The following is a 54,401-nucleotide window of genomic DNA, read 5'->3' on the forward strand; positions in this document are numbered from 1 at the left end:
CCGTAGGCGTCGGAGCCGAGCACGTCTTCGATCTGCTCGGCGGTGATCCCGGACGCGGCGAGCAAGGTCGCCCAGCGGTCGTGCTGGGCGGCTTGCGCGATCGTGTCGTACTCGGCCGCGAGCTGCGCGATCGAGCCCCAGCGGTCCTGCTCGGCAGCGACCGTCTCGTGCGCAGACAGCTCGGCGCCGATGTGCTGCAACACGCCGTAGAGGATCGAGCGAGCGGTGACGTTCGGGTTGTCTCCGGGATGCGGCACCGCGTGTTCTGCGTCCTCTCGGTCGACGGTGACATAGGCGTGGTTGCTGTGGGCGCCGCGGGTCATGGAGACGTAGAAGTTCTCCCGCGTCGTGGTGGCGGTGACGACCGCGTGCGCGGTGTCGGTGGTGACGCCCTGGGCGCGGTGCGCGGTGATCGCGTAGCCGAGGTCCAGGTGCTCGGCCACATAGTCGGCCGGCAGGACGATCCCGCCGCCGAACCTGCGCCCGGCCGGGCGGATGCTGACCGACCCGTCCTCGCGAACTCCGGTGACGGTCCAGCGGGAGCCGTTGCGGACCCAGGTTCGGCCGTTGCGGAGCCGCCGGTCGTTCTCGCGGGTGATGACCAGATCGCCCTCGGAGACCGCGGTGCCGTCGCGCAGCGGCAGTTCGCGGGTCGGGTTTACGGTGCCGTCGATGATCCGATCCGCCCGCGCTCTGGCGTTCAGCTCGGTGACGGTCGCGTGGGTCTCGGTCACCAGGATCGACGCCCGCCCGGCGGCAAGATCGGCCCGCCATTCTGTGTAGGCGGCGTCGATCATCGCTTCCTCGTCGCCGCCGGTGATCCGGCCGTGCTCGATCAGGGCGTCGATCGCCTCGGCACGGCCGTGGCGTAGCTGGAGCGAGGTGGTCTTCTCCCATTCGTTGGTGAAGCGGTGCAGATCGGTCAGCTCGGGGGCGTCATCGCGGGCGTGCACGAGCATGGCGAAACTGCCGCCGGCGCCGGGTGATTGGAGCTGGCCCCAGTCGCCGACCAGGAGGACTTTCGCGCCGGCCTTCTCGGCTTCGTGGGTGAGCCGATCCAACGACATCGTGCCGGCCAGGCTCGCCTCGTCGATGATGACGAGCTGCCCGGCCGTGAACGTAGTCCCGTACATGAGGTGGTTCTGCCACCACTTCGCCGTGTTCTCCGTGGCGATGCCGAGGTCATCGGCGAGGACCTGCGCGGCGACCGCCGAGGGGGCGAGCCCGATCACCGACCCTGTGCCGTGCTCCTTCTCCCACGCCCTGCGGAGCCCGTTCATCGCCGTCGTCTTCCCGGCCCCAGCCGGGCCGACCAGCACGTCCACGACCCGACCGGAGACCGCGATCGCGGCAAGGGCCGCGGCCTGATCCTCGCCGAGCACCCGGCCGCGTGCGTCGGGCTTGCGGGCGATCCTCTCAACCGTCTCCAACGGCACCACCGGCCCGGCCGTTGTGGCGGCACGCGCCAGGAGTCGGTCTTCGGCGGCCAGCAGGACTTCGGATGAGAACAGGGTCGAGGCGTGCGGCCGGAACCGAGAGGTGCCGTCCACGCGGCGGAACTGCAACGGGCTGGACGCCAGCTCCGGCGGCGTCAGCCGCAGCGAAGCGTGCTCGGCGGCATCGACCACGAGCCCGGTGATCGCCTCCCGGTCCTGGATGCTGGCGAACCGCCACCCCATCAACTGCCGGGATGCTTCGGCATGCAGGTTCCAGCGGGTCCAGGTCGAACGCTTCTCGCCCACCGTCTCCATCACGGTCTGCCCGACCTCGCGCACCACATCCAGCGGCACGTCGTCGGCGCGCAGCACCCGCCGCGGTGCGTCTGCGGTGGATGCGGTGAACGTGCGCGCCCAGCCGTTCGCGTCCCGGCGCAGCACCCGGCCGGCGCGCTGCCGCCACTCGGCGGTGAGGTCGGCCAGCGACCGGACCTGCTTCTCCGGCCTCGTGGCGAGCGTCGCCTGCGCCCGAAGTTTCAGCACCGTTCGCGCGGAGGGCTGCCTGCCGTGCTTGGCGACGTACCCGGCGATGAGGCGGTCTTTCTCGGCCTCGATGTGTCGGGACCGGGTGGAGAACTCGGTCACCAGCTCGTCGGGCACGCCCTCGATTTCCCATGCCGGGTTCCGGTCCCTGCCCCGTTCGCGTGCTTCCCATTCGACGCCGAGGACGCGGGTGAGCTGGTCGGCCAGCGCGGCGTTGTAGAGCTCGGAGACTGCGACGACCACGGAGTGCATCGGCCGGCCGGCGAGGGTCCGCCAGCGGCCGTCCTGCACGGTCAGGACCTTGTTGCTGACGACGACGTGGGTGTGCAACTGCGGGTCGCCCGCACGGCTGTCGTAGTGATCGAATGCCGCGGCCACGACACCGGCGACGTCGACGTGCGCAACCGCGCCGTCCGGCCCGGTTGCACCGACGCGGGTTGCGGCAACCTCGCGTTCGAGGAACGCAACCAGCTCTGCAACCGCCGCATGATGGGCGTCCGCGATCAGGGCTTGGGTGCCGGCGTCCGCGACCGCCCAGATCGTGGAGACTGACTTGGGCACGCTGAATGTGAAGTCGTAACCGGCTACTGCGCGGCGGGTGCCGCGCTCGGCTTCCTCCGCCTCGATCGCGGCCACTTCCTGCGCTCGAGTCGCCGGCCCCAACTCGGGGTCGAGGGCGTCGACGCGCTGCTTGATCCGCTCGGTGATCGACGCGAACTGCTGGTAGGCGCGGCCCAGCGGCTCGCCCGTGATCGGGTCATGGCCCATCCCGACCAACAGCGCGAGCTGAGCTTCAGAGACCTGCCCTCCCTCGACCAGGTCGCCGTGCCCGAGACGACCCAGCCCCGAGCCCATCCAGAAGCCCGGCGGCGTGCCCGCCTCCGCGTAGTAGCGGGTCAGCGGCGTGCTCAGGCTCCGGTCGCCGTCGCCCGCGGCGATGGACTTCAACAGGTACTTGTATCCATCGCCCGCGCTCATCACGCGCATCGAAACCGTCACCTCGGCTGCTCCTTCCGGCCGCGCTCGGAGAGCAGGTGAGCCCGCGAGACCGGTCGCATCAGATGCGACAAAGCCCGAAACGGCCTCGTCTGAAAGACGTGTGATGGCTCGGTGGGCCGGCGAACGAGAGCTGGCGGCGCCGCCTGAGTCACGGATTCCGAAGTACGCGGGGGTGGTGCGCCGCGCGCGGGTCACGGCATCGGCGACGAGGCAAGCGGTGGCGGTTCGAGTGGTCGCGCACCTGGTCGCTGACCAGCCCGGTGGTGACCTCATGCGTGAAGTCCGACCGGGATCACCCGTCAACCGGAGCCCTCATGCACGACCCTCACGACCGGACTCGCCCACTCAGGGTCGGATCACTGTTCTCCGGGTACGGCGGTCTCGACCTCGCCGTCGAACACGCCTTGGATGGCGAGACGATCTGGTTCTCCGAGAACAACGAACACGTCTCCCGCATCTTCGCCCACCACTGACCCGACGCCCCCAACCTGGGCGACATCACCACCATCGACTGGCGCACCGTCGAGCCGGTCGATGTTCTCTGTGGAGGCTTCCCCTGCCAGGATGTCTCGACCGTGGGCAAGCGCGCCGGCCTCGCGCCCGGCACCCGCTCCGGGCTCTGGTCGTACATGGCCGCCGCGATCGACGCGCTGCAACCCCAGCTCGTCGTCATCGAGAACGTGCGCGGCGTGCTGTCCTCACCCGCCGTCCGCGCACCCCTAGAAGAAGACGACGATGCGCAAAGCAATCCCGACCACGCAACCCCCGGCGATGCAGCCCTTCGCGAAGTGGAACCCGACCCGTGGGGTCTGGGAGACCTCGCAGCTCGACCTCTCCGGGCAGTCGGCGCCGTACTCGGCGATCTGGCCGGCCTGCGGTATGACACGCAATGGATCGGCCTACCAGCGTCCCTTGTCGGCGCTCCTCATCCCAGGCTTCGCGTCTTCGTCCTCGCCCGCAGCCGGGGCACTGTTCAGGACGCCGCTCGCCACGGACTCGACTGGTGGCGGCGAGTCACTGGAACAGGTGAGGGCGAGGCGGGGGACGATCGCGCTCTCGCATCAGATCATCGACCTCGCGCTAAACGGGCCGGCTGGCTTGCAGAGCAAGAGCAGCGAACCCGAGATGCTGTGGTTCCTGATCGAGGACATCTTCGCCGCTGGGGACGCTACGCCCGCGCCATCGCCCGATGGGAGCATGTGACAGGACGAATCGCGCCAGCGCTGCTAGACAGGACTAGTGGACCGCGGCCGTCGCCCGAGTTCGTGGAGTGGTTGATGGGTCTCCCCAGTGGTTGGATCACTGATCCGATCCATCAACTCACGGCTAATCAGCAGATCGCTGCGCTCGGCAACGGCGTTCTTCCGCTACAAGCGCTCTCGGCGATGCGCGTCGGCGCACTCGTGCAGGCCGTTGCTGCTTCGTTGGCTGGAGTCCAGCACCCGATGGTGTCGCGAGGATGCACGGTCTCGCAGGAGGAGGAAGGCGAGGACGAGAAAGCCGGCGAGAGTGCCTGAGACGATCAGCGTGTTGATCGACTGCGCCAACATGACGGCGGCGGTGAGCCCGTCCCGGAGCTCAAGGTCGGCGATCATGAGTCCGGGTTCGTCCGCGGCTAGTGCGGCCAGCGTGGCGCCGTTCGGGGCGAGTACCTGGCTGGTGCCGGTGGTGGAGAGGTTGACGACGCTGCGGCCGGTCTCGATGGCGCGCATGCGCGCGAACGCAAGCTGTTGCAGGTTTTCATCGGTGTCGCGAAAGTCGGCGTTGTTCGTCTGGAACATGAGCACCTGGGCACCGCTGTGCGCGCCTTCGTGAATGACGTCATCGAAGGCCACGTCGAAGCAGATCGCCAGTCCCACCTCTACGCCGTCGACCTCGATGGCGGGTGTGTCGACGCCGGCGGCGTACTCGCGTTCTAGGAGGTCTACCAGGCTGGGCACGAGCGCGCCGTAGAACCACCGGTCGGGCACGTACTCGCCGAAGGGGACGGGATGGCGTTTGGCGTGCGCGGCCGTCGGCCCGTTCGAGGTCCAGAGGAAGGAAGTGTTGTAGACGAGGTGGCCGTCTGCCGCGGCGGCGTTGAGCAGGATCGGGGCGTCGTATCGGGCGGCTGCATCGTCGAGCGCGTGAGCGGTGGCCTCGTCGGCGAGGGGATCACTGTCGACGCCGCCCTCGGGCCAGAGCACGATGTCGACCTGTTCGTCTTCGAGAGGGGCGGAAGCGGCGAGCTGAGATTCCAGGACCGCGCCCGGTTCGTGCTCATCGACGTACGCGGCGGGGCCGTTGCCCTGCACAGCGCCCACCCGGATGGTGCCCGCGTGACTGGTCGGGAACTGCGGCACCAGGACCATCACCGCTGCGAGACCGAGCACGGGGATCGACGCCGCCCACGAGGCGAGAGGTGTTCTCGGGTGCTCGGTGGCGTTACCGCGTGCCGGTTGCGCGCGCACGATCCAACGGACTGCTTCGATCGCGGCGGCGCACACGGCGACCATCAGGAAGCCCAGGCCGGAGACGCCGACCCATGACGCGACCGGAGCGATCGGGCTTTCCGATTGGCTCATCGCCACCCGTCCCCACGGGAATCCGCCGTAGGGCCAGGAGCCCATGATGAGTTCGCGGATCGTCCAGGCTCCCGCTACCAGCAGCGGCAGCGCCAGCAGCCGCATCGCGAAGGCGTTGCGCCGGCGCGGCAGCCATCGGTAGGCGAGGGCGATCGGCACCGTCAGCACAGCCGTGTAGATCGTCAGCGCGCCAGCCAGGGCCACCCACGGGACCCAGCTCAGCGGATGCTCCCCGAGAAACTGCGCCGACCAGGACACGTGAGGAAACCAGAACGCTGCGCCGAAGACTGTCCCGACCAGCAGCGCCCCCCAGGACCGTCGCCCGATGAGAGTGACCAGGGACAACGTCACCGAGACGAACGCCAGCGGCCACCACCCGAGTGCGGGGAACGCCGCATCCATCGCGAGCCCGGCCACGCCGGCGACTGGCATCGCGGCCCATAGCGGCAAGGGCGCAGTCTCGGACGCCCGCGTCCGCGTGTCGGCCGATGTCTCGACTCTGAGCCCGGAAATGATGCGCTCCCTGTTCTAGCGAGGGTCGGACGCCTGCATTTGCGCGCGCACGTGGTCCATGTCGAGGTCGCGGATTTTGCCGATCAGGTCGTGGAGCGCTTTGGCCGGGAGCGCTCCGGGCTGGGAGTAGACCAGGACGCCGTCTTTGAAGCCCATCAGCGTGGGGATGGAGGTGATCTGTGCGGCGGCGGCCAGGGATGCCTGGGCCTCGGTGTCGACCTTGGCGAACAGGATGTCGGGATGCTCGGTGGACGCGGCCTCGAAGACGGGGGCGAAGCTGCGGCATGGTCCGCACCAGGCGGCCCAGAAGTCGACCAGCACGATGGGATGGTCGGTGATGGCGGCTGAGAATGCGTCTTCGGTGAGGTCGATGGTTGTCATGAGGGTGGGGCTCCGGAGTCTGGTCGGCGACGGTGTGTTGTGAGGTGAAGTGGTTCAGCCCGGGGTCGGCCGGGCTAGGCCGAAGGGACAGTTGAGAGCGGTCAGCCGGCAGACGAGGACGAGGACCACCGTGATGAGTCCGAGGCCTCCGGCGGCGATCGCCCAGGCCGGCGGCAGCTCGATCACGAGCACGAGCGTTCCGGTGAGCAGGACGAAGACGCCGAAGACCTTCTGGAGGGCGTCGGCTGGTATGCGTCCTGACAGGCGCGCACCGAGGAGCGCTCCGAGCACGGCCATCGCAGTGACCGCGGCCACCAGGGGCCAGTCGAGGGTCACCGTGGTCAGGTAGCCGGCGAGTCCGGCGAAGGACTTCATCGCGATCACCAGCAGTGAGGTGCCCACGGCCACCGGCATGCTGAGGCCGCCCAGCAGCACGAGGGCGGGGACGACGAGGAAGCCGCCGCCGGCGCCGACGATCCCGGTGATGAGGCCGACGACGATGCCTTCGAGCATGGTCCGCAGCATCGGCAGCGAGTGGGCGCGCTCGGTCCCGGCATCGGCCGTGGGTTGGTCGGTGTCGCGCCTGGGCTTTCTGGTGACCATCGCGATCGCGGTGGCGATCATCATGATCGCGAAGGCCACCATCAGCACGGCACCGGGGAGCTGGCCTCCGATGAGTCCTCCGGCGAAGGCGCCCACCATGCCAGCGGCTCCGAAGATGAGCCCGGTGCGCCATCGGACTCGACGGTGCCGGGCGTGCACGACGAGGCTGGACAACGAGGTCACGCCGACGATCAGCAGCGAGGCCGCGATGGCCTCTTTCGGGGGCATGCCCGCGATGTAGGTGAGCAGCGGGACGGTCAGGATCGACCCGCCACCGCCGAGCGTCCCTAGCGCGAGCCCGACACCCACGGCGAGCACGAGGGTGAGGATCAGGGTGCCGCTCACTCGTGCTCACCGGGCATCGTGGTTGGTGCTGCGGGTCGTGACGCCGACCGTGCCGATGCCGGTCCTAGATGCGGGGTCGTTGCAGTTGAACGCCGTCGGAACGTCGGAGCACGCCAGGGCATCACAGTTCCTGGGTCGCGACCGGGATGGATGCGATCGCGCTCCGTGCGGTGGGGCTGGCCGTGACCTTGTTCCAGGGCATGCGGGAGAGGATGCGGCCCATCAGGCAGGAGCCGGTGAGCGCCGCGACGACGAGCCCGGCGCTGAGCGCGAACGCGATGAACCGGGACTCCGGCCAGAGGAACTCGGCCACGAGCAGGCTCACCAGGACGATCAGCCCGGCCGTGAACCGCACCCTGGCGCTCGATGTCCCAGCGAGCTGCGCTGCGGACCACCTGGCCGCCAGCGGCCTCGAAGGCGGGCACGCCGCCGGTGAGCACGTTGGCCGTCCGCACGCCGGCGGCAGCGAGATGCTGCTGGGCCTGGGTGGCGCGGTTGCCGGACTGGCACACGAGTACCGCGCGGTGCCCGAGCCGCTCTGCCAGATCCGAGGCGTGTTCGGTCAGCAGCGGCAGCGGGACGTTGTACGAGCCGTGAATGTGGAGGGTCTCGAACTCGGCCGGGGACCGCACGTCGATGATCGTGAGGTCGTCGTGGAGCTGACGCCACTGGGCGAGCTCCTCGGCGGTGAGCGTTCGGAGCTCGGCGGAGGGATCGGTCATGGGGTGGTTCCTCGTCAGGTCTGGCCGCGGGCAGCGGAGATGCGAATGGAAGGGGCTGGGGCCGACCGCCCGTCGGAGGATGCGATCGTTCTGCTGTGCGTCAGGCCAGCGCGGTCTCGCTGGTGGTCTCCTGCCATGCGCGCCAGGCGTTATAGCTGCCGTCGAGCTCGACGACAGCGTGCCCGGCGCGTCGTAGGGCACTCGCGGCGACGGTGTTCCGCATCCCGGACTGGCAATAGGTCACGATCGTGCCGGAGCGCGGCAGCTCGTCTTGGTGCCAGAGGACGCGTGCGGCGCTGAGCTGTGTGGCGCCGGGGATGTGCCCGGCGGCGTACTCGCCGCGCTGGCGCACGTCCAGCAGCAGCGCGGCATCGAAACCTGCCAGCTCTGCCGGCTCGATGAGGGGCGGGACGAACCGGGGAAGCCCGTCGATGGTGGTGACGTAGCCGGCGGTCTGGTCGATGCCGACCCGCAGCAGCCGATCCGCGATCGCCTGGGCGGCGGTCTGGTCCTCGGCCAGCAGCACCAGCGGACGCGAGTCGGCCTCGGGATCGTAGGCCCAGGCGGCATAGGTGGCGGTCTTGGAGCCGTCGGGGATGTTGAGCGAGCCGGCAACGGTGCCCTGATGGGCCTGCGCCGGCGGGCGGGTGTCGACGAAGGTGATCTCGTCGGCCTCCAGCCGCCGCGCCACCTCCGCTACGGCCAGCTCGGGCACCGGGCCGCGCTCGCCCAGCACGGCGGGACCCTCGCGGTTCTGCTTCTTCATCCTCGCGAAGTAGGCGTGCGCGTCGGGCTGCCCGTCGAGCAGCTCCTCGATGAACCCCTGCTCGTCGTCGGCAGCCAGGTGGCGCGACCACCAGGCGTTCGCGCGTTCGTAGCCGACCGTGGTCGAGGGCAGCGCGCCGAGCGCCTTGCCGCACGCACTGCCGGAGCCGTGCCCCGGGTGGACCTGGACGTGATCCGGCAAGGTCAGGAACACCTCACGCAAGCTGGTGAACAGTTGCCGCGCGCCCTCGAAGCGGGTGTCGACCCCGCCCGCGGCCTCGTCCAGCAGGTCGGGGCGGCCCAGGTCCCCGGCGAACACGAAGTCGCCGGAGATGAGGTAGCCGGGCTCGCTGGCGAAGGCGCCGTCGGTGACCAGGAACACCAGGTGCTCAGGAGTGTGACCAGGCGTGTGCCGGGCCTGGATCGTGATGTTGCCGATCGTGATCGTGTCGCGGTCGTACAGACGCCGGGCGTCGAACCCGTACTGCCAGTCCGCGCCGCCCTCGCCGGAGACGTAGACCTCGGCGCCGACCGCCGCAGCCAGCTCGCGGGTCCCGGACAGGTAGTCAGCGTGGATGTGGGTCTCGGTCACTGCGACGATCCGCATGCCGTGCTTGGCCGCGAGCGCCAGGTAGTCCGCGATGTCGCGGCGCGCGTCGATCACCACCGCCTCGCCCTTGGCCTGGCAGCCGATGAAGTACCCGGCCTGCGCCAGGTCCTCGTCGTAGATGCGTTCGAGAAGCACTGTTCATCCTTCCGTCGATGCCATCGATACCCTGGGGGGTATTGTTACCGTCTCATACCCCCTGGGGTATTTCAAGTCGAGTGTGCGACCCGAGCGCCCACGATCGACATGCCCGCGTGGCTGGCCGTCGGAGAGGACTCGTTCAGAGGGGACTCAGCGATCGTCGCCACCAGGTGCCGTCGTTCCTGGAGGAGGAGTGCAGCGCCGTTGATGGTGATGTGGGTGGGCACGATGATCGGTCCTTGGCCGTCGGGTTCGTAGGCTTGGGCGACATCACCGGTGAGGACGTTGTGGACCCGGATCGCCCCGTCCTCTCGCAGATAGAGGAAGACGCCGCCGATCGCCGCGATGGTGGTCTCGGCAGCAACAGGCAGGGACCACAGTGGTCGGTCGTCGGCGTCATAGCCGTGCAGGCCGGTGTCGTCCAGGGTGACGAGGGTCCCCGTGGTGGGGTCTACGGCGGCGTCGCGGGCGGTGCTGCTCACGATGCTGCCCTGATCCAGGTCGAGGAGCGCGCCGGTGGTCTCGGAGGTGGCGACGAGCGCGAGCCCGTCTCCCGGTGCAGGGCGCAGGGACGCGCTGATGGACGCCGCCGTCCAGCCGTGCTCGGCGAGGGGGACGCGCCAGAGCTCCTGATCGTCGGCCGTGTCGCGCGCGATCAGAGCGTCCTCGTGGGTGAGCAGCACGATGCCGTGGTACTCGCCGATGATGCGGATACCTTCGGGGCTCGACTCGTCGGCCGCGACGTCTCCGGTGGTGGGGTCGAGCGCGACGCGTGGGCCGGTCTCGCCCATGAAGCCTTCGGGAGGTGCGGCGAAGACCAGCCCGGGGCCTTGGTAGGGGCCGGGCACCTCGACCGGACCCCAGACCCGTTCCCCGGTCGTCAGGTCGTAGGCGGTGGCAGTCGTCGCGGCCAGGGCGTCGGCCGTGGTCTGGAGGTCGCCCAGGATCGCGAGGGCTCGGCCGTGCGCGTCGGTGGTCACGACGAACCCGGTGCAGCTCGCTGGACGTTGCGCGGCCCACAGCACGTCCCCGTGGACGTCCACGGCGGTGAACTCCAGCACACCGTCGCGTTCACCGGCGGCCAGATACACCCCGTCCGCGTACTGCGGAGTGATGTCCCACCCGGGGTCCACGACTTCCAGCTCCTCGAACGGCGTCGGCAGCCGCATGCCCGAGGTGTCCACCACGGGTAGCGACCCATCGACCGAGTAGGGGTCTCTTACGGGCTCGGGCTCGGATGCCCCGCAGCCGGTCACCAGCAGCGCGGCCACGGCGGCGAGGGCAAGGCTGGAGCGTCGCCGGCGCGGCGTCATGACTGTTCCGCGCGGTGCTCGCCCGCCTGGGCGTCAGCGCGAGCGTGGGTACGGCGGCGTCTGGCCCAGAGCACGAGCACGATCCCGGCGATGAGGACGACGGCGAGGATGTCCAGGATCGGGTTCGCCAGGATCGCGGTGTTCTCCTGGAGCCAGGCCTGGGCGTCGAGCGGAACCAGTTCGGGAGCCCCGACCAGGCCGTTGGTGGTCCAGAACAGCACCCCGACGCCCACGATCAGCAGCCCGGTGACCACCGAGGTGGTGTGCAGCTCCCGGCCCAGCACGGTGAACGATCGCCCGCGCAGGAACCGGCGTCCACGGGCGCCCAGGCGCTGCCAGAGCGCGGCGATCAGCAGCAGCGGCAGCACCATGCCCGCGCCGTACACGGCGAGCATGACGCCGGCGGCGAGGGTGTCGCCGCGGGCGGCGGCCAGGGTGAGCACGGCGCCCAGGATCGGGCCAGCGCAGAATCCCGCGATGCCGCTGGCAGCGCCCAGCAGCACCGTCTTGACGAGTCCGGTCTTGGACGCCGCTTGCGCGTGCAGGTCTGCCCCGGCCGGTAGCAGCCGGGCAGGGTCGAACCCGAACCCGAGCGCCTGCGCCGCGCCGAGGACGACCAGGACCAGCGAGGCGACGAGCACGATCGCCTGCCGGTGAGTCACGAACAGCGTCCCCAGGGCGCCGGCTCCGACCCCCACGGGGACCAGGACGGTCAGCAGGCCGACGTAGAACACGGCTCCGTGCAGCAGCAGCCGGGGCCCGCTGCCGATCGTGGAGGCGAAGAACGCCGGCATCAGCAGCGCCGCGCACGGGCTCAGCAGCGCGAGCGTGCCGCCGGCGAACGCGGCGAGCAGTCCGATGTCCACGCCGCCTCACTCCGCCGCGTCGAGCGCGCTCTGGAACGCTTCCTGGAACACCTCGGTGGGCTGCGCCCCGACGATCGGCTGTCCGCCCAGGATGAAGATCGGGGTGGAGGTGGCGCCGAGGTCGAACCCGAACTGCTGGTTGGCGGCGATCACCTGCGCCGTCTCCTCCGAGCCCAGGTCGGCGGCGAACTGCTCGGTGTCCAAACCGAGTTCGCCCGCCAAGGCGACGAGGGCTTCCTCGCTCAGCTCGCTCTCGGACCTGCGCTCCCCGTCCTCGAACAGGGCGTCGTGGTACTCCCAGAGCGCCCCCTGGAGGGCGGCGGCGTACGAGGCCCGCGCTGCGCGCTCGGACGCGGGACCGAACACGTTGATGTCGCGCCACTCGATCCGCAGATCCCCGGCGTCGACGTGCTCCATCATCGACGGCAGTGTCTGCTCGCTCCACCGCGCGCAGAACGGGCACTGATAGTCCGAGAACACCACCAGCACCACCGGCGCATCCACGGGCCCGGCCGCGAGCAGGTCCGCCTCGTCCCTGGTCTCGGCCGCAGACAGGTCCGGTTGCTCGGGGTTCTGCACCTCCGTCGGCGCGCCGCTATCCGACGGGGAGCCCCCCTCCTCGGCCGTCGTGCCACTCCAGTTCACCGCCACGATCACGGCGATCAGGACAGCAGCCAGGGTCAACACGGCGACCGGCACGACCCATGACGACCTCGAACGGTTCGACGGTTTCGGGCGGTTCGTGGTCTCGGTGGGCATAGGGATTCTCCTGTCACTGTCGCGGGCACCGACCTCTACTATCTCAGATAGTCGACTATGCGTGGTAGTCGAGTCGTGTCAGAATGGGTTCCATGACCTCTCCCACGACTCGATCCCGCCAGGGCATCGGCGAAAGCTTCCGGTTGGCGGTCCAGGCGCTTCGAGGGTGGACGGGCAGGCAGGTGCTGGCCGCGATCGCTGCCTCGGCGGTTGTCGCGGTGGTGATCGGGGTGGCGACGGTGCTGATCCCCAACCCGCTGTTCGGTCGAGACATCCCGCCGGTGTGGTGGAACTATCCGGTGTGGCTGGTCACCTCGGTGCTGTCGGGCATGCTGGTCGCTACGTATATCCGCCCGTACCGCGCCGCCGCGGACGAGCAGCAGGCGAATGCGGTCAGCGAGGACGGCGCCGCCACCGACGCGGCCGATGAGGCGCAGGCTCGGCGCACCAGCCGGATGGGAATGGCCGGCGGCATCCTGGCGTGGTTCGCGGTGGGGTGCCCGGTGTGCAACAAGCTGGCGCTGCTGGCGCTGGGGTACTCGGGAGCGATCACCTGGTTCACCCCCGTGCAGCCGTTCCTCGCGCTCGGCGCGCTGATCCTGACCGGCGTCGCACTGGTGTGGCGACTACGCGGGCAGGTCGCTTGCCCGGTCCGCCCCGAGCCGGTGGCGGCTGTGCGATGAAGGCCGCCGATGGGCGCTCCGGCGACCTGCTGCGCCTGGGTGCGTTGGAAGCGCAGGTGATGGACGTGCTGTGGGACCACGGCCCGGCTACCGTGCGCGAAGTGATCGAGCACCTGCCCTCCGACCCCGCCTACACCACCATCGCGACCGTGCTCACCAACCTGGATCGCAAGCGCCTGGTGACCATCACGAGGCAGAACCGGTCCACCCGGTACGGCGCCAAGATCACCAGGCACGAGCACGCCGCGGGGCTGATGGAGCAGGTGCTGGAGGCTAGCCGCGACCGGGCCGCCTCGATCCTGCAGTTCGTGGACTCGATGCCCGAGAACGACCTGGACCTGCTGCGCGACTACCTGGAACGCCGCGACCGGGGAGACATGCCATGACCGCGGGCATCCTCACGATGGCTCTGTGCACCGGACTGGTGGCATTGGCGGTGTTCGGGCCGTGGTTGCTGCGGCACGCTGCCCCCGCCCTGGTGCGCGTCCCGCGCTTGGCGATCGTGGTCGTCGCCGGCGGCATCGGGGTCTGGCTGGTCACGCTGCTGGCGATCGGCCCGGTGCTGGCCTGGGCCGGAGCCGGCCCCGCGCTGCTGCCCGAACGCGCGGCCGAGGTCTGCCAACGGTGCCTCACCGCCGCGAACCCGTTCTCCGCCGACACCACCGAAACCCTGATCCCCGCGGTGCTGCTGCTCGCCCTGCCGGTGGCGCTGGCCCTTGCTCTGGGAGCAGGTCTTGCCCGCCAGATGGTTCGGCGCAGCTCTCGCTCCCGGGACGCCGCCCGCACGCTGCTGCACGGCGCGCGGCGGCAGCTCCTTCACGGGCACGAGGTGGCACTGGTCGACGCCGAGCACCTGTTCGCGCTTACCTTCCCCGACCGTCACGGCGGGATCGTGCTCTCCACCGGCGCGGTGCGCGCGCTGGGGCCGGGCGAGCTGGCCGCCGTGCTGGCCCACGAGCACGCCCACCTGCACCAACGCCACCACCTCATCACCGCGCTAGTGGACAGCATCGCCGCCTACCTACGGTGGGTGCCGCTGATCCGCGCTGTCGCCGACGCGCTGCCGCACTACCTGGAGATCGCCGCGGACGACCAGGCCCGCCGTCACGCAGGAACCCCGGCGCTGGTCAGCGCCCTGGTCAAGCTCGGCGAACGCACCCACCCCGCCATGCCGCAGCACTCCTGCCCTGTCGCCTTGCACGCCGCCGGTCCCGAACGCATCCGCCACCTCGTCCACCCCAGCGCCGGGCTGGCAGGCGCCCTGCCCGCCGTCGCGATCGCCGCATACCTGGTCGGCATGACCGCCCTTGCTGCCCTCGTCCATCTGCCCTACGTCTCGGCCGCCCTCACCGGCTGCACCATCTGACCCTGCCGGAAACCAAGAGAGAACACCAAACAATGAATGAGAACACTCGTGAGGTGATCCTGCACGTGGCCGACGACCCCGCCGACGTGCAACGGGCGCTGGACGCCGCCGCCGGACTCCACGCCGCCGGCCTGGGAGTGCGGGTGCGGGTGATCGTCAACGGCCCGGCTCTGGCCGGCCTGACCGGCACCGATGCCGTCCAGGTGCCCGAGCACACCGAGGTGGCCGCGTGCAGCGTCGGGCTCGGACGGCGCGGCATCGACCCCGGCGAGTTGCGACCCGAGGTCGGCACGGTCCCCTCCGCGGTCACCGCGATCGTCCATGCGCAACTGGCCGACGCCGCCTACATCCGCATCTGACCGGACCAGAAGGTGGCAGATGGAGCGCCGATGAGGACCATCGGGTTGCTGCACGGGATGAGCAGCGTCGCGATGGTGGACTACTACCGCCGGATCAACGACCGCGTGAACGAGCTGCGTGGCGGGCACGAGCGAGCCGAGCTGGTGCTGTCCTGCGTGAACTTCGGCGTCATCGAACGATGCGTGCGCGCCGAAGCCTGGGATGAGGCCGGACAGTATCTGGCAGGCAAAGCCCGGGGCCTGCAGCGGGCGGGAGCGGACTTCATCGCCTGCGGGAGCAACACGATGCACCGAGTCGCGCCCGTCATCGAGGCGGCGATCACCGTCCCATTCCTGCACATCGCCGATGTGGTCGCGACCACAACGACCGACATCGCATCGGGGTGACCCGGCTGGGACTGCTCGGCACCGCGCCGACGATGGAACAGGACTTCTACCGGAGAAGACTCGAGCGAGCGGGCTTCACTGTGCTGCCCCCGGAGCCCGTCGACCGGACCACGGTCGATCAGATCATCTTCGACGAGCTGACCAGACACGTGTTCCGGCCTGAGTCTCGGGAGACCTACATCCGGGTCATGACAGACCTCCACGCGGCCGGGGCCGAGGCGATCGTGCTCGGATGCACCGAGATCATCCTCTTGGTCGGCCCCGACGACGTGCCGGGACTGCCGCTGCTTGACTCGACCACGCTGCACGTCGAAGCCATCGTCCAGACCGCGATGTCCCGCGGCTAAGCCGCCCCACAGCGGGTCCGCCGCGCCGGGACGAGCCGGTCACCGGCGCTGGAGGAGAAGTACCCCGTCGGTCAGCTCGGCGGCCTCGCCGGAAGGGGCGGTGGCGTGTCGGGTGTGCGTCTGGATGCTCAGGACGAGCCAGTCGTGCTCGTTGAGGTTCAGCTCCACGAACTGTCGTGCCGGGCTGGGAAAGCTGTGCGCGGGATGATCCGCGGCGTCGACCCAGGGTGGGAGTGCGGCGTGGGAGAGGACCACGAGGTGACCGCCGGCGCGCACCGTGGTGGCTGCGCGTTGCAGGATCGCGATGCGCGGGAGCGGGACAGGCGAGTGCAGGAAGCTGGCGGTCATCAGATCGTAGGGGCCGTCGTCCGGCTCCCACCGTGCCAGGTCGGCAGTGACGAACCGGGTGGCCGCGCTGGCCTGTTGACGCTGAGCCTCGCGGCGTGCGCGGGCGATAGCGGTGGCGGAGATGTCCACGCCGGTGACGAGCCAGCCCTGGGTGGCGAGCCAGATCGCATCGGCGCCCTCCCCGCACCCCAGATCCAGCGCTTTCCCCGGAGCCAAGTGCTGCACAGCGTTGACCAGGCTAGGGTTCGGGGCGGCCCGACCACACGCGCTCGGCGTCCCGGTAGCGGCCCTCCCAGAACTCCTGAGGATTCTGAGAGGGCGAGTCGTGGCGCGTGGCGCCTGTCATCGTCCGAACAGGCGGGCGAAGAACCCGCTCGTCGCGGCTGCCTTCTCCTTCTCCTTGTCGTGTCCGGGGCACCACTGGCCCGCCGGCACGGTGCGCTTGACCTCGGCGATGTGCTGGCCGCAGCCAGCCCAGGTGGTCTTGCCGCAGGTCTTACAGGTCACAGCTCGGCACATGGATTGCTTCTTCCTTCGAGGGCTGTCTGTCGGTTGGTCGTGAGGATCGCTCGTTCAGGCGAGCGTGAGGAACAGCTTCTCCAGCTCCTCGGTGGTGATGTCGTCGGCACGGTTGGTGCCGTCGGGGTCGGCGATGCAGTCCTTCATCGCGGTGGAGATGATCGCGAACCCGGCACGGTCAAGCGCCGAGGAGACCGCCGCGAGCTGGGTCACCACCTCCCGGCACGACCCGCCGCCTTCGACCGCGTCAATGACGGCGTTGAGCTGGCCGCGGGCGCGGCGGAGCCGGTTGAGGATGCGGCGCTGGGCGTCGGGGTCACTCGTGGACATGAGAACTCCTGTTCGGGACGGGGGCGCTCGTCAGGTCGACGTGCTGCCGGGCATCGGGGATGTCGAGTGTGTGCTGCGGCGTCTGAGGCTGCCGACGAGTGGTGAGCCAGCTCGTCGGGCATATTCCTGTGACCGCCATGACCGCGATGACGGTGGCCATCACGCCGGCGGCTACCGCGATCGCCGGGTCCGTCGACAGCATGGATGCACCGAACGCGCCGACGATCAGGGCGACGGCTCCACGGCTCAGCCGCCCCCATACGCCGGCGCGGCATGCCGGGGCGCAGGTGAGCTGTCGGTCAGACATAGGCGAAACTCCTCTGACTGTCAGGAACGTCGTCGAGTGGGTGGTCGGCCCAAAAGCCCAGGATCGGCACCGAGCTCTCCTCGACCACCCGGGTCGGGTTCTCTCGCCTGATCTCGGTCGCGCCCATGACTCCACTATACCCCCGGGGGTATCGCGATCTCAACCTTGTCATCGCAGCGTCGCGAACGAGGTCTCCGCGACAGAGGCAAGCGGACTCTCCGGACGGTTGTGCAGCGCCCGCCGATCGCTCCTCGCGCAGCCCACTCCTCTCGGACCGCGTGGGCCGCAGAGGTCACGAACCGGGCGGGAGACGGCTACCCCACGGCGGCCGGCGAAGACAGGCTGAACCATACGACTATGCTAGATAGTAACTATCATGGATAGTCGAACATGAGGTTGGTCAACGTGCGGAACGGGGTTCGGAGCATGCGGGAGACAGTCGGACGGAGTAAGCCACCGCCGCGGCGCTGGCATGGGTTCCTCAGCGCGGCGGCGGGGACGGTCCTCGTCCTCGCTGGCGGGGCGCTGCTGGTAGGCCTTCTCGCCGCGCCGGAGCGGGTCGAGTATGTGTACGGGACGGTGAAGACGGCGGTCACGGGAAGCATCCATGCCGCGCGGGAGGACGCGTTCGGAGACCTGCCCACCGTGGACTTGGGCGCCACGGGTGGCGTGCACGAACTAGACGGCTGCGACGGAACGTTCACGGAGATGAGTTCCTACGAGCGGGAGGGCGTTCCGCCGGTATGGGCAGCTCACAACAATTGTCAAGGCGACGTCCTGCTCCCCTGGGAGATAGGCCAACTGGTGCAGGTCGAGGGTAGCGATCAGGTGTATCAAGTGGTTGATATCCGCCACACGCCAAAGACCTGGGCGACCACCGATGACCTACTTGGCCTCGACGGTTCATTCGCCTTGCAGACATGCTTCTACGGCGAGGACCGGATGAAGTTCGTTGGGCTCGAACCGGTCGATTAGTCGCGGGATTGTCGAGACCCGCCCGTCGCGCAGTCCTCAGCGCGGTCCGTCTGGTGCCCGCGAAAGAGGTGGTCAGGAATCCCATCCCAGGAATGCGGTTGATGAGCCCGAATCGGTCGCGGCGTCGAACCAACACGAGTCCTGCAGTCTCCGCGGTTTCGCACCCATCCTCGCCCGGAACCGCATCATCGTCCAGCCGGTCGGGCCGTTGGCCTACGACTGCGTTCAGGTCATCGTCGTTCGCGATGGAAGCGCTATCCTGTTTAGCGAGTTCAAGCAGAAGCTGGTCAAGTTTGGGGACGTGATTCTCCTGGGGGCCAACACACTGCTTGGGGGTGAGCCCGAGGGTCGTGCAACTGTGACGACGGTCTATCTCGACACCGACTACTTGATTGACCAGATTTTCTGGCAACACGTCGGCATATTACGGGACCGCCTCGACGCGCAGTGCTTTGCCGAGACTATGTATGCCGAGCCTGCGCAGGTACTTCATATCGGCGAAGATCGAGCGGGTATGCTGATGCCGCGTCTCGATGAGCTGGTTGCTCTCAGTATCGATGGCCGATTCGCGGAGAACTTCAATCGAATGCAGGCATTGTGGTTCAGCATCGCTCATGTCGTGACTCCCTTTGTCAAGACCTCACCGATCCGTACATCCCCGACGCAGCGCGCGACCGCGATACCCTCCCTACCTCGTGTTCGTCGGTTTGCGCCATTGCGCACAGAAGCGCGCAAGGTCGCTGAACTCTTACGGACGGACCCGGCGCGGCGTTGGTCCGTGTCGGACTTGGCAGATGAAGTACATCTGTCGAAGTCACAGGTCAACCGCATCTTCGTTGAGGCGTACGGGAAGTCACCGATCGCTTACCTGACCATGCAGCGAGCCGAGCGGATGGCGCATCTTCTACGCACGACGTCCCGCTCTGTTGCGGCGATCGCTCAGGAGGTGGGCTGGAGCGATCCTGACTTCGCCGCTCGCCAGTTCCGCCGCGGCGTCGGCCTTACTCCCAGCGACTACCGGACGATGCATCGGGTGACGTCCACGCAAGTGGCCGGGTGAAGGACGCATCTGTCCGGGTGATAGCCGCGGGATCGGTGGCCGCAGGCCCCAGGGCCAGTTCCGATCCGGTAGGCCGGTAGAGACTCGTCGGGTTCGTCGCGGAGCTGACGGTCGCCAGTCTTGTTCCGTCGTCCGTCTTGTCTTCCTGATCCGCCCGGCGTACCTCGCGGTCGCACGGTTGCTCCCACTCGGAGTGGCCCTGGCGGAGGGAGGTCAGGCGATGGCTGCGAACGAGGACAAGCAGGCGGCGCGGCAAGTGACGCTCGATGCGCTGGAAGAACGCATCGTGCGTTCGGTCGAGGAACTGGTGTCGGGCGATGACTGGCGGCGTGCGATCGAGTTCGCCGCGAGGTTCCGGACCCGCTCGTTCAACAACACGCTGTTGATCTGGGCGCAGCATCTCGAAGCCTACGAACAGGGCCGGGTGCCGACACCGACGCCGACCTGGGTTGCCGGGTACAACGACTGGCAGAAGATGGGCCGCTGGCCGGAGAAGGACGGCGGCTATCGGATTCGCGGTCCGGTCAAGGCGAGGTTCGCATCGGCGACCCCGCGCGATCCGGCGTCGTGGCGGCGGCTCGGGAAGTGGGAGAAGCCCCGACCGGGCGAAGTCGTGCGCAGGCGGATCGTCAGCGTCGTCCCGGCCTATGTGTGGGACGTGTCGAGGACGCACGGCGCACCGCTTCCCGAGCTGCCCCGTCCGAGGCTGCTGGAAGGCGAAGCCCCGGCCGGGCTGTGGGAGGGCCTGACCGAGCAGGCGGAGTCGCTGGGGTTCGAGGTGCTGCGGATGCCGCGCGACCGCATCGAACGGGGCGCGAACGGCTGCATCCACTTCGAGACCCGGCAAGTGATGGTCTGCGCGGACATGGACCCGGCCGCGCAGGTCAAGACCCTCGCGCACGAGCTGGCGCACGTCCGGCTGGACGGCCCGAATCAGCGGGACGACGCCCGCGAGCATCGAGGAATCAGCGAGGTACGCGCGGAGTCGGTCGCGTTGATGATCGCCGCCGCACACGGCATGGACACCAGCGACTACACGATCCCGTATGTCGCCGGATGGGCGAGCAACGTGGACGGGAAAGACCCCGTGGCGGTGGTCCGCGCCACGGGCGAGCAGGTGCGCAGCACCGCATTCGACATTCTCGACAAGCTCGACACCACACAGCTCGGGAACGGCAACCCGCTGTCCCTGCGTGTCGATGGCCCGGAGCACACGCCGCAGGCCCAGGAGACGCCAGAGCAGGCCGCGCGCCAGGTCGAGCCGCTGCCGGAGCGGGAGACGCCGGCGGCCTCAGTCGGCTCGGGACGGGGCCTGTGATGGTCACCCCCGCCACGGCTGCCGCCGTGTTCGGTCAGCTCGACGGGGCACCGTTGCCGGTCGCGGCTGGTGAGCTGGCGCGGGCCGGAGTTCCGGTGTTCCCCTGTGCGCCGGCCGGGAAGCGGCCGATCCCGGAGCGCGGATTCCACGAGGCCAGCATCGACCCGAGCCGTGTTGAGGCGTGGTGGCGGGCGCGGCCGGCCGCGAACATCGGCATCCCGACCGGTGCCGTCTCGGGGCTGGTAGTGATCGACGTGGATGTGCACGGCGTCAACGGGTACGCCGCCTACGCGCGGTCAGCCCGGGCCGGGCTGATCCCCGAGCCGCTGGCGGTCGTGCGCACACCCACCGGCGGCCAGCACGCCTACTTTCCAGCCGACCCGAACCAGGCGCAACGGTCCTGGCAGGCAGGGAAGGTCGGCATCGACTGTCGCGGGGACGGCGGCTACATCATCGCCCCGCCCTCGCTGCTACGGCTCGACGGCCTGCGCACGCCGTACCGGGTCGAGCAGCTCGCGGCCGGTGCGGCCTGGCCGATAGATGCGGGCCGGCTGCGAGACTTCCTTGATCCTCGGCCCGCGCCTCGGCCGCGCCTCGGTGGGCCAGTGCGGCGCGAGGATGCGGAGCGGCTGGCGACGTGGCTGGGGCGGCAGGCCACAGACCGCAACCTCAAACTCTTCTGGGCCTCGTGCCGGTTGTCCGAGGGCGGGGTGCCGCTCACGGATGCCCTGGACGCGATGGTGACGGCCGCACAATCCGATTTCGGGGAGCGGGAGATCACCCGCACCGTCTACAGCGCCTATCGCAGCGTCGGCGCCGGAGCCCGCCGGGACCGTCCGGCCGCATCGGCTTCGGGCGAGTTCGCTCGCGGGAACGCGCAGCAGCGGGCGCCCGCCACGCGGGGGCTGTCATGAAGGAGCTACGCGGCCGCCGGTGGGCGGTCATCACCTCGGTCGCCGGGACGGTGTTCATCGCTGCCGGCGCGTTCTGGTTGTCGTTCACGTCCCTGGCCGACCTTGCCCGCCGCTCCGGGATCGGGGCCGGGCAGGCGTGGGCGTGGCCGCTGATCGTCGACGGCGTAATCGTGGTCTCCACGGTGGCCGTCGTTGCCCTCGCCGGTGAGCGAGCGGCGTGGTATCCGTGGGCGTTGCTGGTCGGCGGTGCCGCGGTGTCGGTGACGGCGAACTCGCTGCATGCGGTGGTCGCGGCCGACGCCGACGTGCCCGGACCGCTCGCGGCCGCGGTCGCTGCCGTGCCGCCGGTCGTGCTGCTGGCGATCACGCATCTGACCGTTGTGCTGACCCGCGCCACCGCACGCCCGGCTACTGCGCTCGAGTTGCCGCCGGCGGTCGAGCCGATCACCCCGTTGCCCCAGAGCGAGACGGCATCTCTTGACCCGCCATCTACGGCGGCAGGCGTCACCGCTGCGGACACGGACGGCGGGCCGGATCGTCGGGCGCTGGCGGCAGAGCTGCGAGAGCAGGACTGGTCGAACAAGGCCATCGCCCGGCATTTGGGCGTGCATCCCTCGACGGTGGGTCGCTGGCTGCCTCGTGCTCACCAGTCCGATGAGGCCGACCCGTCCGGGTCGCAGCCCGAGATGGAAGGAGCCCTGCCATGAACGATCAGGACCGGATGCGGGAGCAGCATCGCTCCGAGCCCGAGCCGCCACCCCGTAAGCGGAACGACCTGAACCCAACCGAGGCGACCGAAGCAGCGGGGACGCCGGATGCGGTCAAGGCCGCCGCGTCCCGCACGGCGGCGAAGGAGAAGCTGGCGCGGGTACGGGGCCGGGGCGTGGATTGGGTGCGCCCGACCGACCTGATCGCCCAAGGCGGCGGCCGGCTGTCCCGCCGGGGCATCGACCGGACCGCCGATATGAACCGGCACGTTCGCGCCCCGATCGAGAAGGGCGCCCGCTGGGTCGCCGAGCGAGCCAAGCGTCTGCCGCCTCTGAGCGCCTTCGGCCGTCGCGGCGGCGCCGAGCAGGGACCGCACCGCTCCGGGGTCGGGATGAGGTAGCCGGGTGGTGATGAGTCATGGGCGCTCATTCCGTCAAGGCGAGCCCCGCAGTCGTCTGCGGGTGCACCTCGCCGTCGGGAGGTGCCCAGACCATGACCAACGACACCAGCACCATGAGCGAGACCAGCGGCCGGACGGCTGAGGACTACCGCACCAGCGAGGGCCTGCGTGCCCTGCTGAAACGGCTGCACGCCGCCGGCCGGCGCGCCTGGGAGCACGACCCGGTAGCGGCAGAGCTGATGGCGTTCGCGGCCGAGAAGTACGCGGCGCTGGCGCACAAGCACCGGCTCGATCCGTGGGAGGCCGCGTCGGCGGCGTTCGACGTGATGCGCACCAAGGCCGCCCGCACCGCCGATGACCCGTGGGCGGTCATCACGCACGCGGTACGGATCACCTGCATCGCCGAGGAACGCGGCCAAGGGCTGCTGTGCTCGACCCACCAGGCACGCCGGCCCCGCTACTCGATCTTCCACGACCCCGAACGGCTCTCCGACCGCGAGAACGTCCTGAGCGACTACCATCCCGCGTTCCAGATCAAGGACGCCCACGACCGCGACAACACCCCGGAGCAGGCACCGGCCGAGCCGGCGGCAACCACCGCGGCGTCGGCGGTCGAGGACGCGATCACGCTGCTGATGCTGCTGGACTGGCCCGAGGGCACGGCACGCCCGGCGGTAGAACACGTCTGCGTGGCGCTGACGCGCGTCGGGAACCGGCACACCGCCTACGAGACACTGCGACGCGACAAGCACGCCCGAGCCCTGATCGACCTTCCTGGCCGGTCCTGGGCGGTGCTGCTGCGCGCCCTGCTCGGCTGCCCGGACCCGGCGCTCGCGGCGACCGGCGCGGGACGCGGCATCCTGCTGCGGCTGCTGATCGGCGAGACCCTGCCGGTGCTGCTGCGCGATGACGACCTCGTGCTCACCCTCTCCCTGGCCGCACCGGGCATCAGCAAGCCGGGCGCGAGAAAGGCGCGAGGTGCGGGATGAGCGCACCGGCCGGACACATCGAGCTGGAGCGGGCGGTTGACTCCATCACTGTCGGCCGCCGGCACCGCACGGACCTGGGCGACATCGACGCGCTCGCGGCGTCGATCGACCGGGACGGTCTGTTGCAGCCGCCGACGATCACCCCGGACGGGGTGCTGGTGTGCGGGGCGCGCCGGATGGCCGCGATCAAGAAGCTCGGCTGGCGCCGCGTCAGCGTGTGGGTGCGCTCCGGTATCTCGGACCGGCTGGGGCATCTGCTGGCCGAGCAGGACGACAACCAGCTCCACAAGCCGCTCACCGCGATCGAGGCCGCCGCCTTGTACCGGGAGATCAAGGAACTCATGGCCGAGGACGCCGCACGCCGCAAGGCCAAGACCCAGTTCCACGAGGGCCACGAGCCCGGAAAGCATGGTCCCGCCGATTCGGCGGGACCATCGGACTCGCACCAGCTCGGAGACGCTCGGACACAGGCGGCGCGGATGGTGACCGGCTCGGCGTCCTACAGTCGGCTGGAACAGATCGGCTACCTGCAACACCTGGCCGACGATCCGAGCACCCCGGAGACGATCCGCGTCCAGGCGCGGGACGGGCTGACGCAGATCGAGGCCGGTGCGGCGGTCAACCCGATCTTCCAGCGCCTCCGCGACAGCCAAGCCAAGGCCGACAGCGAGCGGGACCAACGGTTGCACGAGCTGGCCGACGAAGCCCTGGCCCGCGTCCACGCCGCCAAGACCAGCAAGGCCAGCAAGGTCAGCAAGCCGGCCACGCCGAAGCGTCGCCCCGTCGTTGAGGACGAGGAACCGACGCGGTACCCGCTGCGGGCGTTCGTACTGACCTGGGGCGACCTGGAAGCGTGGTGGACCCACTACGACGTGGACGAGCTGGCCGTCGAGCTCACCGACGAGCAGGCCGAGGCGTTCTTCGCCACCGTCGAGGGCACCACCGAGTTCGCCGACCGGCTCCGCACCGCCCGCACAACCGTCGCTGAGTCGGCGGGCCGGCCGCTGCTGCGCGCCCTCTGATGCACCGGTAGGGCCAGTCACCGGCGGGCTCACCTCTGGGCATGAAGACGAATCTCGCTTCCTGGTCCCGTGGCCGACTCATCGCGGTGATCGCCGCCGGCCTCGTGCTGCTGCTCCTGATCGGCGTCGGCGTGTATGGGCTCATCACCGGCCCACGACAGCCCACCGATCGCGCGCCCGATCCGGCTCCGACCATCACCGCTCCGGGTGAGTCCGAGCCCGGCAAACCGGGGCCGCCGCGGGTGATCCCCTCGCACGACCCGGATGAGTTCGCCCGCAATGTCGCTGAGGCGCTGTTCGCCTGGGACACCGGCTCCGGGCTGATGCCGCTGGATTACTCCGCCGCGATCTTGGAGGTCGGGGACCCCTCCGGCCATGAGCAGGCGGGCCTCGCCGCCGACATCGCGTCCTATCTGCCGTCGCGGGAGGCGTGGATCGAGCTGCGCAAGTACGCCACCACCCAGCATCTCACCATCGAGTCCTCGTTCGTGCCCCAAGCATGGGACACCGCGGTTGAGCAGGCCCAGTCCGGCCAGCTCCCGCGTGGTGCGACCGCGATCACGATCGAAGGAACCCGGCACCGCGAGGGCGTCTGGAACGGCGAACCCGTCACCAGCGAGCACCCCGTGGCCTTCACCGTGTTTCTGGCCTGCCCGCCCCCGGCGCCGGAGTTCCGCACCGGCCCGTGTCACGTGCTGCGCCTGTCGCAGCTCGACAACCCGCTGCGATGACAGAAGGCACGCCGTGGTCAAGAAGCTCCTCATCCTCGGACTCGCCTTCGTCCTGTTCGGCCCTGCCTGTGTCCTGATGGCGATCGGCGTGCTGATGAACCCCGCCGCCGCGAACTGCGCCGTCCCCGGCGGCAGCGTCACCGTGGGCAACGTCCCCGATTCGTTGACCGTCACCACGCAAGACGGCACCACGTTCACGCTGAACAAGACCCAGCTCACGCACGCGGCCACGATCATCACTGTCGGCGGCGGCATCGAGGGCGTCGGCCGGCCCGGCATCAAGATCGCGCTGATGGCCGCGCTCACCGAGAGCACCCTGCGCCAGCTCGCCAACACCAGTGCCTACCCCGAGTCCGCGAACTACCCCAACGACGGCAACGGCGGCGACCACGACTCCCTCGGCCTGTTCCAGATGCGCCCGCAATCCGGGTGGGGAACCGTCGCGGAGCTGATGGACACGAACTATCAGGCCCGCGCGTTCTACGGCGGACCCGATGGACCTAACTATCCCTCGCCGCGGGGCCTGCTGGACATCCCCGGCTGGGCGCAGATGGACCCCGGCGAGGCCGCGCAAGCCGTCGAGGTCAGTGCCTACCCTGACCGCTACCGCAACTACGAGCCGGTCGCCGAACGCATCCTCGACGCTCTCACCGGCGCGACGGGTGCGGCTGGCCCGGCCACCGCCTCGGTGGTGGCCGGTCCGGTCGCGGAGTCCTCGCGGGTCGTGTTCCCGCTCCCCGAGGGAACTTGGGTGCTCACCAGCGAGTTCGGGCCGCGTATCCATCCGATCACCGGGGAACCGTCGTTCCACACCGGCACCGACTTCGCCGCACCGGACGGCACGCCGATCCTCGCCGCCGCAGACGGGACCGTGACCGTGGCCGAGTTCTCCGGCGGCTACGGCGGACTCATTGTCATCGAGCACCAGATCGACGGGCAGACCGTGGCGACCGCCTACGCGCATATGTGGCAGTCCGGCATCCTCGTCGCGGCCGGAGATCGTGTGACCGCGGGCCAGCACATCGGCGATGTCGGCAGCTCCGGGAACAGCACGGGGCCACACCTGCATTTCGAGGTCCGGCCCGGCGGCACGAGCGGCGAGGCCGTCGACGCGGCCAAGTGGCTTAACGACCACAACGCGGTCGACCTGCCCGAAGCCACGGTCGGCAGCCCGAACGAGTGCAGTTCCGGTGGAGCGCCGGGCGATCCCGCCCCGCTGGACGGCGACCCCGACCAGAAGGTCGATGACCCCACCAGCGACGGGCAGATCACCGCGCGGATGGCGCACGTCATGGCCCAAGCCCGTGCCGCGTTCCCCGACAGCTCCTGGGCCTGCTACTCGCCCCGGCCCGGCACAACGTCAGAGCACCCGCTGGGCCGGGCGTGTGACATCACGTTCGGGAACCCGATCGGGACGCACCCGACGCCCGCGCAGCTCGAGGACGGGTGGCGGGTGACGAACTGGATGAAGGACCACGCCGAGTCGCTGGGCGTGGAGTACCTGATCTGGCAGGGCCAAATCTGGTCTCTGGCCCGCGACGCCGAAGGCTGGCGCCCCTACAACGGCGGCGGGATGCACGACCCCGGCGACGTGACCGGCGGCCATTACGACCACCTGCACGTCACCGTCAGGGCCGGTTCGTGATGGAAGTGTTCCCCGACTTCGACGGGCTCGGAGGCATCGGTGATCTGAAACAGGTCATCGGCGCCCTGCTGATGTTCGTGCTCATCGTCGCGGTGCTCATGGTCATCGTCTCGGCGATCTGCTGGGCGCTGGGCGCCTCGCACGGCAACCACTCGCTTGCCTCCAAGGGCCGGGTCGGGGTGCTCGTCGGCGTCGGCGCCGCCGCGCTCGCCGGCGCGGGGGTGGCGTGGGTGAACTGGCTCATCGCCCTCGGCCAACAGCTCTGATCCTCCGTCGCCAGCAGGCCCGCTCTCTGCGTTGGGAGCGGGCCCTTCGTCTGCCCGGTCTCGCCAGTCGCTCCCTGGTTCACCTCGTCGCCACAAGCCATTCGCTCAGCGAGGGAGTAACCGCCGTGATCGACATCGACCCCAACAGCTCGGGACTGCCCGGCATCGACCAGCTCCGCACCATCGTTGGCGCCGTGATGACGGTCGGCCTCATCCTCTCCGTACTGGCGCTAATCGTCTCCGCGATCGTCTGGGCCTACGGCGCCAACAGCTCGAACCCGCATCTGGCGGGCAGGGGCAAGCTGGGCGTTCTCATCTCCTGCGGTGCCGCGGTGATCTGCGGCGCGGCGGTGACGCTCGTAAACTTCTTCTGGAACGTCGGCCAGGCTGTATAGGGCCGCCGGTCACCGCAGGAAATTTGAGATGGGTGTCTGCGACGTTCCCGTGATTTCGACCGTCTGCGACGTGGCGGGCCAGGCTGCCGCGACGGTCGTGGCTGCCCCGTTCGACTGGCTCGCCCAGGCGATGGGCGGCGCGGCCGGCTGGCTGATCGAGGCGATGTGGGCCGTGTTCGACACGACCACGCTGGTCGATGTCCAGACGGACGGGTTCACCAGCGTCTACAACCTGATCTTCGGCATCGGCGTCTTCCTCGTCCTGATCTTCTTCTGCCTGCAACTCATCACCGGGCTGATCCGCCGCGACCCGACCGCGCTGTCCAGAGCCGCGCTCGGCGCGGCGAAATCGGTGCTGGGCGCGTTCGTGGTCGTCACGCTGACCGCGCTCGCACTGGAAATCGTGGACCAGCTCAGCATCGGCATCATCCAGACGTCCGGCGAGACCACCGAGACGATGGGCGACAAGATCATCCTGCTCGCCGCCGGGCTCAGCGGCATCAACATCGCCGCGCCCGGCGTCGGCGCGATCGTCACGATCTTCCTGGCCGGGCTGATGATCGCCGCCGTCGCGATCGTCTGGTTCAGCCTGCTGATCCGCAAGGCGCTGCTGCTGGTCGGCGTGGTGCTGGCACCGATCGCGTTCGCCGGCGCGTCCTGGGACGCCACCAAAGGATGGATCGGGAAATGGGCGGCGTTCGTGATCGCCCTCATCATCAGCAAGCTCGTGCTCGTCGTCATCTTCTTGCTGGCGATCACGCAGATCGCCACCCCGATCGAGCTGGACATCGCCGCCGTCACCGAACCGATCACCGGCATCGTGCTCATGGGCATCGCGGCCTTCGCGCCCTACATGGTCTACCGCTTCGTGTCGTTCGTGGGCTTCGACCTGTACCAGCAGATGGGCACCGAGCAGGAGGCCAAGAACGCGCTCAACCGTCCCGTCCCGATCCCCTCCAAGCCCCAAGGCGGCGGCGAGCCCAAGAAGGTTCTCGAAGACCCCAATGACGGCGCGTCGGACGCAGGATCAGGTGGCACGCCTCCGCCGTCGCCCGCCCCGGCGCAGGCACCTGCCGCGGCCGGCGGTGAAACCGTGGGCGCCGAAGCCGGCGCCTCCGCCGCGGGCGCGGGACCGGCGGCAGCCGTCGTGGTCGGAGCGAAGGTCGCCAAGGATGCCGCCGAGGCCGGGCCGAAGGCCGGGCACGCGGTGGCCGGTCAGGCCGAGACCGCCGCCGACGCCGCAGGCGGGCAGAACGGCGGCACCCCGCCGCCGTCGCAGACGCCCCCGCCGTCCACGCCGCAGCCGAGGACGCCCACGGAGCCGTCCAACCCCACGGCATCGCCGTGGGGCAAGGAGTGACCACCCATGCCCACCACGGACCAGAAGACACCCGGTAGCGAGCTGACGCCGATGAAGTTCAGCCGACTCACCCGCCGAGGGGTGCTGCTCGGCCTCTCGGTCGCGCAGCTCATCACCCTCGGCATCGGCGGCCTGGCGCTGCTGGCCGCGTTCTACGGCGGCGCCGGGATGCTGCTGGTCTACACCGCCCCGGTCTGGCTGCTCGCGGTCGTGCTGACCTGGGTGCCCATCGCTGGGAGGCCGATGGTCGAATGGCTCCCTGTCGCGCTCTGGTGGCTGTGGCGCTCCACCGGCGGGCAACTGCTCTACCGGCGGCGGATCGTCAAGCCCCGCCCTGCCGGAAGTCTCGCGCTGCCCGGTGACATGGCCCGGCTTCGGGAGCACCTGGACCCCGAGACCGGGGCGTGCATGATCCACGACCCCCGCCAGGCAACCTTGACGGTCGTGACGGAAGTGACCCATCCGGCATTCATCCTGCTCGACCCCGGCGAGCAAGAGCGCCGCGTCACCTCCTGGGGGCGAGTGCTCGCCACGGTCTGCCGGTCCGGGCGGATCGCGACCCTGCAAGTGCTCGAACGAACCCTGCCCGACTCCGGTAGCGGGCTGGCCGAGTGGTGGGCCGAGCACGGCACCGACGACGGCTCCTGGGCCGCGACCACCTACCGCGAACTGATCGAGCGGGCCGGCCCCGCCGGGGAACGGCACGCCACCACGGTCAGCCTCTCCCTGGACATGAAGGTCGCCTCCCGGCAGATCAGGACCGCCGGCGGCGGCATCCGCGGCGCCGCCGCGGTGCTCCGGCAGGAGATGGCGACGCTGGTCGCCGCGCTGCGTTCGGCGGACTTGACCCCTTCGGGGTGGCTCGGCCCCGGTCAGGTCGCGGTCATCCTCCGCTCGGCGTATGACCCGGCCGTGGCCGCCACCTTGGAGCGCCACGGGCGGCTCGGGCAGGAGCTCGCCGCCGCCGGCCCGGTCGCGGTCACCGAGACCTGGGGCAACCTGCGCACCGACTCCGCCTGGCACACCGTGCTGTGGGTCTCGGAGTGGCCCCGCAGCCTCGTCTATCCGGGGTTCCTCGCGCCGGTGCTGCTCTCCACCGGCATCCAACGGGCGGTGTCGCTGATCTACACCCCGATGCGCTCGGACCAGGCGGCCCGCGACATCCGCAAGAAGAAGGTCGAACACATCTCCGATGCGGCCCAGCGCGCCCGAATCGGGCAGATCGAGGACGCCGCGCAGACCGCCGAATACCAAGACGTTCTCCAGCAGGAAGCCGACCTGACCGCCGGCCACGGGATTCTACGGGTCTCCGGGCTCATCTCCGTCTCCGCCCCCAGCGTCGACGAGCTGGAAGCCGCAGTCGCCGCGATCGAACAAGCCTCGATCCAAGCCTCCTGCGAGACCCGAAGGCTCGTCGGCCAGCAAGCCGTCGCGTTCACGGCGGCCGCGCTGCCGCTGTGCCGCACGGTGTGACCGGCGCGCTCACCTGGCAGGCATCCCACCCTCGTTGAAGGAGGCCCGTGATGCCGACATACACGAACCCGACCAGCGATGCCAGCGATGCCTACGAGGCGTTGCGCGGTCTGGCTCACGCCAGCCGTAGCTTCGAGGACCCGTCCGAGACCTACGTGGTGATCGGTGAGCTGTTGGGCGGGCTGCGATCGCTGCGGCAGGTGCTCGACCAGCTCGCCGCCGCCCATCTGAGCCGGCAGCATCACGTCACCGACGAGTCCCGCGAGTACAGCGGCGGTGCGGCCGAGGCGCTGGCCGCAGCGGATGAGCTGCACCAGGCCGGCACGCTCATCGACCAGGCCGACGACCGCCTGAGCGCGGCCATGACCCACTCGGGCCGGATCGTGTGGAACCCGCAGGACCGGATGGTGGAGCGGTGGGTTGGCGTCGTGTTCCTCCAAGGCGAGGAAGCCGACCGGGTGATCGACCTCATCGACGCCCACGGGGTCGAGGCGGGGATCGAGCATCTGTCGGCGTGGGACTACGGCGAGGAGACCACGAACGCCGCCTTGGAGAACGGCGACGTTCACGACACCGCCCCGGTCTATCCCGGTGACCGGCAGGCCGAGACCGGCGACTACGCGATGACCTACAACCCGATGGCCGGGCACGTCGCCCTGTACCGGCGGCACCTGATCCGTGCCGAGGACGCCATCGACAAAGAAGCAGGGGCGCACGTCCCGGCCCGCCGCCCGACGACAGGCCGTGAGCGAGAGACGGCCGGGCGGCGTAGCGCCGTCCGTGACGGGGGCTGGTTCGAGCATCCCGGCGTCGCCGCCGTCAAGCAGGCCCGCGGGCTGTCGCTCTGACATAGCCACCACGGAGACGTGCCGGCGCGCACCTGCCCGCCATGAACAGCGCAGACCCCACCGCTTCGATGTCCCGGCACGTCGGGACGCTCACCTTGACCGTCTGGCCGGACTCGCCGCTGGGCGAGCACCAGCGATATGCCTACCGCATCGAGGACACCGCGACCGGGCAGACGCTCGTCGGCCGGGACCTGTTCACCGGCGCCGGAGCGCCGGTCGCCCCGGACCGCGCGATGCGCGACCTCGCCGCCTTCCTGGCAGCGGCCGGCGACGCCCGCCAGTACGCCATCGACAACCCCGGCAGCAGGCCCGAGCATGAGTGCCTGTTTCCCGGATGGGTCGCGGAGGCCGCTCGCCAGAACGCGGACGCGCTGGCACCGCTCGGCATCGAGGGCCCGCCGCAGCCCAAGCCGGACATGCCACAGCAGCCTCGCCCGGCGCCGGACTCGTCATGGTTCGACCGTCCCGCCGGCGGTTGGGTCTCCGGGGCGCGGGGGCGGTCGTTGTGAGCCGGGGCGAGAAGCTGCACACCGCTGTCCTCGTCACTCCCGCCTCGGAGCGGCGCCGGCTGCGCAAGCAGCGGCGGCAAGCCGCCGCCCGCCTCGTCGCCGAGCAGCGTCACGTCGAGAAGGAAGCGGCCCAGGCCAAGGCCGCCGCCGAACGGGCTGAACGCCGTGCCACGGTCTACCTGCCCGCCGCCGGCGAGCCCGGCCCGGCCGCGCTGAGGACACCGGGCCGCTTCCGGGTGGCCCGGCATCAGGACACCAGCGCCGTGCTCGCCGGGCAGTACCCGTTCCTGGCCGAAGCCGGGCTCGGAGCCGCGGGAATCTTCATCGGCCAAGACCTCTACAGCGGCTCCTCGTTCGTGTACGACCCGTGGGAGTTGTACCGCAGGGGCATCATCACCGCGCCGAACCTGATCTTGGCGGGGATCGTCGGCTCCGGGAAATCGTCGCTCGCCAAGAGCCTCTACACCCGCAGTCTGCCCTTCGGGTACCGCGTCTATGTCCCCGGCGACCCCAAAGGCGAGCACTCCGGCGTCGCCGAAGCAGTCGGCGGGAAAGCGATCATCCTCGGGCACGGGATGGGCAACAGGCTCAACCCCTTGGATGAGGGCTACCGGCCCGGCGGCCTGTCCGACCAGGAGTGGGCCACCACCCTCGCCGCGCGACGCCGCGATCTGCTCGGAGCCTTGACGGAGACGGTGCTGGATCGGCGGTTGGCGCCGTTGGAGCACACCGCGATCGACACCGCCCTGGCCGGCGCGGTCCGCGACGCGGACGTGCCGATCCTGCCGATGGTGGTCGACCGGCTGCTGCGCCCCGACCCTGCCGACGACCCGGACGGCCGGCTCACCGAGGACGGCCGCCAGGTCGGCCACGCGCTGCGCCGCCTGGTGGCCGGGGACCTGGCCGGCCTGTTCGACGGGCCGAGCACCGTCAGGTTCGACCCGTCGCTGCCGATGGTCAGCCTCGATCTTTCGCGCGTCACCGAGAACAGCACGTTGATTTCGGTGCTGATGACCTGCTCGTCGGCATGGATGGAAGCCGCCCTGCTCGACCCCAACGGGGGCCGCAGATGGGTCGTCTACGACGAGGCATGGAGGCTCATGTCCCACCCGGCGCTCCTGCGCAGGATGGACGCCCACTGGCGTCTCGCCCGGCACTACGGGCTGGCCAATCTCTTGGTGTTCCACAAGCTCACCGACTTGGAGAACGTCGGCGATGCCGGATCGGCGAACCGGGCGCTGGCGAACAGCCTGCTGGCAAACGCGGAGACGAGGATCGTCTACCGGCAGGAGACCGATCAGCTCGGCCCCACCGCCGTCGCGCTCGGGCTGACCGGCACCGAACGCCGCCTGCTGCCCGGACTCGGCACCGGGCAAGGGCTCTGGCGGATCAAGGACCGGGCCTTCGTCGTGCAGCACCAACTCCACCCCGCCGAGCTCGCCGCGTTCGACACCACCGCCCGCATGACCGGCGAAACCCGCAAGTTCACGATTCCTGAAGACTAAATCGCCGGAAGAAGCGGGTTCAGGCCATGGTTTCTGAGGTGTGGGGTTGCATGTTCCGCGAACATGCAACCCCACCGGTGAACACTTGGGCCGGGCGTGCATCTGCCGCAGGCTTATACGTCGCGGAGGCGCGCGATGAGTTCGTCGGCGGCGTCCAGTTGTTTCGCGAGTTTCTCGCGACGCTCCTCTGCGTCGGTCACGAACGTATCCAGCGCTGCGCGCGCGGCGCTGTCTGACGGATCATCCGCCAGTGCGTCAGCAGCGGCGAGGACTTCGCCCATCTGGTCGAGGGAGAACCCGAGCGGCTTCATCCGGCGGATCAGGAGGAGCCGCTCGACGTCGGCGTCGGTGTAGAGGCGGAACCCGCCACTGGTGCGGTCGCTCGGGGAGACGAGCCCGATCTCGTCGTAGTGGCGGAGGGTGCGCAGCGACAGGCTGGTGCGCTCAGCGACCTCGCCGATATGGATCGTTCCTGCCATCGGGTACTCCTCTGCCTCGATTTGGCACCCAACCCTCACGTAACGGTAGAGTTGGGTTTGGCGGGCTCCGACCTCGACCGCCGTCACCCTATTTTCCCGCACCTCTCTGGGAGGCAGAATGAGCGCGCCCGCACGCGACAAGGAACGCTACTGGCCTCGGCCGACCGTGATGGATGTGTTCCGTTCGCCGAAGCTGTTGACGAAGGAAGTCCTCGCGGGTATGGTGGTCGGCCTCGCGCTCATCCCGGAGGCCATCGCGTTCGCGATCGCCGCAGGCGTGCCGGCCGAGGTGGGCTTGTTCTCCTCGATCGTGATGGCAATCTCGATCGCGTTCCTCGGTGGGCGGCCCGCGATGATTACCGCGGCGACCGCAGCGATCGCGCTCGTCATCCGGCCGGTCGCCGACGAGTACGGCCTCGACTACCTCATCGCGACCGTGATCCTCGGCGGCATCTTCCAGATCGTTCTCGGCCTGCTCGGTGTCGGCAAGCTCATGCGGTTCATCCCGCGCAGCGTGATGGTCGGGTTCGTCAACGCCCTCGCGATCCTCATCGCTGTCGCCCAATTGGAGCATTTCACCGGCGCGTCCTGGCTGATGTACCCGATGATCATCGTCAGCATCCTGATCCTATGGCTCTTCCCGAAGCTCACGAAGGCTGTGCCCGCGCCTCTGGTGGTCGTGATCGTGATGACCCTCGCGGTGTGGCTGCTGAACCTCGATGTGAAGACCGTCGGCGGTCTCGGCGAACTGCCCGGCGGCCCGCCGATGCCGTTCTTCCCCGATGTACCGCTCACCTTCGAGACACTGCAAATCATTGCCCCGTATGCCCTCGGCATGGCCGCGGTGGGGCTCATGGAGTCACTGATGACCGCGAAGCTCGTGGACGACATCACCGACACGCACTCGAACAAGACCCGCGAGGCGATGGGGCAAGGCGGCGCGAACATCCTCTCTGGCCTCTTCGGTGGCATGGGTGGCTGCGCGATGATCGGGCAGACCATGATCAACGTGCGCGCCTCCGGCGCCCGCACCCGCGTCTCCACGTTCGCCGCCGGCGTGTTCCTCCTGATCCTGGTGTGGTTCCTCGGCCCGATAATGAACCTGATCCCCATCGGGGCACTGGTGGCGATCATGTTCATGGTCGCGTTCCTCACCTTCGACTGGCACTCCATCGCACCCTCCACGCTGAAGCGGATGCCCAAGAGCGAGACGATCGTGATGCTCGTCACCGTCATCCCGGTGCTCATCACCCACAACCTCTCCGTCGGGGTCATCATCGGCGTGTTCGTCGCCGCGATCCTGTTCGTGCGCCGCGTCGCCCACTTCACCACCGTCACCCGCACCTTCAGCGCTAACGAAGACACGGCGCACTATGAGGTCGATGGCGAGCTGTTCTTCGCGTCCTCGAACGACCTGACCACCCAGTTCGAGTACGCCGACGACCCGAAGCGTGTCGTGATCGACATGTCGAAGTCGCACGTGTGGGACGCCTCGACCGTCGCAGCGCTCGATGGAATCGAGCAGAAGTACCGCGAACACGACATCGAGGTCGAGATCATCGGCTTGAACGAGGCGAGCGGAACCTTCCACGCACGATTGAGCGGGAACCTGCCCTCACACTGACCCGACTGCGTGCTCGGCTCATGCAAGGCTCATCGGCCGTCCGCCGCGCTGGACGGGAGGGCCAGCGACTACTCCTGCCCTCCCGTTCAGAGTTACGACATCGCGGCGCTGAGCTCGCTGGCGAGGCGCAGGACGCGTTCGGCGATCTGATCCCGGATCGCCCGCGTGCGGTCGCCGCCGCCGACGTCGGATGCAGCCTGGTCTTCGAAGGTCCAGGTCTCGATCGTTCCGGCCATGCCGTCGACCGGGGCGACCTTCGCCTCGTCGCCGAGCACGATGACCCGATCCACGCTGCGGAGGATCTCGGGATCGATGGGCTTCGGATACTCGCCCTCCATCGACGCACCGACCTCGACGATCGCTTCCTCGGCGAGGGCACTAAGCGTATCGCCCGGCGCAGTACCGGCCGAATAGACGGTGATGGCGTCGCCGGCGTGCTGCCGCATGAGCGCGGCGGCCATCTGCGATTTGCCGCCGTTCTTCTTGCAGACGAACAGCACCGACGCGCTCATGCGCTGGCCGCCTCGGTGCTCGCGGGCTCGAGGGAGGCGATGAGTTCCTGGATGCGGCGTTTGATGTCGTCGCGGATCGGACGGACAGCGTCGATGCCCTGGCCCGCGGGGTCATCGAGCTTCCAATCCTCGTAGCGCTTGCCGGGGAAGAACGGGCAGGCGTCGCCGCAGCCCATCGTGATGACGACATCGGAGTCCTGCACGGCGTCGGTGGTGAGGATCTTCGGGGCCTCGCCGCGGATGTCGATGCCCTCTTCGAGCATCGCCTCGACGGCGACGGGATTGATTTGGTCCGCGGGGATCGAGCCTGCCGAACGGACCTCGATGCGGTCGCCCGCGAGGTGGCGGAGGTAGCCTGCGGCCATCTGGGAACGGCCGGCGTTGTGGACGCAGACGAACAGGACGGTGGGAGTAGACATGAGGGTTCTCGTTTCCGATCGGGTCGGTCAGGTGAGGGTGGTGGCGAGGATGCCGCCTGCGGCTCCGATGATCACGACGATCCAGGGCGGGAGCTTCCACGCGACGAGCAGCACGAAGCAGACCAGCGCGAGTGCGAAGGCGGGCGGGGTGAGGATCGCGGTGGTGAACACGGGTGTGTAGAGGGCGGCGGCGAGGATGCCGACGACGGCCGCGTTCGCGCCCCGCATGATGGCCTGAACCCGCTCGTGGTGCTGCAGGCGGTTCCAGAACGGCAGCACGCCGATGAGGAGGAGGAAGCCGGGCAGGAAGATCCCGGCCAGCGCGATGCCCGCCCCCGCCGCCCCGCCCGGGCCGACGTCAGCGGCGCCGCCGAGGAAAGCGGCGAGGGTGAACAGCGGGCCAGGCACGGCCTGGGCTGCACCGTATCCGGCGAGGAAGTCCGCGTTCGTGACCCAGCCGGGATCGACGACGCCGGATTGCAGGAGCGGGAGCACGACGTGCCCGCCGCCGAATACGAGCGCTCCGGCCCGCGCGAACGCATCGAACAGGGCGACGCTGTCGTTGCCGGTGACGGCGGCGAGGATCGGCATCCCGGCCAGGATTGCGACGAACAGGGTGAGCGCGGCGATCCCCGCGGCCCGGGTCACCGGGAACCGCACCGCTGTCGCCGTGTTCGCGGCGGGTGCGCGGCAGACGAAGTATCCGGCGATCCCGCCGAGGACGATCGCCATGATTTGGCCGAGCGATCCGGCCAGCAGCAGCGCGGCGAGGGCTGCGACGGCTGCGATCGCGGCGCGCTGCCGGTCCGGGGTGAGTGTCTTCGCCATGCCGAGGACGGCCTGCGCGACGATCGCGACCGCCACGATCTTCAGCCCGGCGAGGATGCCTTCCCCGATGGTGCCGGTGAACAGGGCGGCGCCGGAGGCGAAGGCGAGCATGAGGGCCGCGGACGGGAGCGTGAAGGCGATGAATGCGGCCAGCGCGCCCCGGTATCCGGCGCGGTGCAGGCCGATGCCGAACCCGACCTGGCTCGAGGCCGGGCCGGGAAGGAACTGGCACAGCGCGACCAGGTCGGCGTAGGCGCGGTCGTCCATCCAGCGTCGGCGTTCCACGATCTCGGTGCGGAAGTAGCCCAGGTGCGCGATCGGCCCGCCGAACGAGGTCACCCCGAGGCGCAGGAACACCCGGAACACTTCCCACGCCGACCCGCTCACCGGCGCACGTCGCGTCTCGCTTGTCATGCGCCGTCACCGTCGACGGGAACGCACAGCTCGGCGAGCAGGCCACGGACGCGGGCCTCGATGTCAGCGGCGATCGCCGCAACGCCGTCTTCGGAGGCGAGGGCGGGGTCACCGACAGCCCAATCTTCGTAGCGGACGCCGGGGATGATCGGGCACACGTCCCCGCAGCCCATCGTGACCACGACGTCCGCGGCGCGGACGGCGTCGTCGGTGAGCGGCTTCGGGAACGCGGCCGCGGCGTCCTGCTCGCCTTCGATGTCGGCGAGGATCGAGCGCACGTGCGGGTGCACCTCGGCCGCTGGCGTCGACCCGGCCGACCGGGCAACAACCGCACCGCCGGAGAGCTGATTGACGAGGGCGGCGGCGAGCTGAGAACGGCCCGCGTTTGCGACGCACACGAACAGCACCTGCGGCATCCCCGTTTCGCGATCCCGTGTGAGGTCGGCGAGACGCTGACGGGCGAAACGTTCGGTGAGCGGGATCATATGCTGGGTGAGCTTCGCCGAGCGGACGAGACCCGCGAACGACTCGCGCACGATCGTGACGACGAGGTTGCGGTTCAGGTGCGTCATCTCGTCGGCGAGCTCGGCGGCGAGGTGCTCGACCTTCGCGTCGAGGGCGGCCAGTGCCGTCGCGCGGTCTTCCTGCTCGGCCTGCGCGTCGGCGATCGCGGCGGGCGCGAACGCGTCCAGCAGCGCGGTCACGGCCTGCTTCCGCGCCGGCAGGATGCTGTAGTACACCCAGGTGCCGCGCCGCTCGGAGGCCAGCAGCCCGGTGTCCTTGAGCTTCTTCAAGTGATGCGAGACGGTGGGCTGGGAGACGTCGGCGAGCTCGGCGAGGTCGCACACGCAGGCCTCGCCGCGCGGGTCCGTCGCGATCGCCGACAGCATCCGCAGCCGGAACGGATCGGCCAGCGCCTTGAGCGTTGAAGCGACAGCATCGGCGGCGTCTTCGCCGATGACGTGCGTCGGGGTCGGTGTGCAGAGCTCGGTGGTGGTCATGATGCCCTCGATTTGGTGACGGCGGGAACCGCATACGGGTCGGTGTGGAACCACGTGCGGGCGGCCCAGAGCGAGACATAGACCAGACCCACGAGCACGGGCACCTCGATGAGCGGGCCGACGACGCCTGCGAGGGCCTGGCCGCTGGTCGCGCCGAAGGTGCCGATCGCGACGGCGATGGCGAGCTCGAAGTTGTTGCCTGCCGCCGTGAACGCGAGGGTCGTCGAGCGGGCGTAGTTGAGGCCGATGCCCTTCCCGAGCAGGAGGCCTGCGAACCACATGATCGCGAAGTACGCCAACAGCGGCAGCGCGATCCGGGCGACGTCCCACGGCTGCGACGTGATCGCCTCACCCTGCAGCGCGAATAGCAGCACGATCGTGAACAGGAGGCCGTAGAGCGCGAACGGGCCGATAAAGGGGATGAACTTCGCCTCGTACCAGTCGCGGCCCTTCGCCTTCTCACCGAAGAAGCGAGTGAGGAACCCAGCCGCGAGCGGGACGCCAAGGAATACGAGCACGTTGATCGCGATCTGCCCGATCGAGACATCCAGGCCTTGGGAGTCGAGGCCGAGCCAGCCCGGCAGCACGGTGAGGTAGAACCAGCCGAGCAGCGAGAACGCGACGACCTGGAACACGGAGTTGATGAACACCAGCACCGCGGTCGCTTCACGGTCGCCGCAAGCGAGGTCGTTCCAGATCACCACCATCGCGATGCAACGCGCGAGCCCCACGATGATGAGACCGGTGCGGTACTCGGGCAGATCGGGCAGGAAGAGCCACGCGAGGGCGAACATCACGGCAGGCCCTGCGATCCAGTTCAGGATCAGCGATGAGACGAGGAGCTTTTTGTCTCCCGTGACAGCGGCGACCTTGTCGTAGCGGACCTTCGCCAGCACCGGATACATCATCACCAGCAGTCCGAGACCGATCGGCACCGAGATACCACCGACCTCCATATGCGCGAGCAGGTCGGACAGTGCGGGGATGAAGCGGCCGAGGAGGAGGCCCGCGACCATGGCGAGCCCGATCCACAGCGGCAGCCACCGGTCAAGGGTGGACAGCTTCGCCGGCATCGCGCGGGTCTGGGTTGCGGTGCTCATACGATCAGCTCGTCAATCTTGCCCGCGATGATCGGCTTCGGGTGTGCGCCGATGAGCACGTCGACGCGCTCACCGCCCCGGTAGAACCCGAGAGTCGGGATCGACGTGACATCAGCAGCCATCGCGGTCTGCGGGTTGGCATCCGCGTCGAGCTTCACGATCTTCACGCGGCCGTCGTACTCGCCGGCGAGATCGTCGAGGATCGGTGCGATCGCCTTGCACGGCCCGCACCAGGTCGCCCAGATGTCGACCACGACGGGGATGTCGGACTGCAGCACCTCGGCCTCGAACGTGGCATCGGTGACGGTGATGGTCGCGCTCATGCGGACACCTCCAGAAGTTCGGTCTCGGTCTCGTCGGCAGGCAGGCCGGCGAGGAAATGCTGCGCGTCAAGGGCCGCGGCACAGCCCGTGCCCGATGCCGTGATCGCCTGCCGGTAACGGCGGTCGACGAGATCACCCGCGGCGAACACGCCAGGCAGGTTCGTCGCGGTCGACGGATGGTCGACGAGCACGTAGCCGTCGTCGTCGAGATCGACCTGCCCGGTCAGCAGCTCCGAGCGCGGGTCGTGCCCGATCGCAACGAACACGCCAGAGATCGGAAGGGCACGCTCGTCACCGGTGACGGTGTCGCGCAGGCGGAGCGCTTCGACGGCGTTCTCACCGACGAGCTCGGCGACTTCACTGTTCCAGGCGACCTCGATCTTCGGATCGGCGCGCACCCGCTCGGCCATGATCTTCGACGCCCGGAAGTCATCACGCCGGTGCACGATCGTGACCTTCGACGCGAAGCGCGTGAGGAACAGTGCCTCTTCCATCGCGGAGTCCCCGCCGCCGACGACGGCGATCTCCTTCTCGCGGAAGAAGAAGCCGTCGCAGGTCGCGCACCATGACAGGCCGTGACCGGAGAGCCGAGCTTCCTCGGCGAGGCCGAGCTTGCGGTAAGCGGAACCGGTGGTGAGGATCACGCTACGCGCCTCGAACGTTTCGCCCGAGCCGGTCTCGATCGTCTTGACCTCGCCTGCGAGGTCGAGCCGGGTCGCGTCGTCGTAGACGATACGCGCCCCGAAGCGCTCGGCCTGCGCACGCATCGCGTCCATCAGGTCCGGGCCCTGCACCCCGTCGGTGAAGCCCGGGAAGTTCTCGACCTCGGTGGTCGTCATGAGCGAACCGCCGGCGGTCACCGAGCCAGCGACCACGACGGGAGAAAGTCCCGCCCTGGCCGCGTAGACCGCGGCCGTATACCCCGCCGGACCAGACCCGACGATCACCACCTGTTGCATCGACATGTCTCTATATTGACATTCATCGAACCAAGCGGCAAGTCGGGTAGGTGCGTTCGGGAGGTTGTTCGCCGAGTGTTCACCCGGCGGAGTCGCCGCCGTCATCTACAGGACGGTCGACTCGGGCGGGATGCGCATAGCGGAGGGCGGTGTCGATGCCGATGCCGAACAGGTCGCAGATGCGTCGCACATCGCCGCCGGTCTGTTCGACCTCGTAGAGGATGCGGTCAGTGCGCAGCGCCTGAGCGGTGACTCCGGCCTTCTTCCAGGGGAAGTTCCGGCCCGGTGGCGACAGGCGCGGCGCGGTCTGGATCGTGACGAGCAGGTACGGGTTCTTCGTCTCGGGCCAACGCGTGGCGCGATGGTCGAGCCAGGCGGCCAGGCGCACCCGCACGGGTTCGGCGAGCGGGATCGTACGGCCGTCGGGCATGCGGAGTCTGCCGTCGATGATATCGGTGAGCTGGACGTGCTGCACCTGTTGTGTGGTGAGGGCGTGGAAAGCGACGAGGGCGACGGCCAGAGCGATTGCGGGGTCAGGGCTGGTGAGCGCGTCACGGATCGCGGACTTCTCCATCGGGAGCGGGATCGTGCGTTTGGGGCCGCGCAGCGGAATCGGTTTCGTCGGGTCGGCGAAGACGATCTTGCGGCCGCGCAGGATCGTGAACAGGGTGCGGAAGCCGAGCATCATCGTGTGCTGGCGGCTCGGATCATCCGGGAGCGCGTCGAGGATGTCTTCAGTGCTGATCCCGGTCAGGCTGGTGCGGCCTTCCTCGACCCAGCGGGTGATCGCGGGGAGGATGCCGTACATCTGCCCTTTCACGGTCATCGTGTCGCGGGGTTGACGGCGCGGCGTGGTCTTCGATCCGTCGGCCATGATGTCGCGCCAGAGTTCGAGCTGGGAGCGCATCGGCTCGGGCAGATGCCTGGTCTTACGGTCGAAGAGCTGCTCGAACGTCGGCACTCGGTCGTCGATGAGGAGGTCGGCGTCGCCCAGGACTTCGATCGTGGAGCGGATGTTGCCGTCATCGTCGTAGCGGCGCATCGCGAGAATGTCGGAAGCACGGAAGTGCAGATTCGCGCCGGGGAACACGAGCTGGAGAATCTTCAACGTGCGCCGCACCTGGTTCGTCTGCCGTTTGCTCCACGCATACTCGGCGGCGCGGGCGTACAGGAAGTGATCGGTGCGGGAGGTGATGTCGCGCCGCCGGATCTCGTTCGAGCGCTGCCGCACCCGTTCCGGGTCGGGATCCAGATCGAACAGCACCGGCTGGGTGCTCTCGGCGACCGGCGGCGGCGCGGCGACGAGCCGGATCGCTTCGCGCAGGCTCATCGCCATCGGCCGGTGCTTCTCGGCAGGCCTGCGGGGATCGTTCATCACGGCGAAGAACAGTTGCGCCCCGAACTTTCGCGGTGCGTCGAGGTCGAGCGGTTCGCCGAGTACTTGCAGCATCCGGGCGGTCTCCAGGCAGAGGCGGCAGTAGCCCTGCTCACCGATGGTGACGTCGCGATGGCACGAGACGCATTCGCCTTGCGGGTAGTGCTTGAACCACCAGCGGCACTTCGGGCACCGCCAGTTGCGATTCCGGTAGACGCCCCAGGCCAGGCAATCACGACAGGACCCTATGAAGCCGGGACTTCCCGGATGGCAATGCGCGCACAATCCTTGGCTGTAGTACTCGCTCGATCCGCATCTGCGGCATAGCGGCGGAGCGAAGGGGCCGCCGGGGATGCAGTCGTAGCAGTAGTCGACGCGAGGCTGGAGCCACGCGGCCGGTTTCACGCCGCACCCCGTGCAGGGCAGCGGCGGGCTCAGCGGCCCGTTCGGACCGCGTGCCGGACTCATAGCGGCGGGGCGGGCCGGTCATCCTTCGCGCCCAACCGTGGCGTCACTCGCGGTGTCGAACCGTTGGCCTCGCTGTGCTGCTCGAGCCGTCGCGTGCGCGCGCTGACCTTTTCCGGTTCGGGCACGAGGAGGTCTGTCGGCTGGCAGTCCAGGACGTGGCAGATCACGTCGAGATCATCGAGGCGGATCGTCGTCGGAGTGCCCGTCCACAGCCCCGACATCTTGCCCTGGCTCATCTCCAACCCAGCGGCGGCGAGCATGCGCCGCAACTCCGCAGACTTCCAGATGCCGCGCTCAGCGGCCTGGACTCTCAGGTTCCACTTCATCAGTCACGCCATCCCTTCGAATCGTTCCTCAACGCTCTTGTTCGCGTGCGCCCACGCATCCTCGATGTGCTGGCTCGAGACGTGGATGTACTGCGTCGTCGTCGACAGCCACTGATGCCCGAGCAGTTCTTGGAGGGCTTTCAAGTCCATACCCGCCAGATACAGCGACGACGCGCAATAGTGCCGCAGCACGTGCGGAGTCAGATCACCCGACCACGCAGGCAGAAACCGCTCGGTCGCACGCACCAGCCCGCGCCGGAGCACATCGTCGCTGGCCCTCCCCGTGCGGCCGAGCTCATGATCGAACCGTTCCGACGGGATCAGCGGCGCATCCGGGTCATCCCAATCCGGGCCGAACCTGTGCCGCACGTCGCCGAGCCACCAATCCATGAGCTTGTCGGCACCGTTGATCGCGGGAACCAGGCGCTGCTTCGAGCCGCGCCCGCGCGAGCCTTTCCCAAATCGGACATGCAGTTTCCCGAGCGTGCCGAGATCGGGCCGCCAGTCGCGAAGATCGAGTTTCGTGCTCTCCGTGATCCGCAGCCCGACTCGCCGCCACAACGACGCCGCGAAGTAGTTCCGCGCCGCCGGGAGAAATCGCCGCTCATCCTGCAACGAAGCCGCCCAGCCGCCGAAGAGTCGGTCGACCTCCGCGTCCGAGGGCGGGACGCGGACTTTGCCGAGCGACGAACCCGATTGCCGGTTGTACTCATCGATGGGCTGCTCGATCACCCACCCGGTAAGCGCGTTGATGTCGGCCTGATACCGACTGATCGCAAAGTCGAAGAACTGGGCGATCACGCCCGCTTTGCCCGCACGCGTCGAAGCCGCAAGACCCGCTCGGCGAAGCCCGGCAAGAAACGCGTCCGCGTCGGCGGGCTTGACCTGCCACAGCGGGATATTCACGTGCGAACGGAGCTCGAAGATCGCTGTTCGTGAGTGCGAGATGTAAGCGTCGCTGAGCCCAGCTGCGGCCATCGCGAGCGCGTACTGGTCGATGATCTCCTGCTCAAAGTCCGCAGCATCTTCCTCGGACCGCCACCCGCGAGCGGTCCCGATACTCCGAACGACAGCGAGGCTCATCAGCCCGCTACTTCAGCAATCCTGACCATGCATCAAGAATACGCCCGAATCGTCAGGAATCGTGATGGTTTGTCAGGAATCTTGATCCGGCGTGGCTTCGTTGATACAGCGGGCAGGACGCACCTGAATCACATGGAAGCAACTCACGAAGACGCGGGAATAGAGACAAAAGGCTAGAGCCGTCGCCCGCGATCGATTCCCGTTCTACGCCTGTCCGCATAGCGTCCCGCTTACGCTGGAAGCATGGCTGTGGACCCCGCACTTTCCGAGCTCGCTCGCCCGATTGAGGACGGACAGCCGTGGCCGCGGCCTGCGTGCCCCAAGTGCCAGACCGGATACATCGGATTCTCAGCGCCCACCGAGGATGAAGGACACGATTCAGCTTCCGCGCGCAACCACCCTGCGTTCGAGCCGGAGTGGATTTCCGGCACGTTTGTCGTCCGCGGTCAGTGCGAGAATCCCGAGTGTCGACAGGCTGTGCACGGCACGGCGACTATCGCGTGGACTACTCCCACAGGTCGAACCGCGATGATTTCGAGTACCAAGGCATCGCCTATTCCTCGTACTACACTGTGACGCACCTGCATCCGCCGATGCTGATAATGCCGATCCCGAGATAGGCACCCGACGAAGTAAGAGAGGGTGTGCTGCGCGCTTCTCGCGTGCTTTTCGCTGATCCTGGTGTGGCCGCAACTGCGCTGCGTGCCACGGTGGAACGGTTCTTGACTTCAGAAGGAATCTCTGCAACTCGACCATCTGGGCAATTTCGGAACGCGCACGAACGTATCAAAGAGTGGCGTGATACTGACCCAGACCGTCCAGCGGTGGCCGATCTCTTCTTCGCCGTCAAATGGCTCGGAAACGTCGGAACCCACGAGGACTCGGACTTAACCACTATGGAGGTGCTGGACGGAGCCAGAGTGCTCGACGAGGCGTTCCACCGACTCTTCACTGGCCCGGATATCGATGCCCAAGCACGAACCATAAACGCGGCCAAGGGGCCATCGCGGCAACCTTGAGCAACGATGGCCAAACCAGGGCTAAGTGACTCAACCTCTGAGTCTGTAGACCGTCTCACCCGTGTTGACATCGACCACACGGCCGTCATCGCGCACGCGAAACCGTGTCTCGCCGGAACTGGCATCCACCACTCTGCCGTCGTCGCGGACACGGAATGATGTCTCCCCAGTGTGCGCGTCAACCATCCGGTTGCCGCGCACGCGAAACCGTGTTATCACCCGAACTCGCACTGACCGCCCGGCGGCCGTCCCAAGTTTCATCACTCATACGAAGAGCCTGCCAGAGACGTCCGACATTCCTCCGTACGCGGCAGAGGTTCGACCTGCACGGCTCGTACGTGCGCGCGGACGCCCAGGAGCGCCACGCATGCTCTCATGGCGGCGTTGGCTCACCTCGACGCTATGAGGAAGCCCGAGCCTGAGCCCGTCCCGGTGTCCATTCCGCTCGTCGTGCTCGATGTGCGCGAGGACGGCACCGTGACCGTCACCGTCGACGGGAAACGGTTGGACCCTGACCCTTTCGCGCCGCCGTGGCGGCGCTCCTCGTTCGGGCAGATCATCGACCGCGCCACGAACGACCGGACGACACCGGCGAGGGTCGAGGTCCGCGAAGCGGACGGCACGACGTTCACCGACATCGTCGCCGCCCGCCGCCGGCGTTCCCGCCCCGAGCCCGAACCGGAACCGGCGGCGCAGGCCGGGCCGGTGTTTCACACCGTCGAGGGCAAGGGGTTCGTTCCGGGCGAGGACGTGGCGGTCGCAGTCGTCACCGGGCACACCGACGCCGCCCACTCCGGCACCGCGCGCGCCCTCATCGACCCAGCCGGGAACGGCGCCGACCGGACCGGCGAGGTCATCGAGGTCATCCTGTTCGGCCGGGTCTCCGGCACCACGATCATCCGGCGAGTGCCGTGAACGAGCAGGGCCGGCAGACCGGCTCGTTCGGGGACGAGCTGACCAACGCCGCGATGATCGGGCTGGTCGTCCTGTTTGGCGTCGCGCTGATCCTGCGCGCCGCGGGATCGGTGGCCGCGTTCCTGACCGGCACGCCCCAGCCGGCCGGCGATCCCGCTTCCGGGGTCGGTGTGCTGTTCCGCCCTGGTGATCCCGGCGCGGCGCTCGACGCGGACGGCCTGAACCCGGTCGTCTACTGGATCGTCGCCGGGCTGCTGCTCGCCGGCCTCGTGACCGGCGGGCTATGGGCGTGGCTGCGGTTGCGCCGCCACACCCACCGGATCGAGACCGACCCGCGCCGCATGGCCGGGATCGCCACACGGCACGAAGTCGCCGCCGCTGCGTCTGAGAAGGCGCTGCTGCGCCGCGCGGGAAACCTGCGCCCCGGCCTGGCTGACCCGAAGCCGGCGGACGTGGGCTACCGGCTCGGCACCTCCAAGCGCACCGGCGTGTGGGCGTCGGTCGAGGACTCGATCATGGTGATCGGGCCGCCCCGCTCCGGGAAGGGCCTGCATCTGGTGATCCCGGCGATCCTCGACGCGCCCGGCGCCGTCGTCGTCACCTCGACCAGGCCGGACAACCTCACCGCGACCATGCGCGCCCGTCGCAGGATCGGCCCCGTCGCGATCTTCGACCCGCAACACTTGGCCGAGGGTCTGCCCGCCGGTCTGCGCTGGTCACCGATCCGGGGCTGCGAGTCGCCGCAGACGGCGATGATCCGCGCCACCGGGCTCGCCGCCGGCACCGGCCTGTCCGCAGGCGGCGTCGACGGCGGAGGCTTCTGGGAGGGCAAGACACGGGCCGCGCTCCAAGCCCTGCTGCACGCGGCAGCGATCGACCATCGGCCGCCCGCCGAGCTGTTCAGGTGGACTCTCGATCCGACCGCGGCCGCTGACGCGGTGGCGATCCTGACCGGCTCCACGCAGGCTGCGACCGGGTGGGCCGAGTCTCTGGAAGCGATGATCGACTCCGACCCCCGCACCCGCGACTCGATCTGGCAGGGCGTCTCCTTGGCTCTCGGCTCCCTCGCGGACCCGCGCGTGCTCGACGCCGTATCGCCCGGCCCCGGTGAGGGCTTCGATCCCGAAGCGTTCATCCGCGACCGCGGCACGTTGTTCCTGCTGGCAACCGGGTCCGGTGCGGGAGCCAGCGCCGCGCTGGTCGCCGCGCTCGTGGAAGACCTCATCGAGACCGCCCGCCGCCTGGCCGCACGGTCGGCCGGTGCCCGGCTCGATCCGCCGATGCTGCTGACCTTGGATGAGATAGCCAACCTCTCGCCGTTGCCGTCGCTGCCGACGCTGATGGCCGAAGGCGGCGGGTCGGGGATCACGACCATGCCGGTGCTCCAATCGCTCGCGCAGGCGCGGGACAAGTGGAACGAGCACCAGGCGAACGCGATCTGGGACGCCTCGATCGTCAAGGTCATCCTCGGCGGGGCTTCCAACAGCCGGGACCTGCAAGACCTGAGCGCCTTGGTCGGCGAACGCGACGAATACACCGACTCCGTGACGCTGGGCGACCACGGCACCCGCTCCAACCAGCGGTCCGTGCGCCGGGTGCCGATCTTCCCGCCCGACCGCATCCGCCGGCTCCCGTTCGGGACCGGGATCGTGCTGCTGCGCTCCGCGGCCCCGATCGTCACCGACCTGCACCCCTGGCCCAAGCGTCCCGACGCCGGCCAGCTCGCCGCCGACCGTGCCGAGATCGAAGCCCTGCTCCGTCGTTCCGGCACCTGAACGCCGGTCGCGGCACGGAGCACCTGCCCGCCACAACGGCCCGGCACGAACCGGCGCCGGAGAGCAGACAGGAGCCCAGCATGTCCGACGAACCCGGTGGCGACGCCACGACGAACGATGTTCCCGACTCGGATGTGGACCAGATGGACGACGACGGCTACGACGAGCCGCTGATCGCCGAGCCGCCGCACCCGATCAACTGGAACCTGCTGAGTGCCGAGGACGCCGAGGCCGAGTGGTTGGAGCTCAACCGCTGGGTGGACTGGCTACGCCACACCTACGGGCTCCCCGCCTCCGTGATCCCGCCCGCCTGGCACATGCACCCGGAGCTGCTGTGGGAGCTGAGCGCGCTGCACCTTCACTGGCTCTGCGCCTACGACCCGGACCAGAACGGCAGCGCACCGCTCGGCTGGCACCGCGACTTCGCCGACGCCCGCCAGCGGCTCCGCGAATGGGTCGCCGCCTGCGGCACCCGGCTCGACCACGACCGTCCCACCCGGCAGACTGTCTGGCCCGGCGAGGAACCCGGCGACCCGATCGAGGACATCCCGATCACCGACCGCGACGCCGAGTTCGTGGAGTTCGTCATGGCCGACGTCCAGGCCCGCCGCGAGGCAGAGGAAGCGTTCTACCGCGACCTCGACCCGGACACCGGAGAAGTGTCGTGAGCGACAAGACCGAGGCACTCGTCTCGCCCCTGCTGGACAGCCGTGAGGTCGCCGCGTACTTGAAGGTCTCGGAGTCCACCCTGTCGCGGTGGCGCTCGGCCGGCACGGGGCCGCCGTTCCTGCGGCTTGGCGGGATCGCCCGGTACCGGCTCGACGCCGTGGACCGCTGGCTGAGCGAGCTGGAACACGACCGTGCCCCGCAGAGCTGAACCGCAGCCGACCGCCGAGCCCAAGCCGGTCCCGCCGATCGGCGTGAAGGTCTCCACAGACATGGAGCGCCGCTCCTACGGCATCCGCGCCCGAGCCCGGTGGACCGACCCGACCACCAAGCGGCGTGTCATCCGCTCGGAAATCGTGCGAGACGAAGCGGCCGCGCACGCGTTCTTCGACCAGCTCCGCAACTCATCGACCAAGGGCATGGACGTGTCCATGACGCTGCTGGAGTTCGTCACCTCCATCGGCGACCGGTGGGCGCGGGGCCTGGACCCGACCTCCACCGGCGAGACCTACGGGTACGGGCTGAAACTGCGCGTGCTGCCCGCGCTCGGGCACCTGCCGGTCACCCAGATCACCGCCGGGATCATCGACCGCACCATTGATGAGTGGGAGCAGCGTCACGGCGCGTCGACCATCAAGAACACCATCGCCCCGCTCGTGCGGGTGCTCGATGAGGCCGTGCGGGACGGGCTGATCCAGATCAATCCTGCGAAGAACCGCGCCAAGCGGAGCCTGAACCGCAACGCCTTCCGCGGCCAGTCCGCCGAACACACCTCCCCACGGGCGCACGCAATCCCGGACATGAAGACCCTCAACCGCCTCGCCAGGGCGTGCGGCAAGGTGCATCAGTCCTACAGCGACTTCGTGATGCTCGCCGCGCTACTCGCCGCACGGTCCTCGGAGGTCTCCGGGTTGCAGGTCGGGGACGTGGACTACGGCAAGAACCTCGTCGTGATCCGCCGGCAGGTTTTCCCCGGCAAAGGCGGCCTGGTTACAAAACCGACCAAGAGCCGCAAAGAACGCCGCGTGCCGATCCTCGAACCACTCCGGCCAGTGCTCGAACGCCTCACCGACGGGAAGGAGCCCGAGGACTCGTTGCTGGTCGGCCCGAAGGGCGGCTATCTCACCACCGCGACCGTCCGCGACGCCACCAACTGGGACGGCATCGTCGCGAAGCTCGGACTGCCCGACCTCACCCGGCACGGCCTACGCCACACCGGGGCAACCTGGATGGCCGACGCGGGCATCCCGCTGCACGTACTGCAAGACATCCTCGGGCACGCCTCGATGGAGACCACGCGCGGCTATCTCCACCCCGACGACCGCCACCTAGCCTCCGCCGCCGAGCAGGCCAACGCCTTCCTCTCCACCGCCGGACAACGCAAGAACGCCCGGCGCAGCAGCCCCGCGACCAGGGGCCTGTGATGCGCTCCGACGCCCGCGGGAGTGCTCCCGGAAGCGTTCTGGTCCCCTTTTGGTCCCCTTATCCACAGGACGCGGGTTCTGGGCGATCAGTTCGTCCACAGGCGACCACCGGCGAGAGCGCCGGGGGACCAGAGGGGGACCACAGAGAACGACCCCCGGACATGATGAAGCCCAGGCGAGAAACCTACTCTCACCTGGGCTTTTACGTCGGGCTGACAGGATTTGAACCTGCGACCCCCTGACCCCCAGTCAGGTGCGCTACCAAGCTGCGCCACAGCCCGTGGCATGGATTTTCAGTTGTTCGGGCCGACCAGAGCGGGGTAAACCCACTTAACCCCCAGTCAAGTGCGCTACCAAGCTGCGCCACAGCCCGTTGTTCTGCACTCTCGCGCAGGCAACTCCCCTATCTTAGCCGCACCGGAGGCCCTCTCGCGAACCGAGCCGTTGCGGGGTGTAGGACGCTGCTTGTACCGTCGCCTGCATGTCGACGATCACGACCGCGCTGGCAACGACCGCCCGCTGGGATGACGTGCAGCACGCGCTCACCGGCGGCGGCGATGGGGCGAGCTGCCAGTGCATCTGGCCGGTGCTGCCGAACAAGGACTGGAATCAGACGACCACGCCTCAGCGCACGCAGATGTTCCGCGCCGAGATCGACGAGGGTCCCCCTCCGGGACTGGTCGCATACGTCGACGGCGAGGCCGCGGGCTGGATCCGTATCGGACCCCGCACCCGTCAGGCCCGGATCCCCCGCACCCGCATGATCGCCGCATCGAGCACCGAGCCGTTCGACGACGAATCCGTGTGGGCGGTCACCTGCTTCGTCGTCCGCAGGGAGCATCGGGGCACCGGGCTCAACGCCGAACTGCTCGACGCCGCGATCGCCTTCGCGCGAGAGTCGGGCGCCCGCCTCATCGAGGGGTATCCCGTCGACACCCGTGGCGAGAAGCAGCGCGCGAACGATCTGTACCACGGTACGCTCCGAACGTTCCTGCGCGCGGGTTTCACGGAGAAGGCGGTGATGAAGCCGGGGCGCGTGCTCGTCGCCCTGGACATCGCGCCGAGCGGGACCGATAGCGTGAAGGGATGAGCGACGCGAACTCCTCCCTCGACGATCCCGACCTCGGACCGCTCCACCGGGCGACCTCCGAGCTCGACGACGGCTCCGTCCTCACCCACGACTGGTTCGTCGGCAGCGTCGAGGTCGACGGCCGCACCTACGAGCTGATGGTCGAGGGCGCGTCGCCAGACGAGGTCGCTCCACTGCTCCCCCGGCTGCGTGCGGTCATCGCCGGCCTCCCGGGCCTCCGCCGCGTCGCATCGGATGCTGTGGTTACGACCTTCAGCACCGGCGCCCCCGACCCCAGTGAGCTCGACGAGGCGGCGGACGACCTGGACCTCGAGACCATCGAGGCCTCCGGTGACGGCACCGTCGTCCTCCACTTCACCGACTCCTGCGGCGAGCACTTCCCGGAGGGCTACTGGCCCGCCGTGCACCTCGATGCCGCGGGCGCTGTGGCGACGGTCACCGTCGAGTCCTGAGTCGGATCGGTCCGATCGACCGCCTTCGGGACGACATACCCCTCCGGTCATACGATGGAGGGATGCAGCGCCGCACCCTTCCTCCCGCGATCGTGTGGGCGCTCGTCCCCTACGCCGCGGTCTCCGCCCTGCACGTCCTGCTTCTCGCGCTGGACCACGATCTCGCGGCTCCGACGAAGCTGCTGCTCATGCCGCTGCTCGCGGTACCGGTCCTGGTGGCGGCGCGACGGATCCACCCACCCGTGACGGTGGCCCTGCTCCTCGTCGCCCTGCTCTTCTCCTGGCTGGGGGACGGCGCGGGCGCGCTGTTCCCCGCGGCACCCGAGCTTCCGCTCATGCTCGCCTTCTTCGGCCTCGCGCACATCGCCTACATCGTCCTCTTCGCCCGCCACCTCGCGCGTCGCCGGCTGCCGTGGTGGACCGCGATCTACGCCGTCTGGTGGCTCGCGATGATCCTCGTCCTCGGCCCGCACACGGGGCCGCTCCTCGTCGGCGTCGCGCTGTATGGCCTGCTCCTCGCGGCCACCGCGGCGTTCGCTGCGCGATGCCATCCGCTCGTCGCGACGGGTGGGGCGCTCTTCCTGGCGAGTGACACGATCCTCGCTTTCCGACTCTTCCTGCCCGACGCGCTCCCGGCCTGGAGCAGCCCCGCCGTGATGCTTACCTACACGCTCGGCCAGGGGCTGATCGTCGCCGGCGCCCTCGTCTCCCTGCAGCGGAAGGAACCCTGATGGTCGACAGTGCGCGGGTGGACAGCTGGCTCTGGGCGGTGCGCGTCTACAAGACCCGGTCAGCGGCGACCACCGCATGCCGTGCGGGGCATGTGCGCGTCAACGGCGACAAGGCGAAGGCTGCACAGGCGGTTCGCGTGGGCGATGAGCTCCGCATCCGCATCGCGGGCTTCGATCGGATCCTGATCGTGCGCCAGATCCTCGTCAAGCGCGTCGGCGCACCGCTGGCCGCCCTCGCCTACGAGGACCGGACGCCGGAACGCGAGCCGCAGGCAGCCCTCGGCGTCCGGGACCGCGGCGCCGGACGACCAACGAAGCGGGAGCGTCGGGACATCGACCGCCTCCGCGGACGAGGCGATATACAACACGACTGAACCCTTCCGTGATTCGAACATACGTTCTAAAATCGAGGTATGACGAACCAGCCGACCGCACCCCTCGACCTGGAGGAGCGGAGGCGCGTGCGAGACGCCTGGACGGCGACCCGTCGACGCATCGCAGCGCTGGAGGCAGAGGCTGCGGAGCTGCTGGTGGCGCAGATCGCTTTCCATGACGAAGACGTGGCCGCGGCCCCGCACCACCGTGATGCCATCCACCGCTCGATGGTCGCCGAGTACGCCACGGCGGCGCGTCTTTCCACCGGCACCATGGAGTTCGCGTTCGCCGATGCTCTCGCCCTGAGCACGGCACTCCCCCGCGTGCGAGAGGCCTTCCACACGGGTGCCCTGAGCTCCACACACGTCCGGGAGGTCGCACGGGCGAGCGCCGTGGTGGCCGAGGCCATCCGCAACCGCGTCGTCGCGCCAGAGACGATGGCCCTGTTCGAGACGGCGGTGCTCGTCGTCGCCGAAGCCGAGACCGCGGCGCGCACGCGGGTACATGCCCGCCGCGTCGCCTCCGCCCTCGTCGGCGAGACGATCACGGAGCGACACCGCCGCGCCGCGGACGAGCGCTGCATCACGGTGCGATCGGTCGACGACGGCCTCGCGGTCCTGACGGCCGTACTCCCGGAATGGGCGGCGGTGGCGATCGCCGACCGGCTGAATCAGCTCACGCGCACGGTGATCCGGGGGCGTGATGCGGGTCCCGCGCGTGATGCGGGGACTGCGCGTGATGCGGCATCGGGGTCGGACGAAGCGACGCCGCGTCTGGCACCTGCGCACCACGAAGTGCTGACCGCCGACCGCTTCGCGACGGATCGCCCGTGCGGCGAGACTCGGTCGGACCCGACGATCTCCAGCGTCGACGGCGACACCTACGCACTCGACCCCGAGGCGGAATCGCTCCCCGCAGACACCCGCACCTGGAGCCAGGTGCAGGCCGACCTTCTGACCGATTTGCTCCTCACCGCCGATCCGAACACCGTCGAGGGCGGCGGCCTCGTCGGCGTGCGCGGCCGCCTGCAGGTGACCGTGGCGGCGACGACTCTCGCGGGGCTCGACGACCGTCCGGCCGAACTGGACGGACACGGCGCTCTGCACCCGGACATCGCGCGAGCTCTGGCCGGTCGCGACGGGGGCTGGACGCGGTTGTTCCTCGATCTGCACGGGCAGGTCATCGAAACGGACGCCTACAGCCCGACCGAGAGCATGCGCCGGTTGCTCCGGGCCCGGGATCAGCACTGCCGGTTCCCCGGGTGCCGACAGCCGGTACACCGTTGCGACATCGACCACACCTGGGATCACGCGAAAGGCGGCCCGACTCGGGTCGACAACCTCGCGCACCTCTGCCGCGGACACCACGTGCTGAAACACCCCGATATCCCGGAGCCTCAGCGCTGGACGGTACGGCAGCGACCCGGTGGGGTCCTCGAATGGCGAAGTCCCCTCGGCGCCGTCCACACCGATCACGCCCCACGTCGGGTCGCCTTCGCCTGAAGCGCGCCGCCATCACGACGACCGGTCCTTCGAGCGCGGCGGCGCAGGCCACGTCGATCCGCGCCAGGCCAGACCACGTCGTGCCGCGGCACGCCACGTCAGACCACGTCGATCCAAGCCGCGTCGAGCGACGTCGATCCAAGCCGCGTCGAGCGACGTCGATCCGGGCCGCGTCGAGCGACGTCGATCCGCGCCGTCGGACCACGTCGTGCCACACCAC

At 69.1% G+C, this 54,401-nt stretch carries 61 protein-coding genes, 1 tRNA gene and 2 pseudogenes; 37 read left to right on the forward strand and 27 right to left on the reverse strand.

Annotation, left to right across the window (positions count from 1 at the left end; genetic code table 11):
- On the reverse strand, positions 1-2,966 hold a 2,966-nt coding region (gene mobF, locus CJ226_RS16915), incomplete at its 3' end, for a MobF family relaxase (RefSeq protein WP_219719994.1).
- Positions 2,967-3,484: 518 nt separating this feature from the next.
- Here mobF and CJ226_RS18530 point away from each other — a divergent pair.
- Both CJ226_RS18530 and CJ226_RS18220 read left to right on the forward strand, forming a co-directional pair.
- A pseudogene (locus CJ226_RS18530) lies at positions 3,485-3,619 on the forward strand (DNA cytosine methyltransferase); the annotation flags it as partial.
- 94 nt (positions 3,620-3,713) lie between these two features.
- Positions 3,714-4,181: a hypothetical protein gene (locus CJ226_RS18220; RefSeq protein WP_174235354.1), complete on the forward strand. Its 468-nt coding sequence runs from the start codon at positions 3,714-3,716 to the stop codon at positions 4,179-4,181.
- Between the two features lie 164 nt (positions 4,182-4,345).
- Here CJ226_RS18220 and lnt read toward each other — a convergent pair whose 3' ends face one another.
- The 9 genes and pseudogenes from lnt to CJ226_RS16960 form a co-directional block, all read right to left on the reverse strand.
- Positions 4,346-5,974: an apolipoprotein N-acyltransferase gene (lnt, locus tag CJ226_RS16925; RefSeq protein ID WP_180964640.1), complete on the reverse strand. Its 1,629-nt coding sequence runs from the start codon at positions 5,972-5,974 to the stop codon at positions 4,346-4,348.
- A 96-nt stretch (positions 5,975-6,070) separates the two neighbouring features.
- On the reverse strand, positions 6,071-6,436 hold the full coding sequence (trxA, locus tag CJ226_RS16930; RefSeq protein WP_036542724.1) for a thioredoxin: 366 nt from the start codon (positions 6,434-6,436) through the stop codon (positions 6,071-6,073).
- Between the two features lie 54 nt (positions 6,437-6,490).
- Entirely contained in the window at positions 6,491-7,384 is an 894-nt protein-coding gene (locus tag CJ226_RS16935) for a sulfite exporter TauE/SafE family protein (protein WP_036542721.1), read from the reverse strand.
- A gap of 121 nt (positions 7,385-7,505) precedes the next feature.
- Complete coding sequence (locus CJ226_RS18630; protein ID WP_218871006.1) at positions 7,506-7,739, reverse strand: YgaP-like transmembrane domain; 234 nt, start codon at positions 7,737-7,739, stop codon at positions 7,506-7,508.
- Positions 7,740-7,851: 112 nt separating this feature from the next.
- Positions 7,852-8,106, reverse strand: a pseudogene (locus CJ226_RS18635) (rhodanese-like domain-containing protein); the annotation flags it as partial.
- A gap of 100 nt (positions 8,107-8,206) precedes the next feature.
- Positions 8,207-9,616 (reverse strand): rhodanese-like domain-containing protein, encoded by a 1,410-nt coding sequence (locus CJ226_RS16945; protein ID WP_036542718.1) that lies wholly within the window; start codon positions 9,614-9,616, stop codon positions 8,207-8,209.
- 71 nt (positions 9,617-9,687) lie between these two features.
- The gene (locus CJ226_RS16950; RefSeq protein WP_126892897.1) at positions 9,688-10,932 is read right to left on the reverse strand and encodes a hypothetical protein; all 1,245 of its coding nucleotides are present in this window, start codon (positions 10,930-10,932) and stop codon (positions 9,688-9,690) included.
- On the reverse strand, positions 10,929-11,798 hold the full coding sequence (locus tag CJ226_RS16955; RefSeq protein WP_102209895.1) for a cytochrome c biogenesis CcdA family protein: 870 nt from the start codon (positions 11,796-11,798) through the stop codon (positions 10,929-10,931). The genes CJ226_RS16950 and CJ226_RS16955 overlap by 4 nt, the downstream gene beginning before the upstream one ends.
- Positions 11,799-11,804: 6 nt before the next feature.
- Positions 11,805-12,557 (reverse strand): DsbA family protein, encoded by a 753-nt coding sequence (locus CJ226_RS16960; protein ID WP_102209896.1) that lies wholly within the window; start codon positions 12,555-12,557, stop codon positions 11,805-11,807.
- A gap of 92 nt (positions 12,558-12,649) precedes the next feature.
- On the opposite strand from CJ226_RS16960, the gene CJ226_RS16965 reads away from it, so the two are divergent.
- From CJ226_RS16965 to CJ226_RS18330, 6 genes are read left to right on the forward strand one after another with little or no spacing between them, the layout of a single operon-like run.
- A complete protein-coding gene (locus tag CJ226_RS16965) occupies positions 12,650-13,240 on the forward strand; it encodes a hypothetical protein (protein WP_102209927.1) in 591 nt (196 codons plus the stop codon).
- Complete coding sequence (locus tag CJ226_RS16970; protein WP_036542093.1) at positions 13,237-13,626, forward strand: BlaI/MecI/CopY family transcriptional regulator; 390 nt, start codon at positions 13,237-13,239, stop codon at positions 13,624-13,626. The genes CJ226_RS16965 and CJ226_RS16970 overlap by 4 nt, the downstream gene beginning before the upstream one ends.
- Positions 13,623-14,606, forward strand: coding sequence for a M56 family metallopeptidase (locus tag CJ226_RS18535; protein ID WP_102209897.1), 984 nt, complete (start codon positions 13,623-13,625; stop codon positions 14,604-14,606). The genes CJ226_RS16970 and CJ226_RS18535 overlap by 4 nt, the downstream gene beginning before the upstream one ends.
- A gap of 32 nt (positions 14,607-14,638) precedes the next feature.
- A complete protein-coding gene (locus CJ226_RS16980) occupies positions 14,639-14,965 on the forward strand; it encodes a hypothetical protein (RefSeq protein WP_036542089.1) in 327 nt (108 codons plus the stop codon).
- Positions 14,966-15,022: 57 nt separating this feature from the next.
- On the forward strand, positions 15,023-15,352 hold the full coding sequence (locus CJ226_RS18325) for an aspartate/glutamate racemase family protein (RefSeq protein ID WP_219719991.1): 330 nt from the start codon (positions 15,023-15,025) through the stop codon (positions 15,350-15,352).
- Entirely contained in the window at positions 15,349-15,699 is a 351-nt protein-coding gene (locus tag CJ226_RS18330; protein WP_202976241.1) for an aspartate/glutamate racemase family protein, read from the forward strand. Before CJ226_RS18325 ends, CJ226_RS18330 begins: the two co-directional genes overlap by 4 nt.
- A 39-nt stretch (positions 15,700-15,738) precedes the next feature.
- On the opposite strand, the gene CJ226_RS16990 is transcribed toward CJ226_RS18330, so the two are convergent.
- From CJ226_RS16990 to CJ226_RS18540, 5 genes are all read right to left on the reverse strand, one after another.
- Positions 15,739-16,272: a bifunctional 2-polyprenyl-6-hydroxyphenol methylase/3-demethylubiquinol 3-O-methyltransferase UbiG gene (locus tag CJ226_RS16990; protein WP_202976240.1), complete on the reverse strand. Its 534-nt coding sequence runs from the start codon at positions 16,270-16,272 to the stop codon at positions 15,739-15,741.
- Between the two features lie 117 nt (positions 16,273-16,389).
- Entirely contained in the window at positions 16,390-16,566 is a 177-nt protein-coding gene (locus tag CJ226_RS18225) for a hypothetical protein (RefSeq protein ID WP_164498150.1), read from the reverse strand.
- A 54-nt stretch (positions 16,567-16,620) separates the two neighbouring features.
- Positions 16,621-16,896 (reverse strand): metal-sensitive transcriptional regulator, encoded by a 276-nt coding sequence (locus CJ226_RS16995; RefSeq protein WP_026529653.1) that lies wholly within the window; start codon positions 16,894-16,896, stop codon positions 16,621-16,623.
- Positions 16,883-17,203, reverse strand: coding sequence for a hypothetical protein (locus CJ226_RS17000; protein WP_102209898.1), 321 nt, complete (start codon positions 17,201-17,203; stop codon positions 16,883-16,885). Before CJ226_RS17000 ends, CJ226_RS16995 begins: the two co-directional genes overlap by 14 nt.
- The gene (locus CJ226_RS18540; RefSeq protein WP_257996725.1) at positions 17,196-17,330 is read right to left on the reverse strand and encodes a hypothetical protein; all 135 of its coding nucleotides are present in this window, start codon (positions 17,328-17,330) and stop codon (positions 17,196-17,198) included. Before CJ226_RS18540 ends, CJ226_RS17000 begins: the two co-directional genes overlap by 8 nt.
- A 263-nt stretch (positions 17,331-17,593) precedes the next feature.
- Between CJ226_RS18540 and CJ226_RS17005 the strand changes: the two genes are divergently transcribed.
- The 17 genes from CJ226_RS17005 to CJ226_RS17085 all read left to right on the forward strand — a co-directional run bounded on the left by CJ226_RS17005 (position 17,594) and on the right by CJ226_RS17085 (position 33,321).
- Entirely contained in the window at positions 17,594-18,178 is a 585-nt protein-coding gene (locus tag CJ226_RS17005; RefSeq protein WP_102209899.1) for a hypothetical protein, read from the forward strand.
- Between the two features lie 208 nt (positions 18,179-18,386).
- Positions 18,387-19,238 carry a helix-turn-helix domain-containing protein gene (locus CJ226_RS17010; RefSeq protein WP_164498149.1) on the forward strand — a complete coding sequence of 284 codons (852 nt, stop codon included), beginning with the start codon at positions 18,387-18,389 and terminating at the stop codon, positions 19,236-19,238.
- Between the two features lie 220 nt (positions 19,239-19,458).
- Positions 19,459-20,556 (forward strand): ArdC-like ssDNA-binding domain-containing protein, encoded by a 1,098-nt coding sequence (locus CJ226_RS17015; RefSeq protein ID WP_102209900.1) that lies wholly within the window; start codon positions 19,459-19,461, stop codon positions 20,554-20,556.
- On the forward strand, positions 20,556-21,470 hold the full coding sequence (locus tag CJ226_RS17020; protein ID WP_026529656.1) for a bifunctional DNA primase/polymerase: 915 nt from the start codon (positions 20,556-20,558) through the stop codon (positions 21,468-21,470). The genes CJ226_RS17015 and CJ226_RS17020 overlap by 1 nt, the downstream gene beginning before the upstream one ends.
- Entirely contained in the window at positions 21,467-22,177 is a 711-nt protein-coding gene (locus CJ226_RS17025; RefSeq protein WP_036542085.1) for a helix-turn-helix domain-containing protein, read from the forward strand. The genes CJ226_RS17020 and CJ226_RS17025 overlap by 4 nt, the downstream gene beginning before the upstream one ends.
- A complete protein-coding gene (locus CJ226_RS17030) occupies positions 22,174-22,578 on the forward strand; it encodes a hypothetical protein (protein WP_026529658.1) in 405 nt (134 codons plus the stop codon). The genes CJ226_RS17025 and CJ226_RS17030 overlap by 4 nt, the downstream gene beginning before the upstream one ends.
- Before the next feature lie 92 nt (positions 22,579-22,670).
- The gene (locus tag CJ226_RS17035) at positions 22,671-23,567 is read left to right on the forward strand and encodes a hypothetical protein (RefSeq protein ID WP_102209901.1); all 897 of its coding nucleotides are present in this window, start codon (positions 22,671-22,673) and stop codon (positions 23,565-23,567) included.
- The gene (locus CJ226_RS17040; protein ID WP_026529660.1) at positions 23,564-24,589 is read left to right on the forward strand and encodes a ParB N-terminal domain-containing protein; all 1,026 of its coding nucleotides are present in this window, start codon (positions 23,564-23,566) and stop codon (positions 24,587-24,589) included. Before CJ226_RS17035 ends, CJ226_RS17040 begins: the two co-directional genes overlap by 4 nt.
- Positions 24,590-24,630: 41 nt before the next feature.
- A complete protein-coding gene (locus CJ226_RS17045) occupies positions 24,631-25,320 on the forward strand; it encodes a hypothetical protein (protein WP_036542082.1) in 690 nt (229 codons plus the stop codon).
- Between the two features lie 13 nt (positions 25,321-25,333).
- Positions 25,334-26,965, forward strand: coding sequence for a M23 family metallopeptidase (locus CJ226_RS17050; protein ID WP_102209902.1), 1,632 nt, complete (start codon positions 25,334-25,336; stop codon positions 26,963-26,965).
- Positions 26,965-27,231, forward strand: coding sequence for a DUF6112 family protein (locus tag CJ226_RS17055; protein WP_026529667.1), 267 nt, complete (start codon positions 26,965-26,967; stop codon positions 27,229-27,231). Before CJ226_RS17050 ends, CJ226_RS17055 begins: the two co-directional genes overlap by 1 nt.
- 125 nt (positions 27,232-27,356) lie before the next feature.
- Positions 27,357-27,626: a DUF6112 family protein gene (locus CJ226_RS17060; protein ID WP_026529668.1), complete on the forward strand. Its 270-nt coding sequence runs from the start codon at positions 27,357-27,359 to the stop codon at positions 27,624-27,626.
- Positions 27,627-27,654: 28 nt separating this feature from the next.
- Positions 27,655-28,986, forward strand: coding sequence for a conjugal transfer protein TrbL (locus tag CJ226_RS17065; protein ID WP_102209903.1), 1,332 nt, complete (start codon positions 27,655-27,657; stop codon positions 28,984-28,986).
- A 6-nt stretch (positions 28,987-28,992) separates the two neighbouring features.
- The gene (locus CJ226_RS17070; protein ID WP_026529670.1) at positions 28,993-30,459 is read left to right on the forward strand and encodes an SCO6880 family protein; all 1,467 of its coding nucleotides are present in this window, start codon (positions 28,993-28,995) and stop codon (positions 30,457-30,459) included.
- A 50-nt stretch (positions 30,460-30,509) separates the two neighbouring features.
- Positions 30,510-31,307, forward strand: coding sequence for a hypothetical protein (locus CJ226_RS17075; protein WP_036542075.1), 798 nt, complete (start codon positions 30,510-30,512; stop codon positions 31,305-31,307).
- A 41-nt stretch (positions 31,308-31,348) separates the two neighbouring features.
- Positions 31,349-31,816 carry a hypothetical protein gene (locus CJ226_RS17080; RefSeq protein WP_102209904.1) on the forward strand — a complete coding sequence of 156 codons (468 nt, stop codon included), beginning with the start codon at positions 31,349-31,351 and terminating at the stop codon, positions 31,814-31,816.
- A complete protein-coding gene (locus CJ226_RS17085; protein WP_102209905.1) occupies positions 31,813-33,321 on the forward strand; it encodes an ATP-binding protein in 1,509 nt (502 codons plus the stop codon). Before CJ226_RS17080 ends, CJ226_RS17085 begins: the two co-directional genes overlap by 4 nt.
- A 113-nt stretch (positions 33,322-33,434) precedes the next feature.
- Here CJ226_RS17085 and CJ226_RS17090 read toward each other — a convergent pair whose 3' ends face one another.
- Positions 33,435-33,800, reverse strand: a complete 366-nt coding sequence (locus CJ226_RS17090) for a MerR family transcriptional regulator (RefSeq protein WP_054687050.1) — start codon at positions 33,798-33,800, stop codon at positions 33,435-33,437.
- Between the two features lie 118 nt (positions 33,801-33,918).
- Between CJ226_RS17090 and CJ226_RS17095 the strand changes: the two genes are divergently transcribed.
- The gene (locus CJ226_RS17095; RefSeq protein ID WP_026937616.1) at positions 33,919-35,424 is read left to right on the forward strand and encodes a SulP family inorganic anion transporter; all 1,506 of its coding nucleotides are present in this window, start codon (positions 33,919-33,921) and stop codon (positions 35,422-35,424) included.
- A gap of 92 nt (positions 35,425-35,516) precedes the next feature.
- Here CJ226_RS17095 and CJ226_RS17100 read toward each other — a convergent pair whose 3' ends face one another.
- The 10 genes from CJ226_RS17100 to CJ226_RS17145 all read right to left on the reverse strand — a co-directional run bounded on the left by CJ226_RS17100 (position 35,517) and on the right by CJ226_RS17145 (position 44,232).
- Positions 35,517-35,936, reverse strand: coding sequence for a low molecular weight phosphatase family protein (locus tag CJ226_RS17100; protein WP_026937615.1), 420 nt, complete (start codon positions 35,934-35,936; stop codon positions 35,517-35,519).
- A complete protein-coding gene (locus tag CJ226_RS17105; RefSeq protein ID WP_054683684.1) occupies positions 35,933-36,355 on the reverse strand; it encodes an arsenate reductase ArsC in 423 nt (140 codons plus the stop codon). The genes CJ226_RS17100 and CJ226_RS17105 overlap by 4 nt, the downstream gene beginning before the upstream one ends.
- 27 nt (positions 36,356-36,382) lie before the next feature.
- A complete protein-coding gene (chrA, locus tag CJ226_RS17110) occupies positions 36,383-37,597 on the reverse strand; it encodes a chromate efflux transporter (protein ID WP_102209906.1) in 1,215 nt (404 codons plus the stop codon).
- Positions 37,594-38,598, reverse strand: a complete 1,005-nt coding sequence (locus CJ226_RS17115; protein ID WP_054683691.1) for a metalloregulator ArsR/SmtB family transcription factor — start codon at positions 38,596-38,598, stop codon at positions 37,594-37,596. Before CJ226_RS17115 ends, chrA begins: the two co-directional genes overlap by 4 nt.
- Positions 38,595-39,698 (reverse strand): ACR3 family arsenite efflux transporter, encoded by a 1,104-nt coding sequence (arsB, locus tag CJ226_RS17120; protein WP_082406260.1) that lies wholly within the window; start codon positions 39,696-39,698, stop codon positions 38,595-38,597. Before arsB ends, CJ226_RS17115 begins: the two co-directional genes overlap by 4 nt.
- Entirely contained in the window at positions 39,695-40,021 is a 327-nt protein-coding gene (trxA, locus tag CJ226_RS17125) for a thioredoxin (RefSeq protein WP_054683694.1), read from the reverse strand. Before trxA (CJ226_RS17125) ends, arsB begins: the two co-directional genes overlap by 4 nt.
- Entirely contained in the window at positions 40,018-40,986 is a 969-nt protein-coding gene (gene trxB / locus CJ226_RS17130) for a thioredoxin-disulfide reductase (protein ID WP_054683697.1), read from the reverse strand. The genes trxA (CJ226_RS17125) and trxB overlap by 4 nt, the downstream gene beginning before the upstream one ends.
- Positions 40,987-41,059: 73 nt before the next feature.
- A complete protein-coding gene (locus tag CJ226_RS17135; protein WP_054683699.1) occupies positions 41,060-42,430 on the reverse strand; it encodes a hypothetical protein in 1,371 nt (456 codons plus the stop codon).
- A gap of 389 nt (positions 42,431-42,819) precedes the next feature.
- Complete coding sequence (locus CJ226_RS17140; RefSeq protein WP_054683702.1) at positions 42,820-43,149, reverse strand: helix-turn-helix transcriptional regulator; 330 nt, start codon at positions 43,147-43,149, stop codon at positions 42,820-42,822.
- Between the two features lie 3 nt (positions 43,150-43,152).
- Positions 43,153-44,232: a tyrosine-type recombinase/integrase gene (locus CJ226_RS17145; protein ID WP_102209907.1), complete on the reverse strand. Its 1,080-nt coding sequence runs from the start codon at positions 44,230-44,232 to the stop codon at positions 43,153-43,155.
- Positions 44,233-44,894: 662 nt separating this feature from the next.
- Between CJ226_RS17145 and CJ226_RS17150 the strand changes: the two genes are divergently transcribed.
- The 6 genes from CJ226_RS17150 to CJ226_RS17175 all read left to right on the forward strand — a co-directional run bounded on the left by CJ226_RS17150 (position 44,895) and on the right by CJ226_RS17175 (position 50,031).
- Positions 44,895-45,251 carry a DUF4145 domain-containing protein gene (locus CJ226_RS17150; RefSeq protein WP_257996728.1) on the forward strand — a complete coding sequence of 119 codons (357 nt, stop codon included), beginning with the start codon at positions 44,895-44,897 and terminating at the stop codon, positions 45,249-45,251.
- 402 nt (positions 45,252-45,653) lie between these two features.
- Positions 45,654-46,166 (forward strand): hypothetical protein, encoded by a 513-nt coding sequence (locus CJ226_RS17155; protein ID WP_028851319.1) that lies wholly within the window; start codon positions 45,654-45,656, stop codon positions 46,164-46,166.
- Positions 46,167-46,219: 53 nt separating this feature from the next.
- Positions 46,220-47,941: a type IV secretory system conjugative DNA transfer family protein gene (locus CJ226_RS17160; RefSeq protein WP_102209929.1), complete on the forward strand. Its 1,722-nt coding sequence runs from the start codon at positions 46,220-46,222 to the stop codon at positions 47,939-47,941.
- An 80-nt stretch (positions 47,942-48,021) separates the two neighbouring features.
- Positions 48,022-48,609: a hypothetical protein gene (locus CJ226_RS17165; RefSeq protein ID WP_026529680.1), complete on the forward strand. Its 588-nt coding sequence runs from the start codon at positions 48,022-48,024 to the stop codon at positions 48,607-48,609.
- Complete coding sequence (locus CJ226_RS17170; protein ID WP_026529681.1) at positions 48,606-48,818, forward strand: AlpA family transcriptional regulator; 213 nt, start codon at positions 48,606-48,608, stop codon at positions 48,816-48,818. Before CJ226_RS17165 ends, CJ226_RS17170 begins: the two co-directional genes overlap by 4 nt.
- Complete coding sequence (locus CJ226_RS17175) at positions 48,802-50,031, forward strand: site-specific integrase (protein WP_026529682.1); 1,230 nt, start codon at positions 48,802-48,804, stop codon at positions 50,029-50,031. The genes CJ226_RS17170 and CJ226_RS17175 overlap by 17 nt, the downstream gene beginning before the upstream one ends.
- A 207-nt stretch (positions 50,032-50,238) precedes the next feature.
- On the opposite strand, the gene CJ226_RS17180 is transcribed toward CJ226_RS17175, so the two are convergent.
- Positions 50,239-50,312, reverse strand: a tRNA-Pro gene (locus CJ226_RS17180).
- Between the two features lie 200 nt (positions 50,313-50,512).
- On the opposite strand from CJ226_RS17180, the gene CJ226_RS17185 reads away from it, so the two are divergent.
- The 5 genes from CJ226_RS17185 (at position 50,513) to CJ226_RS17205 (ending at position 54,181) form a co-directional block, all read left to right on the forward strand.
- Positions 50,513-51,121, forward strand: a complete 609-nt coding sequence (locus CJ226_RS17185; protein WP_102209909.1) for a GNAT family N-acetyltransferase — start codon at positions 50,513-50,515, stop codon at positions 51,119-51,121.
- On the forward strand, positions 51,118-51,573 hold the full coding sequence (locus tag CJ226_RS17190) for a hypothetical protein (RefSeq protein ID WP_062764595.1): 456 nt from the start codon (positions 51,118-51,120) through the stop codon (positions 51,571-51,573). The genes CJ226_RS17185 and CJ226_RS17190 overlap by 4 nt, the downstream gene beginning before the upstream one ends.
- 62 nt (positions 51,574-51,635) lie before the next feature.
- Complete coding sequence (locus CJ226_RS17195) at positions 51,636-52,304, forward strand: lysoplasmalogenase family protein (RefSeq protein WP_102209910.1); 669 nt, start codon at positions 51,636-51,638, stop codon at positions 52,302-52,304.
- Positions 52,304-52,678, forward strand: a complete 375-nt coding sequence (locus CJ226_RS17200; RefSeq protein ID WP_025105136.1) for an RNA-binding S4 domain-containing protein — start codon at positions 52,304-52,306, stop codon at positions 52,676-52,678. Before CJ226_RS17195 ends, CJ226_RS17200 begins: the two co-directional genes overlap by 1 nt.
- A 39-nt stretch (positions 52,679-52,717) precedes the next feature.
- The gene (locus tag CJ226_RS17205) at positions 52,718-54,181 is read left to right on the forward strand and encodes an HNH endonuclease signature motif containing protein (RefSeq protein ID WP_102209911.1); all 1,464 of its coding nucleotides are present in this window, start codon (positions 52,718-52,720) and stop codon (positions 54,179-54,181) included.
- Positions 54,182-54,401 lie beyond the last annotated feature (220 nt).

Origin of the sequence: Microbacterium sp. UMB0228 (genome assembly GCF_002871415.1) — a bacterium.
GTDB lineage: Bacteria > Actinomycetota > Actinomycetes > Actinomycetales > Microbacteriaceae > Microbacterium.

Bases quoted from the DNA above. Each gene is read 5' to 3' on its own strand.
- lnt (WP_180964640.1), bottom strand. From the start codon at position 5,974: ATGCCAGTCGCCGGCGTGGCCGGGCTCGCGATGGATGCGGCGTTCCCC.
- CJ226_RS17030 (WP_026529658.1), top strand. From the start codon at position 22,174: ATGAACGATCAGGACCGGATGCGGGAGCAGCATCGCTCCGAGCCCGAG.
- CJ226_RS16960 (WP_102209896.1), bottom strand. From the start codon at position 12,557: ATGCCCACCGAGACCACGAACCGCCCGAAACCGTCGAACCGTTCGAGG.
- CJ226_RS18225 (WP_164498150.1), bottom strand. From the start codon at position 16,566: ATGTGCCGAGCTGTGACCTGTAAGACCTGCGGCAAGACCACCTGGGCT.
- CJ226_RS16980 (WP_036542089.1), top strand. From the start codon at position 14,639: ATGAATGAGAACACTCGTGAGGTGATCCTGCACGTGGCCGACGACCCC.
- CJ226_RS17160 (WP_102209929.1), top strand. From the start codon at position 46,220: ATGATCGGGCTGGTCGTCCTGTTTGGCGTCGCGCTGATCCTGCGCGCC.
- CJ226_RS16970 (WP_036542093.1), top strand. From the start codon at position 13,237: ATGAAGGCCGCCGATGGGCGCTCCGGCGACCTGCTGCGCCTGGGTGCG.
- CJ226_RS18220 (WP_174235354.1), top strand. From the start codon at position 3,714: ATGCGCAAAGCAATCCCGACCACGCAACCCCCGGCGATGCAGCCCTTC.
- CJ226_RS17185 (WP_102209909.1), top strand. From the start codon at position 50,513: ATGTCGACGATCACGACCGCGCTGGCAACGACCGCCCGCTGGGATGAC.
- CJ226_RS17040 (WP_026529660.1), top strand. From the start codon at position 23,564: ATGAGCGCACCGGCCGGACACATCGAGCTGGAGCGGGCGGTTGACTCC.
- CJ226_RS17135 (WP_054683699.1), bottom strand. From the start codon at position 42,430: ATGCTGCAAGTACTCGGCGAACCGCTCGACCTCGACGCACCGCGAAAG.
- CJ226_RS17145 (WP_102209907.1), bottom strand. From the start codon at position 44,232: ATGAGCCTCGCTGTCGTTCGGAGTATCGGGACCGCTCGCGGGTGGCGG.
- CJ226_RS17115 (WP_054683691.1), bottom strand. From the start codon at position 38,598: ATGACCACCACCGAGCTCTGCACACCGACCCCGACGCACGTCATCGGC.
- CJ226_RS17090 (WP_054687050.1), bottom strand. From the start codon at position 33,800: ATGGCAGGAACGATCCATATCGGCGAGGTCGCTGAGCGCACCAGCCTG.
- trxB (WP_054683697.1), bottom strand. From the start codon at position 40,986: ATGTCGATGCAACAGGTGGTGATCGTCGGGTCTGGTCCGGCGGGGTAT.
- CJ226_RS18535 (WP_102209897.1), top strand. From the start codon at position 13,623: ATGACCGCGGGCATCCTCACGATGGCTCTGTGCACCGGACTGGTGGCA.
- CJ226_RS17070 (WP_026529670.1), top strand. From the start codon at position 28,993: ATGCCCACCACGGACCAGAAGACACCCGGTAGCGAGCTGACGCCGATG.
- CJ226_RS17095 (WP_026937616.1), top strand. From the start codon at position 33,919: ATGAGCGCGCCCGCACGCGACAAGGAACGCTACTGGCCTCGGCCGACC.
- CJ226_RS18540 (WP_257996725.1), bottom strand. From the start codon at position 17,330: ATGGGCGCGACCGAGATCAGGCGAGAGAACCCGACCCGGGTGGTCGAG.
- CJ226_RS18325 (WP_219719991.1), top strand. From the start codon at position 15,023: ATGAGCAGCGTCGCGATGGTGGACTACTACCGCCGGATCAACGACCGC.
- CJ226_RS17000 (WP_102209898.1), bottom strand. From the start codon at position 17,203: ATGTCTGACCGACAGCTCACCTGCGCCCCGGCATGCCGCGCCGGCGTA.
- CJ226_RS17190 (WP_062764595.1), top strand. From the start codon at position 51,118: ATGAGCGACGCGAACTCCTCCCTCGACGATCCCGACCTCGGACCGCTC.
- CJ226_RS17105 (WP_054683684.1), bottom strand. From the start codon at position 36,355: ATGTCTACTCCCACCGTCCTGTTCGTCTGCGTCCACAACGCCGGCCGT.
- CJ226_RS17080 (WP_102209904.1), top strand. From the start codon at position 31,349: ATGAACAGCGCAGACCCCACCGCTTCGATGTCCCGGCACGTCGGGACG.
- CJ226_RS17055 (WP_026529667.1), top strand. From the start codon at position 26,965: ATGGAAGTGTTCCCCGACTTCGACGGGCTCGGAGGCATCGGTGATCTG.
- CJ226_RS17005 (WP_102209899.1), top strand. From the start codon at position 17,594: ATGAGGTTGGTCAACGTGCGGAACGGGGTTCGGAGCATGCGGGAGACA.
- trxA (WP_054683694.1), bottom strand. From the start codon at position 40,021: ATGAGCGCGACCATCACCGTCACCGATGCCACGTTCGAGGCCGAGGTG.
- CJ226_RS17195 (WP_102209910.1), top strand. From the start codon at position 51,636: ATGCAGCGCCGCACCCTTCCTCCCGCGATCGTGTGGGCGCTCGTCCCC.
- trxA (WP_036542724.1), bottom strand. From the start codon at position 6,436: ATGACAACCATCGACCTCACCGAAGACGCATTCTCAGCCGCCATCACC.
- CJ226_RS17165 (WP_026529680.1), top strand. From the start codon at position 48,022: ATGTCCGACGAACCCGGTGGCGACGCCACGACGAACGATGTTCCCGAC.
- CJ226_RS16950 (WP_126892897.1), bottom strand. From the start codon at position 10,932: ATGACGCCGCGCCGGCGACGCTCCAGCCTTGCCCTCGCCGCCGTGGCC.
- arsB (WP_082406260.1), bottom strand. From the start codon at position 39,698: ATGAGCACCGCAACCCAGACCCGCGCGATGCCGGCGAAGCTGTCCACC.
- CJ226_RS17025 (WP_036542085.1), top strand. From the start codon at position 21,467: ATGAAGGAGCTACGCGGCCGCCGGTGGGCGGTCATCACCTCGGTCGCC.
- CJ226_RS17205 (WP_102209911.1), top strand. From the start codon at position 52,718: ATGACGAACCAGCCGACCGCACCCCTCGACCTGGAGGAGCGGAGGCGC.
- CJ226_RS17200 (WP_025105136.1), top strand. From the start codon at position 52,304: ATGGTCGACAGTGCGCGGGTGGACAGCTGGCTCTGGGCGGTGCGCGTC.
- CJ226_RS17065 (WP_102209903.1), top strand. From the start codon at position 27,655: ATGGGTGTCTGCGACGTTCCCGTGATTTCGACCGTCTGCGACGTGGCG.
- CJ226_RS17045 (WP_036542082.1), top strand. From the start codon at position 24,631: ATGAAGACGAATCTCGCTTCCTGGTCCCGTGGCCGACTCATCGCGGTG.
- CJ226_RS17140 (WP_054683702.1), bottom strand. From the start codon at position 43,149: ATGAAGTGGAACCTGAGAGTCCAGGCCGCTGAGCGCGGCATCTGGAAG.
- CJ226_RS17020 (WP_026529656.1), top strand. From the start codon at position 20,556: ATGGTCACCCCCGCCACGGCTGCCGCCGTGTTCGGTCAGCTCGACGGG.
- CJ226_RS17075 (WP_036542075.1), top strand. From the start codon at position 30,510: ATGCCGACATACACGAACCCGACCAGCGATGCCAGCGATGCCTACGAG.
- CJ226_RS16995 (WP_026529653.1), bottom strand. From the start codon at position 16,896: ATGTCCACGAGTGACCCCGACGCCCAGCGCCGCATCCTCAACCGGCTC.
- chrA (WP_102209906.1), bottom strand. From the start codon at position 37,597: ATGACAAGCGAGACGCGACGTGCGCCGGTGAGCGGGTCGGCGTGGGAA.
- CJ226_RS16965 (WP_102209927.1), top strand. From the start codon at position 12,650: ATGACCTCTCCCACGACTCGATCCCGCCAGGGCATCGGCGAAAGCTTC.
- CJ226_RS17015 (WP_102209900.1), top strand. From the start codon at position 19,459: ATGGCTGCGAACGAGGACAAGCAGGCGGCGCGGCAAGTGACGCTCGAT.
- CJ226_RS17035 (WP_102209901.1), top strand. From the start codon at position 22,671: ATGACCAACGACACCAGCACCATGAGCGAGACCAGCGGCCGGACGGCT.
- CJ226_RS17155 (WP_028851319.1), top strand. From the start codon at position 45,654: ATGAGGAAGCCCGAGCCTGAGCCCGTCCCGGTGTCCATTCCGCTCGTC.
- CJ226_RS17100 (WP_026937615.1), bottom strand. From the start codon at position 35,936: ATGAGCGCGTCGGTGCTGTTCGTCTGCAAGAAGAACGGCGGCAAATCG.